This window comes from Kitasatospora sp. NPDC096128, assembly GCF_040303105.1.
Lineage (GTDB): Bacteria > Actinomycetota > Actinomycetes > Streptomycetales > Streptomycetaceae > Kitasatospora.
Genome location: NZ_JBEOSP010000003.1, coordinates 260,414 through 316,660 on the forward strand (window position 1 = coordinate 260,414; position 56,247 = coordinate 316,660).

Consider the following 56,247-nt stretch of genomic DNA (forward strand, 5'->3'; position numbering starts at 1 on the left):
CAACAGCGCCTGGCCGACGGCGCCCGGGCCGGTGCCGAGCACCCCGAGCGGCCGCCCCCGTCCCCGTACGCTGGTGGGCGCGCCCCACCCTTCAGGCCGTCGAGGCCTCGGCCGGGACGGGCTGCCCGTCCTCGGGCGCCGCGGCCTGCGCGGGCGCCGGGGCCTCCTCGATCGCCGGGGCCTGCTCAGCCGCGGCCGGGCCGACCAGCGGCGACTCGGCCGCCTTCGCCCGGCGCGGCAGCAGCAGCGCGCAGGCCCCGGCCGCCAGCACCACCCCGGCGCCCACGTACAGCGCGGGCCCCATCGCGTCGACGAAAGTCCCCGCCGAGCCGTCGCCGCCCTGCTCCGAGAACACCGCCGCCAGCACGGCCACCCCGAGCGCACCGCCGACCTCGCGCAGCGCGTTGTTGGCACCGGAGGCGATGCCCTGCTCCTCCGGCCGGACGCTGTCCATCACCAGGGCGGCGGTCGGCGCGAAGTACATCGACATGCCGATCCCGCACAGCACCACGGCCGGCACCACCGGGCCGTACGCATAGTGCCCGAGCCCGGCGTTGATCGCCGCGTACAACGCCAGGCCGACGCCCTGCAGCACCAGCCCGACCACCACGATCAGGCGCCCGCCGAAGCGGTCGGCCAGGATCCCGGCGACCGGCGCGACGATCAGCCCCACTCCGGTCCACGGGAGCATCCGGATGCCGGCCTCCTCCGGGGTGTAACCGCCCACTGTCTGCAGGTGCTGGCTGATCAGGAAGATCGAGCCGAACATCCCCAGCGACATCAGCAGGCCGGAGGCGTTGACGGCGGTGAAGGTCCGGTTGCGGAACAGCCGCATCGGGAGCATCGGGTGCGCGGCGCCGCGCTGCTCGTACCGGACGAAGGCGACCAGCAGCACCAGGCCGCCGGCCAGCGAGCCCAGCACCAGCGGGCTGGTCCAGCCGTCCGGGTTGCCGCGGATCAGGCCGAGCACGACGCCGAACAGGCCGAGGCTGACCAGCACCGTGCCGACCACGTCCAGGGCCGGGCCGGCACCCCGGCTCTCGCGCAGCTTCCACGCGGCCAGCGGCACCAGGACGACGCCGACCGGGACGTTCACCCAGAAGATCCACTGCCAGGAGAAGTTCTCCGTCAGGGTGCCGCCGACCAGCGGCCCGGTGGCGATGGCGAGGCCGTTGACACCGGCCCAGATGCCGAAGGCCATCCCGCGCCTGACCGCCGGGATGGCGGCGGTCAGCAGGGTGAGGGTGAGCGGCATCGACACCGCGGCTCCGACGCCCTGGACGGCGCGGGCGGCGATCAGCTCGCCGATGCCGGGCGAGAGCGCGGCCGCGGCCGAGCCGACGGTGAAGAGCGTGAGCCCGATCACGAACAGCCGGCGGCGGCCGAAGCGGTCGCCGAGCGCCGCTCCGAACATCAGCAGCACGGCGAAGGAGAGGGTGTAGGCGCTGACCGTCCACTCCAGGTCGGACAGCCCGCCGCCGAGCTCCTCGCGGATGGAGGGCAGCGCGGTGGTGACGACCAGGTTGTCCAGGGCGGCCATGAAGCCCGCGAGGCTGGTGATCACCAGCGTCCAGACGCCGGTGCGACCGAGGCCAGGCCGCTCCGTCGCGACCTCGGCCCCGGCCGCCGTCGCGACCGCTCCCCCCGTCGCGCTCCCCGCTGTGTTCTCCGTCATGTCTTCCCCCCAGGGTTTTCCGGATAGTTATTGATCACTAACTTTCGAGGCCCGGAAAAAGGGCCGCACGGACCGCGCCGCGCGACCCGCTACCCGGCTTCCTCCCGCTCGCCGAAGCCGTCCCAGATCCGGTGGTCCCGGGGGAAGCCCAGCGCCACCAGGGTGTTGATCAGCATCCCGTACGCGAAGAACTCGGTGGTCCCCTGCACGTCGCCGCCGACCCGCTCCCGCACCCGCTCGAACAGCTCCCCCCACAGCCGCCGGGCGGTCTCGCCGATCTCGTCCTCGCCGGCCATCCGGGAGGCGAACACCGAGACGTAGAGCTGCATCTGCATCATCAGCTGCTCACCGTCCTCGACCAGGCCCATGTAGGCCTCGGACATCTTGGCAGCGGCCTCCTCGCCAGTCAGTCCGGCCGACGCCTCGTCGAAGACCTTCCAGGTCTCCTCGATGCAGCGCTCGGCGGCGGCCGTGAAGATCGCCTGCTTGCCCGGGAACAGCCGGAACAGGTACGGCTGGGAGACGCCCACCCGACGGGCGATCGTCTCGGTGGACGTGCCCCGGTAGCCGTTCCTGGCGAACTCGATCATCGCGGCCCGGATGACGCTCTCGCGCCGCTCCTCCGCACTCATCCGCATGCTCGCCTTCGCCACGAGCCTAAGTTAGTGACCAATCACTATCTCCGCAAGGGGGCCTCCCCCGGAGAACGGGCCGGAGACCCGGCCGCCCCGGAGCCCGTCGAACGGGCTCCGGGGCGGCCGGGAGTGACGAACGCCTCAGGCGAGCCGGACGACCGCCCGGGACATCCCCAGGACCTTCTGGCCGCCGAAGGTGGCCAGCAGGTCGATCTGCACCTTGCGGTCGTCCAGCTTCTTGGCGACCTTGGCGGAGACCTCGATCACCGAGCCCACCCCGTCGTTCGGCACCGTCACCGGCCGGGTGAAGCGGACGCCGTACTCGACCACCGCGGCCGGGTCGCCGACCCAGTCGGTGACCACCCGGATCGCCGCGGCCATGGTGAACATGCCGTGCGCGATGACGTCCGGCAGGCCGACCTCCAGCGCGAACTTCTCGTTCCAGTGGATCGGGTTGAAGTCGCCGGAGGCGCCCGCGTACTGCACCAGTGTGGCGCGGGTCACCGGGAAGGACTGCGCCGGCAGCTGGGTGCCGACCTCGACCTCGTCGTAGTTGATCGCCATCGCGCTCACTCCCCCGCCTCGTCGGCGGCCCGGGCCACCAGCGTCATGATCGCCGTCACCACGTGCTCGCCGGTCTCGTCCGCCACCTCGCCGCGCACGGTGAGCACGTCGTTGCCCGCCAGCGACTTGATGTTGTCGATGGTCACCGCGACCGTCAGCCGGTCGCCGGCCTGCACCGGGCGGCTGTACAGGAATTTCTGGTCGCCGTGCACCACCCGGCTGTAGTCCAGGCCCAGCTCCGGGTCCTCGACGACCTGGCCCGCGGCCTGGAAGGCGATCGCGAACGGGAAGGTCGGCGGGGCGATCACGTCCCGGTGGCCCAGCGCCTTGGCGGCCTCCTCGTCGGTGTACGCCGGGTTGGCGTCCCCGATCGCGACCGCGAACTCGCGGATCTTCTCCCGGCCGACCTCGTACGGCGCGGTGGGCGGGTAACTACGCCCGATGAAAGAGGGGTCGAGTGCCACGGCAGCTCCTCGGAACGCGGGTGGAAACGCGGACGGGTACGCGGGTGGGTACGCGGACGGGTACGCGGGTGGGTACGAAAAAGACTCCGGGCCGCATCCCCTGTTGAGGGATACAGCCCGGAGTCGAAGACCTGATTCACACAGGCCCGGTGCCCTGCAACAGGGTCAGCGGGTCTCGCGGTGCGCGGTGTGCGAGTTGCAGCGGGGGCAGTGCTTCTTCATCTCAAGACGGTCCGGGTCGTTACGCCGGTTCTTCTTGGTGATGTAGTTCCGCTCCTTGCACTCCACGCAGGCCAGCGTGATCTTCGGGCGGACATCGGTGGCAGCCACGGGAGTGCCTTCCTTGGACAACGAATAAGAACACGACAAGAGTAGCCGACCGGGAGTGCGATCTCCCGACCGACTACGCGGGGTAGCGGTGACCGGACTTGAACCGGTGACACAGCGATTATGAGCCGCTTGCTCTACCAACTGAGCTACACCGCCACAGTGATCAGCAGCACAGCCGAAGCCGAACCGCCTTTCACCAGAGCCCCCATGCGGAATCGAACCGCAGACCTTCTCCTTACCATGGAGACGCTCTACCGACTGAGCTATAGGGGCGAACGAGGAAGAGATTACACGTTCCGCGCCCAGAGGTGAAATCCGTATCCCGGGCCGAAGACCGCAGGTCGGCGAGGTGCACGGACGGACGATCCAAGGCCGGGCGTTCGATCGGCCCGCGTGCCGTGCGCCCCGAGCCGATACGACTATTGCCCGCCTCCCCGCGCCCCGCCCCCGTGCGCCATAGGCTCGACGCTCATTGGCCGGGGCACCGGCCGATCCCCCCACGGGCCCACTGGCCAGCGCGAGAAGGAGCCGGCGATGGACAGCGCAGCCGCCGACGGGTCGCACTCAGGGCCCGGCCCGGCGGCCAACCCGCTCGGGCACGGTCCGGTCCTCCTGCTCACCGGGGCCCGGCTGGCCGACGGGCGCGTGGTGGACGTGCGGGTCAGCGGCGACCGGATCCAGGCGGTCGGCACCGTCGGCAGCCTCGGGCCACTGCCCGCCCTGCCCGGCGCCCCCACCGTCACCACCGGCGCCCGGATCGACCTCAAGGGCTACCTGCTGCTCCCGGCCCCCGCCGAGGCGCACGCCCACTACGACTGCGCCTTCTCCGCCGCCCTGCCCGCCCCGCCGCCGGACACCCCCGCCGACCTCACCCGCCGGGTCACCGAGGCCGCGCTCACCTCGCTCGGCTACGGCGCCACCGCCCAGCGCACCCACGTCCGGATCGGCGACGTGCACGGGCTGCGCCAGCTGGAGGCGGTGCTCACCGCCCGCCAGGCGCTGCGGGGCCTGGCCGAGCTCCAGGCGGTGGCGATGCCCCGGCTGCTCACCGGCCGGGCCGGCGCGGACGGGCGCGCCCAGCTGCGCGAAGCCCTCAAGCTGGGTGCCACGGCGGCCGGCGGCTGCCCGGAGCTGGACCCGGACCCGGCCGGGTACGTGCAGCTGCTGCTGGAGGCCGCCCGGGAGGCGGACTGCCCGGTGGACCTGCACACCACCGCCGCCGACGCGCCCCAACTCGCCCGGCTGGTCGGCGCCCTGGCGCCACTGCGGCCGCGGGTGACGCTCGGGCCGTGCGGGGCGCTGGCCCGCGGCGGGGCCACCGTACTGGCGACCGGCGGGGTGCGGGTGGTCTGGCTGCCGCAGAACGGCGGCTGCACCGGCCTGGAGGGCCGCCCGTCCGGCCTCCGCCCGGGCCTGGTGCGGGAGTTGGCCGCGGCCCGGGTGCCGCTGGCGGCGGGCAGCGGCGCCCTGCGGGACCCGTCCAACCCGGTCGGCCGGGCCGATCCGCTGGAGGCGGCCTACCTGCTCGCGGCGAGCGGGGAGCTGGGCCCGGACGCGGCGTACGACGCGGTGGCGAACCAGGCCCGGGCGGCGCTCGGGCTGCCACCGGTGCGGGTGGACGCCGGGTTCCCGGCGGAGCTGCTGGCGGTGCGCGGGGACTCCCTGGCCGGGGCGCTCGCGGGCGGGCACAGCCGGCTGGTGGTGCACAGCGGCCGGGTGGTCAGCCGGACCAGCGCGGTCCGGGAGTTCGCGGACACCGTGGCGCTGGCGCTGCCCCGGCAGTCCGGCGGCACGGACTGCTGAGCGCGCGGGGAGCCGGGAAAACCAAGGGGCGCGCGACCTGAGTCGCGCGCCCCTCCCCCACTACTGGCCGCCCTTGGCCGGCGGCTGGAGCGGTCCCAGGCTTCCCCCACATGGAGCAGGAACCGCTCGTTCCGGCACTGACACTACGGCCACGGAACACCGCCCCGGACCCGCCTTGACGCTCCCCTGTCGCCCACCGAGCTGCTCTTGACGGCCCGTTGACGCCGCCCCGGCCGGGACCCGCCCTACGGCACGTACCGGCACGTACCGGCGCCTACGGCACGTACCGGTAGCCGATCCCCGGCTCGGTGATCAGGTGCCGCGGCCGGGCCGGGTCGCGCTCCAACTTGCGCCGCAGCCCGGCGAGGTAGACCCGCAGGTAGTTGCCGCGCGCCTCCTGGGCAGGCCCCCACACCTCGCGCAGGATCTGCCGCCCGGGCACCAGCCGGCCGGGGTTGGCGAGCAGCAGGCTGAGGATCCGCCACTCGGTCGGGGTGAGCCGCACCGGGCCGCCCGGCCCGACCACCGTGGTGGCCGCGAGGTCGACGGTGTGGTCGCCGATCACCGGACGGCCCGGCGGCACCGCGCCCAGCGGCCGGCGCAGCACCGCCCTTAACCGGGCGAGCAGTTCGTCCATCAGGAACGGCTTGGTGAGGTAGTCGTCGGCACCCGCGTCCAGGGCGCCGATCTTGTCGGCGGCGTCGGAGCGGCCGGAGAGCACGATGATCGGCGCCGCGCTGTGGGTGCGCAGTCCGCGCAGCACGTCCATGCCGTCGAGGTCGGGCAGGCCGAGGTCGAGCAGGACGGCGTCCGGGGCGGAGTGCGCGGCCCGGTCGAGCGCCTCGCTGCCGCTGGCGGCGGTGCGGACGGCGTACTGCCGGGCGCTGAGGTTGATCCGCAGGGTGCGCAGCAGGGCCGGCTCGTCGTCGACGACGAGGATCTCGCAGTTCTCGATGGTGTGCTCACTCATGGTGCGGTGGCTCCTCCCCGGGGGCGCGGTGCTCGGTGGCGGCGGGCTCGTGGACGGCGGGCGCGGGCGCGGGCTCGGACACGGGCGCGGGCTCGGGCTCCGGCGCGGGCGCGGGCTCGGGCGCGGGCTCGGGCTCGGGCTCGGACACGGCGGCCGGCAGGGTCAGCAGCATCGTGGTGCCGCCCCCAGGGGTGTCCTCCACCTCCAGGCTGCCGCCCATGGCCTCGGCGAGGCCGCGGGAGAGGGCCAGGCCCAGGCCGACCCCGGTGGTGTTGTCGGTGTCGCCGAGGCGCTGGAAGGGCAGGAAGACCCGGTCGCGCTCCTCGGGGGCGATGCCGGGGCCGCGGTCGATCACCCGGATCTCGACCTGGTCGGCGTGGTGGCTGGCGGTGACCAGGACGGGCGCGCCGGGGGCGTTGTAGCGCAGCGCGTTGGTGATCACGTTGGCGAGCACCCGCTCCAGCAGCGGCGGGTCGGCGAGCACCGGCGGGGCGGTGTCCAGGTCGAGCGGCTGGACCGGCGCGTACGGGTCCGGGAGGCTGTCGAGCGCCCGGGGCAGGATCTCGTCCAGGTGGGTCTCGGTGAGGTGCAGGGTGAGCGCGCCGGCCTGGAGGCGGCTCATGTCGAGCAGGTTGTCCACCAGCCGGGTGAGCTTGACCAGCGATTCGTCGGCGGTTTCGAGGAGTTCGGTCTGGTCCTCGGGCGAGAACTCGACGTCGGGGCTGAGCAACGAGCCGACCGAGGCGCGGGCGGCGGCCAGCGGGGTGCGCAGGTCGTGGCTGACGGCGGCGAGCAGCGCGGTGCGCATCCGGTCGGCGGCCTTGATCGGTTCGACCTCGGCGGCGACCACGGCCAGCCGGTCGCGCTCCAGCGCGGCGCCGACGTGGGCGGCGAAGGCGGTGAGCACCCGCTGGTCGGCGGCGGGCAGCCGACGGCCGGTGAGGACCAGGACGGCGTCGACGCCGACCGGGACCTCGGTGGTCTCGTGCTGCACCCCCTCGTCGTCCGGATGCTCGGCCTCGCTGTGGGCGAGCACCTCGCGGTCGGAGCGGGAGAGCAGCGTGACGGTCTGCATGCCGAAGGCCGTCCGGGACTTCTCCAGCAGGGCGGGCAGCGCGTCGGCGCCGCGCAGCACGCTGCCGGCCAGGGTGGAGAGGGTCTCGGCCTCGGCGGTGGCCCGGGCGGCCCGGGTGGTGAGCCGGCCGGCGTGGTCGACCACGGTGGAGACGGCGAGCGCGATGGCGGCGAACACCACCAGGGCGACGATGTTGTTGGTCTCGCCGATGGTCAGGCTGTGGACCGGCGGGATGAAGTAGTAGTTCAGCAGCACCGAGGCGATGAACGCGGCCAGCAGGGCGGACATCGCGCCGCCGAGCAGGGCGACGATCACGACGCCGAGCTGGAAGATCAGCGCGTCGGTGGTGAGGTTGATGGTGGCGTGCGCCTGGGAGAGCACCGCGGTGAGCAGCCAGGGGATGACGAGGCCGGCCAGGTAGCCGGCGATGGTGCGGCGCCGGGAGTGGCGCCGGCCCAGCGAGGGCAGCCGGCCGCGACCGGTGAACTCGTGGGTGACCATGTGGACGTCGATGTCCTCGGAGGCGTCCACGGTGGTCTCGCCGATGCCGGGGCCGGTGAGGAAGCGGTTGATCCGGCCGCGGCGGCTGGTGCCGAGTACGAGCTGGGTGGCGTCGTGGGCGCGGGCGAAGGCCAGCAGCGCGGTGGGGATGTCGTCGCCGACCACCACGTGGTAGCTGCCGCCGAGGGTCTCGACCAGCTGCCGCTGCTGGGCGAGCGCACCGGAGGAGGCGCCGGCCAGGCCGTCGCTGCGGGTGACGTGCACGGCCAGCAGGTCGCCGCCGGCGGTGCGGTCGGCGATCCGGGCGGCCCTTCTGATCAGGGTCTCGCCCTCCGGGCCGCCGGTGAGGGCGACCACCACCCGCTCGCGGGTCTCCCAGACCCGGTCGATGTTGTGGCTGGCCCGGTAGTCGCGCAGCCCCTCGTCCACCCGCCCGGCCACCCAGAGCAGGGCGAGCTCGCGCAGGGCGGTGAGGTTGCCGACCCGGAAGTAGTTGGAGAGCGCGGCGTCCACCTTCTCCGCCTTGTAGACGTTGCCATGGGCCATGCGCCGGCGCAGCGCCTGCGGCGCCATGTCGACGAGTTCGAGCTGGTCGGCCCGGCGGACCACCTCGTCCGGGACGGTCTCGCGCTGCGGGATGCCGGTGATCTTCTGGACGACGTCGTTCAGCGATTCCAGGTGCTGGATGTTGACGGTGGTGATGACGTCGATCCCGGCGGCGAGCAGGTCCTCGACGTCCTGCCAGCGCTTGGCGTGGCGGCCACCGGGGATGTTGGTGTGCGCCAGCTCGTCGACCAGGACGACGGACGGACGGCGGGCGAGCACCCCTTCGAGGTCCATCTCCTCGAACTCGGCGTCGCGGTACGAGCGGTGGACCCGCGGCAGGACCTCCAGGCCGTCGATCATGGCCTCGGTGTGGCGGCGGCCGTGGCACTCGATGTACCCGACCACGACATCGGCCCCGCGCTCCTGTCTGCGCCGGGCCTCGTCCAGCATCCGGTACGTCTTGCCGACCCCCGGGGCGGAGCCGAGGTACACCCTCAGCCGACCGGTGCGGATGCCGGAGCCGGGGGTGAGGTCGCGGGCCATGGGCACTGCTTCTTTCCATCAGGAGGTGGCGGCTGGGCGGTACGCGTCTGCGGATACGGGGCGGCCGACCCGGGCGCGGGGAGCATCCTCCCGCGCCCGGGTCGGCCGGGTCATCCTGCTATGTCGTGCGGTGTCACTGTCCGATCACTTCTGCTCGGTCACTTCGCTTCGCTGACAGCCTTGTTGAGCAGGACGACGTTGACGCCCTCCTGGCCGAGGAAGCCGAGCGAACGGCCCTCGGTGTACGTGTCGACCAGCTTGGCGACCGTCTCCACCGGGAGGTTGCGCGCCTTGGCGACCCGGTTGACCTGCTCCTTGGCGTAGGCCGCCGAGATGTGCGGGTCGAGGCCGGAGCCGGAGGCCTCCAGCGCGTCGGCCGGGACGCTCGCCGGGTCGACGCCGTCGAACTCGGCAGTGGCCTTGCGGCGGTCGTTGACGGCCTTGAGCAGGTCGTCGCTGTTCGGGCCGAGGTTGCTGGCACCGGAGTTGTCACCGGCGTAGTTGTTGGCGGAGGGCCGGGGCTGGAACCACTTCGGGTCCGGCACCGGGTCCTCCTTCGGGTCGTCCGGGTTCTTCTTGGGCAGGTTGTAGTTCTGGCCGAGGAGGCTGGAACCGACCTGCTTGCCGTCGGACTTCACGATCGAGCCGTTGGCCTTGTCGCTGAACGCGACCTGGCTGATCCCGGTGACCAGCAGCGGGTAGGCGACTCCCAGGATCACCGTGAGCACGAGCAGCGCGCGCAGCGCGGTCCAGTGCGTACGGATGGTCGTCGGCAGGGGCTTGGACATGGTGTTTTCTCCTTCCCTGCGTCAGCTGAGGCCGGGGATGAACTGGACGATCAGGTCGATCAGCTTGATGCCGACGAACGGCACCACCAGACCGCCGAACCCGTAGATCCCGATGTTGCGACGCAGCAACGAACTGGCGTCGGACGGGCGGTACTTCACACCCCGCAGGGCGAGCGGGATCAGGCCGATGATGACCAGGGCGTTGAAGATGATCGCCGAGGTGATCGCGGACTGGGGGCTGTGCAGGCCCATGATGTTGAGGTGCTTGAGGCCCGGGTAGACCCCGGCGAACATCGCGGGGATGATCGCGAAGTACTTGGCCACGTCGTTGGCGATCGAGAAGGTGGTCAGCGCACCTCGGGTGATCAGCAGCTGCTTGCCGATCTCCACGATCTCGATCAGCTTGGTCGGGTTGGAGTCGAGGTCGACCATGTTGCCGGCCTCCTTGGCCGCCATGGTCCCGGTGTTCATCGCGACGCCGACGTCGGCCTGGGCGAGCGCGGGGGCGTCGTTGGTGCCGTCGCCGGTCATCGCGACCAGCTTGCCGCCCTCCTGCTCCTTCTTGATCAGGGCCATCTTGTCCTCGGGCGTGGCCTCGGCGAGGAAGTCGTCCACGCCGGCCTCCTCCGCGATCGCCTTGGCGGTCAGCGGGTTGTCGCCCGTGATCATGATGGTCTTGATGCCCATCCGGCGGAGCTCGTCGAAGCGCTCCCGCATGCCCTCCTTGACCACGTCCTTGAGGTGGATGACACCCAGGACACGGGCGGGCTTGCTGCCGATCTTGGTGGCCACCACCAGCGGGGTGCCACCGGCCGCGGAGATGCCGTCGACCAGGGTCGCGACCTCGCCGCCGACCGAACCGCCGTTCTCGGTCACCCAGTTGGAGACCGAGCCGGCCGCGCCCTTGCGGACCTGGTGGATGCCGTCGGCCTCGTCCAGGTCCACGCCCGACATGCGGGTCTGGGCGGTGAACGGGACCCAGGTGGCGTGCGTCAGCTCGCCCTGGGCGCGGGCCCGCAGGCCGTACTCGGTCTTGGCCAGGACCACGATCGAGCGGCCCTCGGGGGTCTCGTCCGCGAGGGAGGAGAGCTGGGCGGCGCTGGCCAGTTCGTCGGTGCCCACGCCCGGGGCGGGCAGGAACTCGGCGGCCTGGCGGTTGCCCAGGGTGATGGTGCCGGTCTTGTCGAGCAGCAGGGTGTTGACGTCGCCGGCGGCCTCGACGGCCCGGCCGGACATCGCCAGCACATTCCGCTGGACCAGACGGTCCATGCCCGCGATGCCGATCGCGGAGAGCAGCGCGCCGATGGTGGTCGGGATGAGCGCCACGATCAGGGCGACCAGGACGATCATCGACTGCGGGGCGCCCGCGAAGGTGGCCATCGGCTGGAGGGTGACGACCGCGACCAGGAAGACGATGGTCAGCGAGGCCAGCAGGATGTTGAGCGCGATCTCGTTCGGCGTCTTCTGCCGGGCGGCGCCCTCGACCAGGGCGATCATCCGGTCGATGAAGGACTTGCCGGGCTCCGAGGCGATCTTCACCACGATCCGGTCGGACAGCACCTTGGTGCCGCCGGTCACCGCGGAGCGGTCGCCGCCGGACTCGCGGATGACCGGCGCGGACTCACCGGTGATCGCCGACTCGTCGACGGACGCGACGCCCTCGACGACGTCGCCGTCGCCGGGGATGACCTGCCCGGCCTCGATCACCACGTGGTCACCGAGCTGGAGCGCGGTGCCGGGCACCTCCTCCTCGTCCTGAGTGGCGGGCCAGTTGGTGAGCCGGCGGGCGACGCTCTCGGTCTTGGTCTTGCGCAGGGTGTCGGCCTGGGCCTTGCCGCGGCCCTCGGCGACGGCCTCCGCCAGGTTGGCGAAGATCGTGGTCAGCCAGAGCCAGACGGTGATGGCCCAGGCGAACACGGACGGGCTGGCGATCGCGGAGACGGTGGTGACCACCGATCCCACCTCGACGACGAACATCACCGGGTTCTTGACCATCACCCGGGGGTCGAGCTTCTTCACCGCGTCCGGCAGGGACGCGACGATCAGCTTCGGGTCGAGGAGGCCGCTCTGCACTCTGTGCGGTGCGGCGGACTCGGCCTTGTCGGCCGGTGCGGGGTTGAGCGTAGGGGTGGACATCAGGAGAGACCTTCCGCGAGCGGCCCGAGGGCCAGGGCCGGGAAGTAGGTGAGGCCGACGACGATCAGGATCACGCCCGACAGGAGGCCCACGAACAGCGGCTTGTGGGTGGGCAGGGTGCCCGGAGTGGCCGGAACCGGCTGCTGCTGGGCGAGCGAGCCCGCCAGCGCCAGGACGAAGACGATCGGCAGGAAGCGGCCGAAGACCATCGCCAGGCCGAGCGCGGTGTCGTACCAGTCGGTGTTGACGGTGATGCCGCCGAAGGCCGATCCGTTGTTGTTGGCGGCCGAGGTGAAGGCGTACAGCACCTCGGAGAAGCCGTGGGCGCCCGAGTTGAGCATCCCGGCCCGCTCTCCCGGCAGGGCCATCGCCACACCGGTGCCGACCAGCACGAGGGTCGGGGTGGTGAGGATGTACAGCGAGGCGAACTTCATCTCGCGGCCGCCGAGCTTCTTGCCCAGGTACTCGGGGGTGCGGCCGACCATCAGGCCGGCGACGAACACCGCCACGATCGCCAGCACGAGCATGCCGTAGAGGCCGGAACCGGTACCACCGGGCGCGATCTCACCGAGCATCATGTTGAAGATCGTCAGACCGCCGCCGAACGGCGTGAACGAGTCGTGGAAGGAGTTCACCGCGCCGGTCGAGGTCAGCGTGGTCGAGGCGGCGAACAGGGTGGACCCGGCGATGCCGAACCGCTGCTCCTTGCCCTCCATCGCGGCACCCGCGGCCTGCAGAGCCGTGCCGTGGTGCGAGGCCTCGGCCCAGGTGAGCAGGACGGCCGAGGCGACCCAGAAGATGCCCATCACGGCGACGATCGCGTAGCCCTGGCGGTTGTCGCCGACCATCCGGCCGAAGGTCCGGGGCAGCGCGAAGGCGATCACCAGCAGCAGGAAGATCTCGACCAGGTTGGAGAAGCCGGTCGGGTTCTCGAAGGGGTGCGCCGAGTTGGCGTTGAAGAAGCCGCCGCCGTTGGTGCCGAGCAGCTTGATGACCTCCTGGGAGGCCACCGGGCCGCCGGGGATCTTCTGCACCTCGCCGCTGAGGGTGGTGACGTCGGTGAAGCCGTGGAAGTTCTGGATCACACCGGAGGCGGCCAGGACCAGGGCGAAGACGATCGACAGCGGCAGCAGCAGGCGCAGGTTGATCCGGGTGAGGTCCACCCAGAAGTTGCCGACCCGGTCCGTCTTGTTCCGGGTGAAGCCCCGGATCAGCGCGGCGACGACGGCGATGCCGACGGCCGCGGAGACGAAGTTCTGCACCGCGAGGCCCGCCATCTGCACCAGGTGGCCCATCGCGGACTCGCCGCTGTAGGACTGCCAGTTGGTGTTGGTGACGAAGGAGATCGCGGTGTTCCAGGCCTGGTGGCCCTCCATCTGCGGAACGCCCAGGTTCAGCAGCAGGTAGCCCTGGAGCCGGATCAGGCCGTAGAGGAAGAGCACCGAGACAGCCGAGAAGGCCAGCACCGAGCGCAGGTACACCGACCAACGCTGATCGGCGTCACCGTCGACGCCGATCACCTTGTAGATGCCGCGCTCGACTCTGAGGTGCTTGGAGGTGGTGAGGAGCTTGGCGATGTAGTCGCCAAGGGGGCGGTAGCACAGGGCCAGCGCGCCGACGAGGGCGAGGGCCTGCAACCAGCCCGCGAGAGTGGATCCCATGTCAGAACTTCTCCGGGAAGATCAGCGCCACGACGAGGTAGCCGACGAGAGCGACGGCCACGACCAGACCTGCGATGTTCTCGGCACTCACAGCTTCTCCACCCCCCGCGCGATCAGGGCGATGACGGCGAACACGGCGACCGTGACACCGACGTAGATGAGATCGGACATGGGCTCCACCAGCGTGGTTCGGGAGATGCCGCAGGCGGGGCGGAAGGCCTCGCACGGCACCGGCGGACGACCGGCAGACGAAGCAAACCAGGCGTCTAAGGCGCGTTAGGGCGCCCTGACGCCCTCCATACGGGTGATAGCGGTCCGTTGACGCGACCTTGATGTCCGCTTCACCGGGCCGAGACCTGCGTGATCGGGCCGAGACCTGGGGCGCCTCGGGCGGGGGCGCGTCGGGCACCGGCTCCGGACGCACGTCGAGGACCGGTCCCGCCCGCGTGTCGAGGACCGGCTCCGGACACGCGTCGGGCCCCGGTGCGACACGGCGTCGCGCCGGGGCCCGTCCGTCACCCCTACCGGGGCCCGTCCGTCACCCTCTACCTCTATCTCTACCGGCTCTACCGGCTCTACCGGCTCTACCGGCTCTACCGGGGCAGCCGGGTCACATCCGCATCCGCAGCCGGCAGACCACCGCGTCGGTGTGCCGGCGCAGGGCGCGGTCGATCACCGCGCCGCGCCGGTTCTGCAGCGCGCGCTGCCACCAGTGGGCGGGCTCGACCTCGGGGATCAGCACGGTGAGCCGGTCGTAGGCGTGCTCCTCGCCCAGCCGGTTGACGAAGTCGGCGATCGGCTGGCCGAGCCGCCGGTGGTCCTCCGGGATCTCCAGCAGCGGCACCCCGGGCTGCCACAGCTCCCAGTCCCGGCGCAGTGCCTCGGCATCGGCCGGGTCGTGCACCACGGTGACCGCGTACACCTCGTCGCCCAGCGAGAGCGCCGCCGACAGGCCGTCCCGGGTGAGCCGGGTGATCGCCGTGACCGGGACCACCACCAGGCTGCGCTGGCGGGTCACCGCGCCCGGCACCCGGCCGAGCTCCAGCCGCTCGCCGATCCGCTCGTAGCTGCGGTGGATCGCCTCGAACAGCACCACCAGCAGCGGCAGGGCCACCACGATGCCCCAGGCGCCCTCGGTGAACTTGGTGCCGGTCACCACGACGGTCGCGACACCGGTCAGCACCGCGCCGAAGCCGTTCAGCGCGGCCTTCCGGCGCCAGCCGGCCGGGCGGTTCCGGTGCCAGTGCCGGACCATGCCGACCTGGCAGATGGTGAAGCCGACGAACACGCCGATCGAGAACAGCGGCACCAGGTCGTTGACGTCGCCGCCGGAGCCGACCAGCAGCGCGGCCGACACCACGGCCAGGAACAGCACGCCGTACCGGTACACCTGGCGGTCGGCGCGCAGCGCGAAAACGTGCGGGAGGTGGTTGTCCCGGGCGAGCAGGTCCATCAGCACCGGCAGTCCGCCGAAGGAGGTGTTGGCGGCGAGGCCGAGCAGGACGACGGTGGCGAACTGGACGACGAAGAAGCCGACGCCGTGGCCGAGCGAGGCGTCGGCGAGCTGGGCGAGCACGGTGACGCCGTCGACCGGCTGGAGGTGGAAGCGGCCGATCAGCACGGCCAGGCCGATCAGCATCACACCGAGCAGGGCGCCCAGCGCGACCTCGGTGTGCTGGGCCCGCTTCACCCGCGGGGTCCGGAAGGAGGGGACGGCGTTGGCCACCGCCTCGACGCCGGTCAGCGCCGAGCAGCCGGCCGCGAAGGCCTTGAGCAGCAGCAGCGCGCCGACCGCGGTGGCGTTCTCGGCGAGCACCGAGGCGTGGCCGGCGGCGGCCGCAGTGCTGGCGGGGGCGTCCCGGAACAGGCCGACCACGATGATCGCCAGGATGGAGAGGACGAAGACGGCCGTCGGCACCATGAACCAGCGCGCCGACTCGGCGATGCCGCGCAGGTTGACGGCGGTCACCAGGGCGAGCACGCCAAGGCAGAGCCAGACCCGGTCGTCGTACAGGCTCGGTACGGCGGAGGTCAGCGCGGCCACTCCGGCGGTCACCGAGACCGCGACGTTCAGGATGTAGTCGATCACCAGCGAGGCCGCGGCGGTCAGCGCCGTCCGTCGGCCCAGGTGGGCCTTGGCGACCGCGTAGGAGCCGCCGCCGTCCGGGAAGGCCGCGATCACCTGCCGGTAGGAGGCGACCAGCACCGCGAGCAGGACGGCGATCGCCACCGTGACCGGCACCGTGAAGCCCAGCCCGTACGCGCCGGCCGCGGCCAGTACCAGCACGATCGACTCCGGGCCGTAGGCGACCGAGGCCATCGCGTCCAGCGACAGCGCGGCCAGTCCGCCGAGCGCGCTGAGCCGGTGCCGTTCGTGGCCCGCCCCGGTGTCCGGCGGTTCGTCGGCCGTGACGGCCGGGGTGGAGATGGCGCTGGACATCGGACGGACCTCCGCAGTCGGTAGTTGCTCCGAATCCTGCGGTTGGCGCGCCCGGGAGGCGCCCGTCCCCTACGCGTTCCTGACGCCGCCACCAGTGCCCTTGACGCGGTCTTGACGCCGCCGCCGTACGGCACGAAGGGGGCTTGGCGGGGGTGGGGTGAGCCGTTGTCCCGGCGGGCGCCGGTTGGGAAGACGATCAGCTCGGTCGAAGGACTCCCACCCCCGACGCCCCACTCTGCTGCCTGAAGAACGTAATTGCAAGCAATACGCAACAAGCCCCGCCCCCGACCCCGGGCAAACGAAACAGCCCCCGATCCGCGTTTCCGCAGATCGGGGGCTGTTCTCTATCCGGTGGCTGGTGCAGGGTTCGAACCTGCGTAGCTTGCGCGACAGATCCACAGACCTCCGACCAGGGACGCTCTGACCAGGCAACTCTTGCCGACGGACCGGATCTGGTCCACAGCTGGTCCGGATCACCGGCGGGCCGCCCGCCCTTAGAACCTGACCAGAACCCCCTCTCCTGCTGAATCAGCGCGACCAGTACGGGTCCTCGGTCAGCGTCACCGCTTCGGCGGTCGATCCGTCAGGGGCTCCACTTGGGCGGCTGAACGGGGAGAGATGCACATACGGGCCAAGGCTGACGCGCAGGGTTGCGCGCCCGTCCGACGAGATGTCCAGCTGGATCTCGCTGCCGTCCCCAGTCGTGGCCTTGACGGCGGACGCTGCACCGGTGGAACGAGTTGTCCGGTAGCCGAGGTGCTTCCATCGGGCCTCGACCTTGTCCGACAACTCGACGGCCTTGGAGGGGGAGATCCGGGTCACGATCTGGCCGGTCTCGTTGATGTGGTGCTTGTCGACTTCGTCGTTGAGCCCGGTGTCGTACTGTTTGCCCTCGATCAAGCCATAGGCCATCCGGACAGGCGGTTCGACGCCGGCAGTGGTCGCTTCCAGCATTTGGTCGAGCTTCGTCACCCCCTCGCGCATCGGCATGTCCGCGGGTTGACGTACGTCCCACCAGCCGTAGGCGATCCAGCAGGCGAACCCTGCCAACAGCAGCACGGTGACACCCAGCACTCGCAAGCAACCGCGGCGAACACCGCCTTCCCCGCTCATCGGGGCGGTACCGTCACGACACGGTCGCCGTGACCGCTCACGACCTGGGCGATGGCCTGCAGGGACTCGTTCGGTTCGATCGTCCCGTCGGGGTGGCGGACGATCTCCGAGGTTTTAGTACCGTCCGGGTTGTACGCCTCCGCCTCGCGGGCGTCGAAGTAGACGGAGTGCGCCGGGATGTCACCCTGCACGGCTCCCCACCACCCCTTGTCCGGCCCGTCCGGAGCGCCGAACCGCTTCGCCCCGAATTCGGCACTGGCCGGATCCGTGCCGAACCACACCGTGTTGGGGTCGGGGGTCCCGTCCGGGAGCTGCGCCACCTTGTCGTTCTTGGCTGCGGCCGCGAAGACGTGTCCGTCCTGGACGCCAAGGTCGGAGGCCTTGTGGAGGTCCATCCCCGGGCTGCCGATGATCACCACGTCGTCGGAGTACAGGCCGCCCGGCTGCTTGGACGCCTCGCCTGCAGTCAGGGACCCGTAGCTGTGCGCCACCGTCGTGACATGGGCGGGTATCGCGCCTTCGTGCGTGGCACGCAGGCTCTGCATGAACGCGCTGTACGCCCTGCCGCCCTCCTTCGCGTTGCCGGTGCCCGTGACCTTGAGGTCGTTGGTGGGGTCGTTGCCGTTGATCTGGGGCGCGTCGTAACCGAGCCAGACGATGGACGCGTTCTTCTTCGTGGGGTCGTTCTGGGTGGCCGCGTCGTAGATGTTGCGCGCACGCTGGACGTCGTTGTTGACGAAGTGCCCGTCGAGCATGGTGTTCAGACCCGGCACGTACGCCGACACGTTGTCCGCGGTGTCCGGATTGCCATAGGAGACGATCGCCCGACCGTGGGACTCCATACCGACCCCGAGAAGGAACATCGGAGGTTGCTTGGTCTTGGGGTCGGCGTCGTTGAGATGGGCGCCGTTGGCGGCGAGCTTGTCCCGAAGCGCCTTCAGGCCCTCCAGCTTGCCGTCGTCGTAACCCGACCGGTGCGGCTTCTCCTCCAGATACTTGATCATCCCGTCCAACTGCGCCCGATTGGCCTTGTCCCGCACCTCCGAGGGGATGCCGTTGCGACCGCCGAGGAGGTCGGGATGCAGGGTCAGCATCTTCTGCTGCTCGTCCGGGGCCAGCCCCTTCCACCAGGCGTTGACCTCGGCGGCGGTGGCATCCTTGCCCGGCCATCCAAGGCTCCTCAGTCCCTCGTCAAGGGAGTTGACGGCGTCGAGCTGGAGCTGCGCCGCCTCGGGATTGAGCCCGTCGAAGGTCGCCAACTGGGCGATCGCGTTGAGGCGTAGCGCGACCTTCTGATCGACCGCGTCCGCTTCGGCTATCGCCTTGCTGATCCGCTCGGCCAAGGCACTGGCCCGCTTCGGGGCGTCGTAATCGGTATCGTGCTGCTCCGCCGTGCTGGGCTTGGGATACGTGACCGACCCGTCGGCGCCGACCGTGAACGCCGCCTTCCGGGCTTCTTCCAACGCCTCGACCAGCTTGGACTGTGCGAGCTCGAACGCCTCGGCGGCATGGCGCAGCAGCGCGCTCGTCGCCTGCATCGCCACGTACGAGCCGTCCAGCGAATTGTTCGTCTGCTTCAGCTTGGTGCTCGCGGCCTTCCCAGCAGTCCCCGACCAGTTGGTCCCGACCCAGCGGGAGGTCTCCTTCACCGCCTCGAAGTGGGCGTGATTGGCCTTCCCGAGGGAGTCGTAGGCGTTGGCGAGAGCGGCCAGACGCGAGGGCTGCGCGTTCTCCAGCTGGTACAGGTCCATCTACTTGCCCCCGTAGACCAGGCTCTTGCGCACGGCCTCGTCCACGCCGTCATAGCCGTCCGCCGCGGTGACCATGTTCTTCCCGTTGTCCCCGATGTCCTTGGCGAGTTGGCGCTGCCCCTTCTCCCACGCCTCCGTGCACGCCGTGATCGCAGCGCCGGAGAGCCAGCCGCTCAGACCGGCCGCTGCCTCGTCCGAGGGCTTGTGCACCCGGGCCAACTCGGCTGGCATCTGCTCCGCGATGTCGTGGCACTGCTTTCCGACCTTCTTCAGGCCGTTGGTGTCCACCTTCAGCGCGTCGTCGCTCTTACCGCTCACTCGTCACATCCGGTACGTGTGGGATCGACTGCTCCGTTCGGAGTCGATCGAACCAGGAGTCGAGCGATCGCACCTGAGTACGACTACTCAACTGTTGCGAGATACGACGGGTGACGCGGACGCCGGGCGACCGTGCGGCCTCTGTCATTCGATGTCTGGACCGGCCGAAACGCTGAGAAGGCCCTCGGCGACCATCTCCATTGAGTCCACGATCGCCACGGCCCCGGCGGCGGTCGGCTTGGCGTCCTTCCCCGGCCTGTCGGCATAGCCGATCGTGGGAACGCCAGCGCTTTCCCGGCCTCGACGTCGCAGGCTGCGTCGCCGATGAAGATGCAGTGCTCCGGCCCAGCACCCGCGCCTTCCATTGCTTCGAGCAGGAGATGCGGGTTCGGCTTCATGGACGAGGGGTCGCCCGGGATCCGCCCGAAGACGCCGGCCACGTAGCCGCCGAGACCGTGCTCGGCGAGGTAGGCCTCGATGGCCGCGCCCGCGTTGTTACTGACGACCGAGACCAACCGGCCGGCGACGCCGCCGGCACCGGATCCTGGTCCGCAGCTGGTCCGTACGCGCTGGTCAGGGCCCGGATCCAGGCGAACCGAGATGAGACAAACCACGCAAAACGGCCATCCGGCGTGACCGGTGTTCGAGCACAACGAAACAGCCCCTGATCTGCGTTTCCGCAGATCAGGGGCTGTTCTCTATCCTGTGGCTGGTGCAGGGTTCGAACCTGCGTAGCTTGCGCGACAGATTTACAGTCTGCTCCCTTTGGCCGCTCGGGCAACCAGCCAGGATGGTGTCTCGCGGGGCTTCTCGGCCCCGTTCGACGTGGTAAACCATACCTGATCCCCGGGGGTGCTCCGCCACTCGATAGATCACGCGATGATCAGGAAGTGGCGCGCGGCGGTCACGGGCGGGGCCGGGGTGACGCTGGATAGGCTTGGGCGGCGGACGCCCGGTGGGGCGGGCCGTGTCAGTGAAGCCAGAGCATCAAGGAGACCAACACCCATGGCCGACTCCAGTTTCGACATCGTCTCGAAGGTCGAGTGGCAGGAGGTCGACAACGCGATCAACCAGACCTCCCGCGAGATCGCCACCCGTTTCGACTTCAAGGGTGTGGGCGGCGAGATCAGCCGCTCCGGCGAGAAGATCGAGATGAAGGCCAACGGCGAGGAGCGCGTGCTCGCCATCCTGGACGTGCTGCAGACGAAGTTCATCAAGCGCGGCCTGTCGCTGAAGGCTCTGGACGCCGGTGAGCCGCAGCTGTCCGGCAAGGAGTACAAGATCTTCGCGGACATCAAGGAGGGCATCACCACGGAGGATGCCAAGAAGGTCGCGAAGATCATCCGGGACGAGGGCCCGAAGGGCGTCAAGGCCCAGGTCCAGGGCGACGAGCTGCGCGTCAGCTCCAAGAGCCGCGACGACCTCCAGGCCGTCCAGGCGCTGCTCAAGGGCAAGGACCTCGACTTCGCGATCCAGTACGTGAACTACCGCTAGTCAGCCGCGCTGACCTGCGGAAACGCTAGCTTTTCAGCCCGGGAGGGCACATCGAGGGCACAAGCTGGATCAGCTTCGATCGGTGCGCCTTGTTGTGCCCTCCCTGCCGTGGGGAGGTCTTGGTCCACCTGCAGGACGGCCCACCGCCTATGCGCCGCCCGACGAGTCGCATGTTGGGGCGTACGCAGGGCCGCCGGCCCAGAGAGTTCACCCCCGAAGCCATCAATAATTCAGGCTCGCCCTGCAGGCCGCCGCGAGGCCGGTCAGCCTGTAGAGCGGCAAGCTCGCTGACCAGGTCGCGAAGGGGCTCACGGCCACGAGTTCAGTCCTTCATCGCTGTGCGGCAGTCCGCACCCGAGCACTAGGATGAGCGCCGTGCAGCAGTTGCGACCGAGTGCCACGCAGCAGGGCGAAGCTTGGCTGTCAAACTTCCGCCCATCGGATACTGCGCATGCGCAACTCCTCATCGACAGTCTTCACTTCGTGTCGTCGACATCCTTTCGTCAGCGACTCTCGCAGCACCTGCACTCCTTGCTTGCGGACCCCTCGCGCGTGCCCGGCCCTGCTGCCTTGTATAGCGTCCGTTCCTGCGAGCTGAACGAAACGATGTTCATCGATGAGAAGGTGCCCCTGGTGCCGGCCACCGGCGGCAGCGAGCTCATCGTCCAGAACATCCTCCGCTCGACGGAGCAGGCGTTCGACACGAAGGTGGTGTCACGCCAGAGTTGGAAACTGGAGCACCTCCGGGATAGGCGCGTGCGCAGTCTGGTGTTCGTGTCCGACTATGCCGGCTCGGGCGACGAAGCCATCAACTACGCGAAGGCATGGCTTCGGAACCCCACCATCCGCAGCTGGCGCTCGCTCAAACTCATCAGGCTCCACCTGGTGCTTTTCGCTGCATCGACTACCGCGCTCAGGCGGCTCAAGTCGAGCGCGGTGTACGACTCTGTGCATACCCTCCACGCCGGCATGGACTTCGAGTCCGCCCCATGGGAACCAGCACAACGCAAGGCGATCAGACTCATCTGCGAACGGTATGCGGCCGCCAACACGGGCGGGCGGGGATGGGGCGGCAGCGAGGGCCTGCTCGTGTTCGAACATACCGTTCCCAACAACCTCCCGAACATCGTGCGGCAGACGAAGGGCCGTGCGCAGTCAGGGAAATGGGTCCCCTTCTTCAAACACCGCACGGCACCGCTCGACCTGATGAATGCCCTGACTGACTACCGACCGCTCCCCAACCGGCAGCAACAGCTCCAGGCCGTCCGACAGCACCGGCTAGCGGCAGCGACGAACCTGCACAGCATGAGCCGGCCCGAACTCGAGCTACTCATCGACCTGCTCGCGCACGCCGCCGGAAGACGACGGCACCCTGAACAGTTGGCACCTGCGCTACGCGTCCCCATCCCAACCGCTGTGACGCTCACCGAACTGGCACAGCGGCTGGGCCTCCTAGACGAGGAACGGCGGCTCACCGACTCGGGCTGGCAGGAGCTGCGCAAGGCGAAGGCAAAGCCGCGGCACATTGCTGGCGGTTTGCAGGGCAACAGCGACCCCTACTATCCTCAAGCGCTTAAGGGGAGTCGGTGACGCCTAGAGCATCGGCGAGTTCATCGCCGAGTCAGCAGTCCACTCATGTGTGGACCAGGCTGCGGCCCTGGCTGCAGCTGTGATCAAGCTGTCGATCGCCTGGATCCTGGAAGCCGGCGTGCCCTACGTGGGACTGGCGCCGGGTTCCAAGAGCCCTCGCGGGATACACCGAAGGTAGGCCGTCATCGACTCCCCCGCCACCTATCGACGGCACGGTTTGGCCGCTGGTGTCGATCCGGCAGTGCTGGACGAGGCCCTGCGCCAGATCAAGCGGTCCGAAAGCTACTCAGTCACAGCCGTCCTGACGCTGCGCCACCTTTCGCACCTGACGGGCGCGGAGTACCCGTACCTGCGTGGGATCGTCCAGCGACAGCTCGACCCGTATACCGAGTTCTCGCGGCCCAAGCGGGAGCCAGGCAAGGCCCGGCTCATCTCCTCGCCGAATCCTGTTCTGATGGACATTCAGAGATGGCTCCTCGCAAACATCTTTGAGCGCATCAGCCCCCATCAGGCCAGCTTCGCCTATCAGCACGGCCGCTCCGCAGTGCAGTGCGCTGAGCGACACCTGGGTGCTACCTGGCTACTGAAGTTCGACCTGCACGACTTCTTTCACTCCATCAGCGAGCGAGAGGTCTACAGAATCCTGCAGGCAGTCGGCTACAACAGGCTCGTCGCCTTCGAAATCTCGCGTGTCTGCACCCGACTCCCCCAGCAGCTGGCCCGCGCCACCTGGGGACGCTATGCGGCTATCCGTTCCTACAACGGGAACCGTCCCGGCTTCCTTCCACAGGGCTCACCAACCAGCGGAGCCATCGCAAACCTCGCGGCCCGCACCCTCGACGACCGGTTGTGGGAGATCGCCGAGAACCACGGCCTGACCTACACGCGGTACGCAGACGACTTGGCCTTCTCGGCGCTTCACAGGCTCGACCGCGCCGCGGTAAGCCGCTGCGTATCGGACATCACCCAAGCGATCTATCAGTCCCACTTCCAGGTGCACCACAAGAAGACCCGCATCCTGCCGCCCGGCCAGCGGAAGCTTGTTCTTGGTCTACTCGTGGACGGCGACCGGCTGCGGGTCCCCATTCCAACCCGGAAGCGGATCGAGAACCACATCCGCGGCGTCGCCACCTTCGGCCTCGCCGCTCACGTCGAACATGCAGCCTTCAGCTCACTCGGGGGTTTCGTCCGACACGTCGATGGCCTGCTCCGCTATGCGCGGGGCGTCGACAGGGATTGGTCAGCACCACTGGCCGAGCGTTGGGAAGAGATCTTGTCGGCGGAGGGCATCACCGCTCTCGACCGACAGCAGTGGTAGCCATACGCCACGCCCATCCGGCTACACCCCCGTCCCGAGCGAACGCAACGAAGGTGCGACGCCGAAAACCGCCTCGATCGCCGCCCTCGTTGTGTCCTCCTCGTCCGGCCACAGGTGTGTGTAGGTGTTGAGCGTGATCGACGGCTTGGCGTGGCCGAGCCGCTTCTGCACCGTCTTGACGCTCTCCCGGTGCTTGATCAGCACCGAGGCGTAGAAGTGCCGGAGGTCGTGCATCGTCGCGTCGTCCGGCACCTGGCGGAGCGTCGGCTCCGCGTCGTCCGGCTGGCCACGGCGCTCCCAGCTCTTGAGCGCGCCCTCGTGCTGCTTCCGGAGGGCCTTGTCCGCGACTCGCACGAGGTTCTCCCAGACCGCTGCCCAGGCCGCGCGGCGGATCGCCTCACCTCGCTCGTTGGTGAAGACGAGCAACGCCTTCCGGCGCTTCCACTTGCCGGGGCGCGGGTCGGTACGGTCCTCAATGTCGACCCGGCGGGCCGGGTACTTCTCCAGGTGCGCCGCCAGCGCGTCCATCGCCGGCTTGGCCACCGGGACCGTCCGGTAGCTCTCGTGGGTCTTGGGTGGCGCGAGGTAGGGCTCGCCGCGATCGGGGCCGACCACCTGTTGCTTCACCTGGACCGTGCCGCGCTTGAAGTCGATGTGCGCCAGCTCAAGCCCGAACAGCTCGCCCTGCCGCAGCCCCGAGGCCGCCGCCAGGAGCAGCAGCACCCGGTACCAGCCGGGGGCGGCGTCGACCAGGGCCGCCACGACCTCGACGGCGAGCGGGACGATCTCCTTGCGCGGCGGAGGCGGCAGCTTCACCCCCTTCGTCGGGTTGAACGGGATCTGACGGTCAAGCTCCGCGACGCGAAAGATCGCGGTCACGTAGCTGTAGTGCACCCGCAAGGTCGACGGCGCCAGCACCTTCGAGCGGTCCTTGACCCACGCCTGGATGTCCGAGGTCTTGACGCCCCCGATGGCCCCGTCGCCGAGGATCGGGTAGATGTGCAGGCGGAGAGCCCGGTCGACGCGCTCGACGGTGCTCGACCCGTGGACGGCGCTCGCGCGCCAGCGCTCGCCGACCTCGCGGAACGTCTCCTTGCCGAGGGCGGGGTCGATGTAGGCGCCGCGGTTGAGATCGTTGTCGAGGCGGGAAGCCTCCGCGTCGGCATCAGCCCGCCGAGCGAAGTTGAGCTTGCGCTGCTCGCCGCTGGGGTCGCGGTAGCGGACCTGCCAACGCTTGCCCTTGCCGTGGTCGGCGGTGGGGTACTTGCCCTTGTGCTCACCGCAGGGCTTGTCGGTGGGGCGGGGGTGGGTCTTGTGCCAGGTGTCGTAAACGGTCGCCATTCGGCTCCTCTGGTCGGGGACATGGGAAGGCGCGGCCTTTGGCCGGCGGTGGGGGGAAAGTCGCAGCAAGACGATCCGCTTGCCGGGTGATCCGCTGGAAAGAAACGGGCACGGAACCCGTTCTCGGGCGGGTTTTGGATATTGATCGCCCGGCGGCCTTTTGTCAAGCATGGAGTCCCAAAGGGATTCATCCGTATCCGATCGTCCCGATAGTGACGGATCGTCCCAGGTGGTCGACCTCACGTCGGCAGGCAGGCAGGCAGGCAGGCAGGCAGGCCGAGTCTGGTGCAACAACAAGGCGGCTTGCCTGCGACAGGGCCTCTCAGCGATCCCTCTGTGTGCCGCTTCGCCAGGCACAGCGCTTCCCTGCCCGGTAGCCAGAGAGCCAGTTCGGGACCGTTTTAGGTTGCGAGCCGGGGTACGTGGAGAATTCTCCGCACGCCGTTCCCCGGGCAAGGCTTATCCCTCGCCCGAGGTGTCTGGCAGGAAGGCCCGAGTCCTTTTTAGGTTTTCGGCCGTACCGCGTGCAGACTCCTTTCCGCGCAGAACCGCGCCGGGCCCATTACGGTCCTTGCCGATCTTCCGGAATTCCCCGCCCCCCTACCCTCCGGAGACCTCTTTGCCGAAGACTCCCCGTGCCGCCCTCGATCGTCGTCCGCTGGCCAGCGCAGAGGAGCTCGCCGCGTACCTCGGCGTCCCGCTGCAGACCGTGTACGCCTGGCGACACCGTCGTCAGGGCCCTGTGGCGATCAAGGTCGGCCGGCACCTGCGCTACCGCTGGACCGAGGTGGAGGCGTGGCTGGACGACCTGAGCTCAGGCCGCGCCGCTGCCTGAGCGCCGCCTGCACGGTCAGCTTCCGTCCCCGTCGCCCAGCGCGTCGGCGGGCTGTACGGCCCTTCCCCACATCACCGCTCGACTCGGCGGTCCCGGATTCCACGGTCCGGGAGCGCAGTTAGGAGACTCCTTGGAGAGCATGCCTTCCACACCTTCGACGGGACCGGTGTCGGTCCCGGACTCTGCGGACGGCCGTCGTCCGTCCGCTGCGGGCGGTCCGGACACGGGGACCGACCTCGGGGACGGTCCGCAGCCTGTGGCGGAACACGGGGGCCGGTCCCGGACCATTTTGACGGACGGTGGTCCGCAGGCGCGGACCGAGCGGACCGTTCCACCGGACGGGGACGGACCAGCGGACCGGCCTGCGGTTCCGTCCCGGACCGCCGGTCCGCAGACGGGGACCGTCCGGATCGACGGTCCGGTGACGGGGACCGGTGTTGCGGACAGTCCGGTCCCGTCCGGTCCGGATGACGGTCCGGTGGTCCGGTCCGGTCCGGAGGCGCTCCCGGTGGTCCGCGTGGACCCGGGCGTGGTGCTGCTGGACGAGCTGCGGTCCACGCTCTCCCGGTTCGTCGTGCTGCCGTCCCCGCACGCGCTGGACGCGGTGACGCTGTGGGTGGCCGCCACGCACGGGCAGCCGGCGTGGCAGCACGCGCCCCGGCTGGCGGTGGTCGGTCCGGCCAAGCGCTGCGGCAAGTCGCGGCTGCTGGACATCGTCACCGAGACGGTCCACGACCCGCTCATCACGGTGAACGCCAGCCTGCCCGCAGTCTTCCGCTCGATCACCGAGGACCCGCCGACCCTGCTTGTCGACGAGGCCGACACGCTGTTCGGCACGTCGAAGGCCGCCGAGCGGAACGAGGAACTGCGCGGTGTGCTGAACGCCGGTCACCAGCGCAACCGCCCGGCGGTCCGCATGGTCGGCAACGGACCGGACATGAGGCCGGGCAAGTTCCCGACCTTCGCGATGGCCGCCCTGGCGGGGATCGGCGATCTCCCGGACACGATCATGGACCGCTCGGTGGTCGTCCGGATGCGCCGCCGCGCACTGGGCGAGAGCGTGCAGCCGTTCCGCTCGGCCCTCGACACCAAACCGCTCCACGGCCTGCGCGACCGCGTCGCCGACTGGCTCCGCCCGCTGCTGCCGAAGGCGGTGGGGATGCTGCCCGCCATGCCGGTGACCGACCGCGCTGCCGACACCTGGGAGCCGCTGGTGATCGTCGCCGACTTGGCCGGCGGTCACTGGCCCGCCACCGCACGCGCCGCGTGCGCGGCGATGTGTGCTCACGAGGCCGGTCTGGACGACGACGGCGACGGTGCCAAGATCCGGATCCTGCAGGACATCCGGACCGTGTTCACCGCTCTCGGTGATCCGCCCGCCCTCGCCACCGCCACGCTCCTCGCCCAACTGCGGGCGTTGGAGGAGGCGCCGTGGGCTGAGTTCGGGGTCAGCGGTCTGACCGCGCGCGGACTTCAGCTCCTGCTCAAGGACTTCGGCGTCTCCTCGTCCAACATCCGCTTCCCCGACTCCCGGCAGGCCAAGGGCTTCGTCCGGAACGACTTCCTCGACCCGTGGCGGCGCTACTGCCCCGAGCCCGCGCCGCCGCAGGCCGAGGACGGCGGCCTGGCCTGACCTCGGCCCGCCGCAGCCCGTCCCACCTGTCCCACCCCCTGCGCTCGCGCGCCCGTCCGGCTTGCCCGGTACGAGTGCGACGAGTGCAACTCCCCTATCCCCAATCGAAGGATCTCTCGCTTGACCCCCACCACCTGTTGCACCCTGCGCCCCACGCTGAGCGGCAGCGCCGCCGATCGGCAGGCTGCCGCGACCGCCCTCGCCGAGAATCTCGTTGGCGACTTCACCGACCTGCTGGAGTGCGGTCGTCTCACTCGCCACCCTGACCTCGTGGCTCACGACCTCGACCGCCTCAAGCTGGTCACCGGGCGTGTCCGCAGCGCTGTCCGCGAGGACCGCACTATCGGCAACTGGATACCGCTGCCCGCCGGTACGGCCTGCACCGAGCACACCCGAGCACTCGCCGGACGAGCCGACACCTGCGGCTGCCGCACCGCCGCACCGGATGTCCTCATTCTCATGCCCGAGTGTGGCCTCGCCCACGGCCTGCCGACCACCTGAGCACAGCCCGCGCCCTGAACGTGCGCGCCCGCCGCCAGTACGGGTGGGACGAGTGCAACCAGTCCCCCGAAACCTGCCGACGTACCGCCGCCCCTGGCCCTGCGCGGGCCAGGGGCGGCACCCCGACCATCACCCGACTCACAAGGACCCATACGTGCACCCCTACGCCGAAATGACCACTGACGTCAACTCTCCATCGCAGCACGGATCCGGGGGCCGCGTGGCAGCAAGCTATCGCGTGGGACCGCCCCACGGGCAGTCCCACGCAACCCCCTCGCCCATCGGCGAGGGGGAGCCGGCGGCGAGTCGAGCGGGGGCGCTCGACTCGTCACCGGCCACCCGGTACCAGGGGGTGCCGGGTGAGGTTGAGGAGAACAGCGACAGCCCCAAGAACCTCGCTTCGAGCACTCCCGCGCGCCAGCCACGCCGCCGCCACCGCGACCCGCAGCAGCGCCCGCACCGTGTGACCGTCCGATACAACGCCGCCGAGTACGAAGAGATCCGCCGCTCCGCCGCCAACCGCACCCAGACCGTCTCGCGTTTCTGCGCGACCAGCAGTCTGAACGACGCCCGCGGTCTCAGCGCGGGCGATCCTCAAGACCGACTCGACCGCGCAGTCGACGAACTGGCCAACTCCCGCGCCCAACTGGCCCGGGTCGGCAACAACCTGAACCAGATCTCCTTCGCCCTCCACGCCAACGGCTTCCACCGCCCCGCCGAGCTCGACGAAACCCTGCGCCTCGTCCGGCTCGCGGTCTCCACGGTCGACACCACCGCAGCCAACCTCGTTGGCGGGTAGGGAAGTCAGGGCAGTTGATGTCGATTCGATGTAGTTCTGGCTGGTTGGGAACATTTCCGCACAGGGTCGTCTTGTGTCGGTTCCCCACCGCCAGAACCCTGGAGGCGCCCGTGCCCGATCCCACCGACACCGACTGGATCTCCCACCGTCCCGTGATCCGCGCCGTCCCTCACCCGGACACGCTCGACCCGCGTGGCTTCACCATCACCTGCCCGAAGTGCGACGCCACCCGCGACTGGCTCCTCCTGAACGTGCGTGCCCAGGTCTTCGTCCGCTGCCGCTGCACCTGCGAATGGCATGAGCCCGACCTCACCCGCGCCTACTTCGACGAGCACTTCACCGTCCCCGAGCACGAGTGGGTGAACTTCGACGCCGCCATGCGGGCCCTCGCGTTCGACGGCCTCCTTGCAGGCGCCATGTGGGATTGACGGCTCACGCTGCACGAATAGACGAAGCCCGGCTGACGCACAGGTCAGCCGGGCTTCGGGCTACCGGCTCTCACTCCACCTCGCGGCCGAGCACAGCGGAGATCGCGCGCTGGTGGACAAGGCCGGTGCGGACGAGACGGGTCGCCGGTGTCGAGCAGTCGACGATGGTGAGGTGGTTGGCGGCCGGCGAGACTCCTCCGTCGAGGATGACGGTCGCCTTGACGCCGGTGGAGTCCAGGAAGCGCTGGACCTCCCCGACCGTGATCGCAGGGCCGGGCGCGCCGACTCCCGCGTCGCCCGAGATGTTGACGGTCGTCGCGGCCACCGGCGTGCGGGCCTCCGCCGCGAGGGCGCCGAGTGGGCCCGACGAGTTGGTGGTGAGGGCCGGCGACCCGACTGCGGGATGTTGTGCTCCGACGTCCACGCTCTGCCAGGGAAGGAGCATGGCGAGGTCGCCGGGCCAGAAGGCGTCAGCCAGTTGCCTGGCCTCGGGGTGGATGACGAACTGCTTCTCGCACTCCTCCAGGGAGGGGGTGACGAGGACGAGGGACTTGGCGCGTGGCCGCTGCTTGCCGTTGAAGATGCTGTTGCAGGCGGCCAGGTTCGTGGCGTCGGCGCAGATCATGTACCAGCGCTCGGTGGGCACGATGACGAGTTCGCCAGCCTCCAGGGCACGGGCGGCGGCGATGAGTTGTTCTGCTGGGATCGGTCGCACAGGTATCCCTCCGTCTCGGAGTCAGTGGACAGGCCGGGCTCGCTCCCGGCCCTGGCTGGAGTTCACGCGGGCTGCGACAGCCCCGGGTAGTCGAGCCACGGGTCTTGCAGTGCCTGCAGCCGCCGTCGAGCGTGGTCGGGGTACTCCACGCGGAAGTACGCCATGATCCGTGGCTCCGGGCTGAGGTTGCGGCCAACGGCGTGGGGGACGAGGTGGTGCATCAGCAGCAGGTCGCCGGGCTGGCCGAGGAACGGAGTGCCGGCGCGGGCGTCGATGTTGGGCGGGACCTGCTCGGTGATGCCGAGCGACCACTGGGTGCGGAACCACTCGGCCATGGCCAGGTGCCCGCCCGGCTGGTAGCGCAGGGCCCCGCCGTGGGGGTCGGTGATGTCGGACAGCACGACGCCGACCAGCAGCGAGAAGGTCCGCAGCTCCTCGGGGTCGAGGTGCGGGCAGGCCACGCCGTCCACGTGCATCGCCTTCTCCGGTTGGGCCTGTTCGAGTTGGCCCTCGGGAATGCGGATCTGGAGCTGCACGGTGGAGACAGGTCGGACGGTGCCGAGCAGGCCTTGGGCGAGCTCGGCGGCCGGGGACGCCGAGAAGAGCGCGAGCAGGTCGGGGTGGCTTCCGAGCTCCGGTGCGAAGGTCCGCTGCGTGTAGGCGCTGATGAGCTCGGGGTTCATCGACTCGCGGTACCAGTCGGTGACCAGTTCACGGGCTCGGACGATCTGGTCGTCGGGGACGGCGCCGCGCCTGACGAGCAGGCCGTCGCGCATGAAGGCGTGCTTCTCTGCGGCGGTGAGGGCCACGGAATCTCCTGGTAGGCCGGGGGCGGTTACGGGCTGTGGTTGGTGAGGTGGGTGAGCACGTGGCCGGCCGCATCGAGGGCGCTGCCGAGAATGGCTCGGCCGGCGTCGACGGTTGCCCGGCGCGGGTCGCCTCCGATGACGCCGCAGGTGGCGATGGTGGTGTCTCCGGAGGTCCACGGCCAGGTCGTGCCGCGGTCCAGGACGAGCCGCTTCGCCTCGGCGCCGTTGACGGTGAAGTCCGTTGGGAGGCTGTCGAGATGGACGTCCTCGGGCGCGAGTTCGAGCATCATGGCCGTCTCGCGGATGCCGGCGTGGATCTCCGGGACGGTCTCGCCGCCGACCTGGACGGTGGACAGCGAGGCCGGGTGGATGACGCAGACGGAGAAGGTGTGCGCGCTCCTCAGCTCGTGGAGGGCAGGCTCCAGGATTCCTCGGTTGCCGCCGTGGCCGTTGATGATCAGGAGCCTTCGCGCAGGGGTCGCCCGCAGGTACTCCGTGACCACGACGTCGAGCAGGGAGATGAAGCTCGCGATCCGTAGCGACACGGTTCCCGGCGACCAGGCGTGTTCGAGCGAGAGCCCGTACGGGATGGCCGGCAGCGCCCACAGGTCGTGCTGTTCGCCGTACCGCTGGACCAGCCGGCCGGTAAACCGCTCCGCGATCACCGTGTCCGTGTTGAGCGGCAGGTGGGGACCGTGTTGTTCGTGGGAGCCGATGGGCAGGCAGAACACGGATTCCGTGGTGAGGTCGGTCAGGACCGCGGGTGCGGCCAGCCGCCCGTACTGGCGGGCGGCTGGGCCGTCTGCTCGTATCACTCGGTGCCCCGCCGACCGATGCGGATGAGGAACTCGTTGTCTTCCGGGAAGACGTCCTCGGTGCTGTGCTCGGCGAGGGCTGTCTCCACCGCAGCCTCGAACTCGTCGAGGCGGCCCCCGAAGAGGTGCGGTGCGGCGAAGCTCGTGGAGTAGAGGTAACCGAGGATGCTGTTGGTGCTCCACGTCCGGTGGACGGGCACCCGGATCTCCTCGACCCGGTTGAAGGGCGACTCTTCCATGATTTCGCTGTAGGGCCGGTTGTGGTGCTTGAAGGTGCTGTTGCCGGCCCGCCGTTCCTCGCCGAGGAAGCTCTGGACGACCGCGCGAACGGACTGCTTCCAGGGGCTGTCGGCGGCCCAGAAGCTGTTGTCGCCGAAGATCGCGACGGCACCGCCAGGGGCCACCTGGTCGTCGAGGAGTGCGAGCACGGTGGCCTGGTCGAGCCAGTGGAAGGCTCGGCAGATCGTGACGAGGTCGGCCTGCCAGCCGGTCGGGGGCTTGAAGTCCTCGGCCGTCGACTCGATGAGCGACAGGTCTGCCCCGTCCGGGAGTTGGGGTCGGAGTGCCTCCTCGGCGGCCTTGAGCATGTCGGCGTCGTTGTCGATGGCGATGATGTCGTCGAACCGGCCGAGGAGGGCTTCGGCGACCAGGCCGGTGCCGGTGCCGATGTCGAGGAGCCGGCGGGGCTTGCCGGGGGCGACGGCCTGGTCGAGGACGGTCGCGACCTCGTCCGGGATACCCGGGCGGTACTGGCGGTAGTAGCTGGCGGTGCCGGTGAACAGGCTCATGGATTCCTCAGATCGAGTAGCTGGCGAACGTGCTGGACTGCGTCGGCGAGATCGTGGGCGACGAGCACGTCGTGTTCAACGAGGACGTGTTCATCGGGGACCGTACGGCCGTGGGAGAGCCAGACGGCGGCGAATCCGGCGGCCGTGGCGCCGCTGATGTCGCATTCCCAGTCGTCGCCGACATGGACCATGGTCCTGGCTGATACCTGGTGGGCGTCGGCGACGGTCCAGAATGCGCGGCAGTCGGGCTTGGCGAACCCTGTGCGGCAGGACGGGAAGTGGGCGCTGACCCACGGGGAGAGGAGCGTGAGGAGCCGGTCTGGGTCGGCCTCGGTGCAGGTCACGTTCGAGAGGGTGACCACGGTGGCGCTGTCGCTGAGTTGCTGAAGTGCCTCGACGACTCCGGGGAAGAGGACGAGCGGGGAGACAGGCAGATCTGTTGGGAAGTTCGATTGCTTGATGTCCAGTTCCGCGCAGACCTGCTGGATCACGGCGTCGGTGATCTCCGGTGCGGTGTGCAGGACGTCCCGCATCACGCGCCTGGCCTGCTTCGGGCCGAGCGGTGAGACGGCGGCGAGCCTGGCCGCCAGGCCGGGGCCCTGCGCGTTTCCGAGGGTTCCCCCAATGTCTAGGCTGACCAGGCGACCGACTGACCTGCTCATGCAGCGTCACCCCCGGCCGGAGGCAGGGCGGAGACGATGGCGGCGATCCGTGCCATACGGATCTGGGCGGTGGTGGCCTCACCGAGGAAGGTCAGCGCGTACCGCAGCTCGGCCGCGTCGAGCGCGGCCAGGTCGCGGCTGCCGACCTGGGCGGCGTCCGCCAGGTCAGCGGGGACCACGCGCGGGCGAAGTCCGTGCGGGAGGTGGAGGATTCCGGCCCAGACCGGGCTGGGCGCCTTGATCGTTTCCAGCGGTCGAAGCACGGTGACGTCGTCGAGGGTGAAGATCCGTACGGCTGCGGCCCCTTGGCCGAGGTCAAGGATGCCGGAGAGGAAGGTGTCGTGTCCGTCGAGTCGTCGGTCCAGGACGAGGAGCAGGCCGTGTTCGTCGTGACGGGTTGTTCCTTGGACAGGGAAGGTGCCGATGGTTCGGGTCATCGCAGTCTCCGGGGTTGGGTTCCGAGTCCGGGGGCTTCGGGGGCGGGAAGCAGGCCGCTTTTGGGTATCCAGGGCTCGGCGTAGAGGAGTTGGCGGCGCGGTTCCCACTGGCGTCGGTACTCGACGGCCGGGACGTCGTCGGGGAAGGCGGCGGCGAGGTGGATGCCGGGCGCCATCGAGCGGCCGTGGGGGTAGACGGGGACACCGGCCTCGCGAACGCTCGTGGTGATCTCGACCGCATGGGTGAGGCCGCCGCAGCCGACGACGTCGATGGTCAGTGCGGTGGGCTGAGCGAAGTCCAGGAGGGTGTCCAGGTCTTCGTCGGGTCGCAGGCGCTCGCCCACCGCGACTGGTACGCCGGCAGCGGCCAGCTGGCTGTAGACGCGTAGGTAGTGCTCCGGCAGCGGGTCCTCTAGCCAGGCCAGCATTGGCTGGTCAACGCGGCCGGCGACAGCAGCAGCAAGTTGCGGACTCCACGTGCCCACCGCGTCGACGGCGAAGGGCTCGCTGATGACCGCCGCAGCATCGGCCAGTGCCGCGACCAGATTCGTGGCCTCGGCGGCGACGGTCGGGCCCGGGCGGCGGCGCAGTCCCCACTTGGTGAAGGCCCAGCCCTCTTCGAGAACCTGGGCCAGCGCACCGTGGCTGTTGGGGCCGCTGAGATCCAGGCGGAGCCAGGAGGCGTACGCCGGTACGGCCTGCGTCCTCCGTCCTGGCGCCAGCAGGTCGGCCACCGGTTTGCCGACCAGGCGGCCGTGGAGGTCCCACACCGCGCAGTCGATCGCTCCGACTGCCCAGTCCGAGACCTTCGGTGCGGCTGCCCGTATGCGCGGTCGGAGTCCGTCGTGATCGAGCAGCAAGGCGCCTACCACTACGGGGCCGATCGCCTCCACTGCTCGGCCGACCATCGTGCTCACGGGCCCGTACCAGCCAGTCTGCCCAGCGCCGTGGACCGCGACGAAGACGCTGTCGTCCCCGGCCTCCGTACCGCCGACCGGTACGGTCTCCACCTTGTCGATGACCGGCTCCGTCATTGCGCAGCCTCCAGCCTGGCTGTCAACCGACCAGCCGCCCGGAGCAGTCCGGCGGTGTCCAGGCCGAGCTCGCGCGCGAGGGCGTCCTGCGGCTTCGGTCCCGGTGGCTCGCGCCAGCCGATCACGTCAACCGGCCGCCGGAGGCGCCCCGCCAGTAACCCCCACACGGCTGCCGGGTGCCCGAGCGTGACGACGAGGACAGCGGAGCGCTCGCCCAAGTAGTGATCGATCTCGGCGTCGGTCAGGCCCTTGGGCCAACGCGTGGGATTGCCGAGAACGGTGAGGTCGAGAACGCCCACGACACGGATTCGGCAGCCCAGCCGGCCGCGGAGGACCGGCACTGCCGTCGTGACGGCTTCGGCCGGCAGGTCTCCCGCCACGACGATGGTGAGATCGGGATCCTCCTCGTCGCTCAGGTGCGGCCAGATGGCGAACCCGCGTGCCAGTTCCTCCTCGGCGGTCTCAAGCGGGAGCCGCAGTTCGGTGTGCTTGCCCGCGATCAGGACGTTGACGCGGCCCGTCGAGTTCAGCGCCGCGTCGAGCGCGGCGGCCGTCCGCTGCGTGTCGGCCGGAACCAGCACGGTCACCGCAGGGTCCTCCGTCGCGAGTAGGGCCGTGGTGAGCGACGGATCGCCGTGGGTGAAGACGTTGTGCCACCCGTACGAGGTCAGCAGCAGATTGAGGCTCGGGGACGCCTTCTCCTCGGCGAGGCGACGGTGCTTGAGGTGGCCGACAATCCCGGCGGTCAGGAGCGGGGCGAATGCCTCGTAGGACACCAGGACTCCGCGTCGACCGCTGCTGATCCAACCGGACAGCCAGCCGAGGAGCACCTCCTCGGCCAGCACCTCGGACACCCAGGGCTCGTCCCGCAGTGCGCCGAGGCGGTTCGAGGACATCTCGTCCGGGCTGAAGACCCGGAAGCCCCCGACCGTGGCATGCCTGCGGAGAACACTGCCTACTGCCTCACCGAAGCGGGCGGCCCTGCGGAGAACCACCGGCTTCGGCCCCTCACTGGTCGGGCGTCCAGGGCCGACCGCAGAGTGCCACGCGGCAGACCCCAGGGCCTCGGCCAGAGCGCCGATCGGCTGGCCGTCGTGGTCGAAGAGCTCTGCGGGCTGGTACGACGCCAGCCACCTTTCCAGCTGACTGCGCTGGGCTTCGCTCCGGCGGGCCCCGCCAAGTGGCGTCTTGTGGGCCGCAGCCGTTCCGAGCACCTGCCGCCCGTCGACCGTCTCCGGCCCGCTCCAGCCCTTCACGCAGCGGAGAAACACAGCGGTCCGTGAGCCCTCAGCGACCTCATGAGCGGATACGGCCAGGGCGCCCCGGAACGCCTGGTGCTCATCGACGGTGGCCGAGGTTACGTGCACCACCCGGCCTCGCCACCCGAGGCCGACCGCGTACGCAACGAGCTCGGCGTCGCTCATCGCCCCCAGCAGCGACCGGTCACCCATGCGGAACCCGTTGACGTGGACGATTGGCAGGACAGCACTCCCCTGCAGAGCCCGGGCCGCAAGCCACGACGCCGCCGTCGTGGGGGTCTCGCACTCCCCGTCGCCGACGATGGGCACCACGACCCGCCCGGGCACGTCGAGCGCCATGCCGTGACTGAACGCGAGAGCGCCGCCGAGGCACCCGCCGGGCGCCGCTCCCGCCGGCAGCAGCGGATGGGTCTCCGCACCGAGACCGTCGACGTCAGGGAAGTCCCGAGCCAACCGCCTGAGCCCGGCCGCATCGCGGGAGTACTGAGGGCGCACGGCTGCCAGCTCGCCGGTGAGCCAGGCGTAGGCAAGCTGGACCACCCCCGCGTGGCCGGCGCCGATCACCGGAACCAGCTCACGGCCGGGCCCCAGCTCGCCAGCAGCGAGAACCGTGTGGGCGAGGGCCCACGCCGTTCCATGGACGGTGCCCCAATGACCAGCGGGGCGAGGCTTGACGTGGCCGGTCTGGAGCGGCTCGGTCAGCAGCTGGTTGTCATCGAGGTGCAGAAGCGCCACCGCCACATACGTGGCTGCCCTCCACAGCGCGTCGGCCCGGTTCAGCATGGCGGCACCAACTGTTCCTCGCCGAACGTGAAGTACCACAGCGGCCGGTAGCACTCCCATGCCGCCGGGCGAAGGCCGGTCGGCCCGACGATGTCCTCGATCTCCTGGCGGGCCCGCAGGTAGTACTCCAGAGAATCGGAGCCTTCGGCCCGGAGGCCCGCCATGATGGCGTTGTGCGCCTGGTACACCTGGAAGTTGGGGAACTCGGTGACGAACGGCATCAGCTCGGCAACACCGGTCCGGAGGTCGGCGAGCCGGTCCAGGCCGACGATGTAGGTGAACGAGGTCGCGTGGCCAGCGCGCATCGCCCGCCGCAGGACCTTGGGCATCTCCTCGGCGGTGAGCGTCGCCTTGCTTGCCTTCAGAAGCAGGTCCCTCCGGCTGAAGCATTCCGCGGTGAGCTGCAGCACGAACGGGGCGACGCGCTCCGCCAGTTCCTCGAACGCCTCGCTCGTGCGGATGACCGAGGTGAGGAACCCGATCCGAGCGCCGATGCCGTGGGCGGCGAGCACGTCACGCAGGCCTATCAGGTGGTCGACGGCCGCCCGCTCCCGCTCGAAGCACCCGGTCGACACGGTGACCTCACGGAGTTCGGCCAGATTGCGGCGAGGGTGCTGCTCGACCATCGCGGCCAGGAGCTCGGCCAGCTCCCGCTCCTCGGAGAGGCGGGGATCGGCGGCGGCCTCCAGGGTGTTCGGGCAGAACGAGCACCCCACACAGCGGCTGCGGGCGTTGGGGTTGAGCGTCGCGGCCCGCCCGTCGTCCCTGAAGTACCCGCCGACCGCCTCGTCGGCGGCGACGCGGTCGATGGAGCCGACGATGGTGTCGCCCAGCGACAACTCGTCGCCGGCCAGGTGGAACGGCGAGGCCTCGGCGTTGAGCGGGACGATCACCATCCAGGCGACGTCCGGCCGGGTCGTGAGACGAACCGAGATCCGGGCGCGGTGACGGCCGTGGATGGAGGAGATCCCGAACAGGTTGATCGCGATGAGCAGGGCGTCCTCCACGGGCACGCCGTAGCTCTCCGCCATGCCCCTGATGGCCGGAAGCGTGAGGACCGCTGCCGGTTTGCTGCCGAGCGCTGTTTTCATGATCCACTCTCCGTCGCTGGCTCGACCGGGCTTCGATGCCCTGGCCGTCGTTCTCTGCTGGATCTGTTTCACTCCCCTCGGCGCGCCGGGGAAGACGGGCCCGTGTGGGCCTGCCGGTGTCCGTCCGGCAGGCCCACGCGGTTCCTTCGCTCAGCGACCGGGGTACGGCGGCTGCGGGGTCGGCGGTGCCGGCGGCGGCGGGGGCGGAGGCGGCGGAGGCTGGGGCGCCTGCAGGCGCACGGTGGACGACATGGCGGTGTTCCCTTCTCGCTCGGTGATGCGCGTGACGACGAGGCGTGACTCCGTTGTCATGCCTCGGGTTCGACCGCGGGGTGCTGCTCAAGGTCGCGGTCGGGCTCGTGGTCGGCCGCCAGGACGGGGCCGAAGCGATCGGAGCTGGGCAGGTGGTCGGCTGCCACTCCGAGCAGGGCGAGGACGATGAGGTGGCCGAGCACGCAGAGCCAGGTGAGTACGGCTTCGACGGGATCCCGGTAAGCGGCGCGGTAGATGTCGTCGTGCGGCTGGTAGTCGGTCATGCCGCATTGGTCCTGAGCTCGGCCCAGACCACGGTGCCGTCGCTCGTCGCGTCAACGCCCCAGCTCTCGCACATCCGGCTCACGAGGAGGAGCCCCCGGCCGTTCTCGGCCAGAGCGGACGGGACGGGCCGGTCTACGGGCCCAGGCCCCGCGTCCGCGACCTCGATGCGCAGACCGCGCGGCCGAGGTGCCAGACGGACGTCGAAGCAGCCAAGACACGACGCCGCCCCGTGAAGAACGGCATTGGTGCAGAGCTCGGACGCGACCAGCTCGATGTCCTGGACGAGTGGCCCGTCGAATTCCCATGCGCCGACGACCACCCTGATCAGCGCCCGGGCCAAGGGCACGGAGGCGTGAGCGCGCAGGAAGCTCATCTGCACCGACAGGCAGCCGGCCACCTCGATGGCTTCCTTTGCTCGAAGGTCCTGACGTGCCACCACGATCAACCCTCCTCGTTGCCCAATCACCCGTCAGGCAGAGTTGCTTGAGGGCGAGTCAGAACGCTAGGAGGATGGGTGGCGGGGAACCCGGAAAATCCTTCCGGGGTAGGCGGCGGGGACGCCCTCAGGCTGGGAGCATGCCTGGAATGAGTGAGACGCTGAGCATCGGCGAGCGCGTCGCCTGGTACCGCCGTCGACGGGGCATGCCCCAGGAGGTTCTGGCCGGCCTCGTCGGGCGGACGGCCGACTGGCTGAGCAAGGTCGAGAACGGCCGTATCGAGCTCGATCGGCTTTCGGTCATCAGGGCGCTGGCCGATGCCCTCGACATTCGGCTCGGCGACCTGCTGGCGGAGCCGTCACTCCTCGACTGGCCCGGCGATGCCCAGAGCGGAGCCGTCTCGAAGCTGCGCGAGGCGCTCATGGACTACAAGCAGCTGTCGCCGTTCCTGGCGGCCGACGATGCCGAACATCCGCCCGACCTCGACATCCTGCGCGCCGAGGTGGGCTCCGCCTGGTCCGCCTACCAGGACGCCAGATACTCCCGCGCGACCAGACTCATCCCGGACATCCTCTCCCAGGCCCAGCGCGCGGTCCGCATGTACGAGGGCGATCAACAGCAGCAGGCCAGGGCGTTGCTCGCGATGGCCTACCAAGGCGCCGCGATGGTCCTGACGAAGATAGGCGAAGCCGACCTCGCCTGGATGTCGGCCGACCGCGGCCTCGCGGCGGCCCAGGAGTCGGGCGACATCGTCGTCACCGGCTCGCTGTTCCGCTCGGTCTCCCACTGCCTGCTCAGCAACGGCCGCCTCACCGCCGCCAGGGATCTGGTCATGAACTCGGCCTCGTTTCTGGAAGCCGGCCTGGAGGACGGTTCCCCTACCTACCTGTCGATCTACGGCACCCTGTTCCTCGTCGGGTCGATGGCCGCAGCGAGGATCGAGGACCGGAGCACGGTGCGCGACTTCCTCGCCGAGGCGGACCGGGCCGCACAGCGCCTCGGCCACGACGCCAACCACATGTGGACGGCCTTCGGGCCCACCAACGTGGCCATCCACCGGATCTCGACCGCCATGGAGCTCGGCGATGTCCAGATCGCCCTCGACCAAGGTCCGCGCGTGGACTCCTCGACCCTGCCGCTCGAACGCCGAGTGCGGCACTCACTCGAAATCGCCCGCGCCTACAGCGCACAGAACCGCATGGATGAGGCCCTTGCCCTCGTACTGGACGCCGAAGAGATGGCCCCCGAGCAAGTCCGCTACCACTTCATCCCCCGACACCTGGTGACCAACTGGGTCCGCCAACAGCGCGGCAAACCCAGCTACTTGCTGGCAGGCGTCGCACAGCGGCTCCAGATCGTCGCGTGACGCGGCTGGGCGGCTACAGTCGTCGCCATGAGCGACTCCCAGTCCCACGAGGTCGTAGCCCAGCCCCGCACCGCCGCTGGCGTGCTCTTCTTCGACCAGGACGACCGCGTCCTCCTCGTGAAGCCGACCTACAAGCCCGGCTGGGAGATCCCCGGCGGCTACCTCCACGCCGGCGAGACCCCGAGCGAGGGCGCGGCCCGAGAGGTCAAGGAGGAACTCGGCATCACCCTGCCGATCGGCCGCCTGCTCGTCGCCGACTGGGCACCCCACCCCACCGAGGGCGACAAGCTCCTCTTCGTCTTCGACGGCGGCGTCCTCCCGGCCAACGAACTCGACAGCATCACCGTCGACCAGGTGGAGATCGGCGAGTACGCCTTCCACACCGTCGACCAGCTCGACGCCGTCCTCATCCCGCGTCTTGCCCGCCGCGTCCACGCCGCCTGCGTCGCCAGGACGCAGTCCGCGACCGCCTACCTGGAGCACGGAGCGACCCGCGCGTAGATCCACGGCCCCACTCCGGCTGCACGGAGCTTGATTCGGTGCAGCCAGTGAATGTGATCAAGGCCGCTCACGCCAACAAGGCTCATCTGCCTTGGCATTGTGGTACGTTCCGTGGTCCAACCGAAAATAGGCGACCCCGGCGATGCGCGAACATCCCGGGGTCTGGCACCAGGAGCGCGAACTCCCGATGCGAGTACATCGTACCGAACACGTACGTAACTTCACCGTCCTGCCCAACTGCATGCTGCAGTACCGGCGGCTGTCCTACACCGCCCGCGGTCTACTCGCGGACCTCCTCTCTCGCCCTGACGGCTGGCGCGAGGACGGCCGGCACATGGCCGACACCAGCCCCCAGGGACGCGGAGCTATCCGCAAGGCGTTGAAGGAGCTGACCGAGGCCGGCTTCTACCGGGTCGAGAAGATCCGCCTGCCGGACGGCACGATCATCACCGAGACCCACGTCTACGACACCCCGCAGCTCACGGTGCTGCCGAGTACCACCCGTCCGGTCTCCGGTGAAGCGACCACCGGCGGTGCTGACGTCCTTCCAAAGGACCGGTTCAAAGGAACCTCCCTCCCCGCCGAGCAGCCGGTCCTCGCCGATGAGCCGCCGGCGAACACGGGAGGGCGGGAGGAAGACCACGAGGACGAGGCTGACGAGCAGCCTGCGGCGGTGCCGGACGAGCAGGTCCGCGAGGCGGTCGCCACGCTGTTCCGGGTGATCCGCCCCGAGCCGCGCCTGCGGCTCGGCCAGGCTGAGGCCGAGGAACTCGCACCCCTCGTCGCGCAGTGGCTGGAGCGTGGCGCGACCCAGGCTGATCTCGCCCACGCCCTGCTGCCGGGCCTACCCGTGCCGGTGCACTCGGCGGTCGCGGTGCTCCGCTACCGCCTGGAGCGCAAGATGCCGCCCGTCCAGCCCGCTGTGCGGCCCGCAGCGGCCCGTTACGCCGAGTGCGCCAAGTGCCACGACCCGGTGCCCCAGCCGGGCATTTGCCGGGCCTGTGCAGGCTTTGGCCGGCGCCCAGCCGAACCCGCCAGCGGAGCGCATATCGCTGCCGAGGGAGCTGCCCGCGTCCGGGCGGCGATGAACGCCGCGCGGTACCCGTTCGGCAGCAGAGACCTCGCCCCCATCACCTGAAGGCCACCGAGATCCCGGTATACGGCTGCGATCACCTGGCCAAACGGGTTGTCCCCATTCCTCGGCACACGCGCTGGAGCCACGTCCTCAAGCTGAATCCTCGTCGTTCCGGCGCCATCGAAAGTGTTCTACGTTGTGGGCGAGCCCGCCCGAGCCCAGAAGGAAGTACCCATGACTGATGCGAGTGCCCACTCGAAGGCCGAAGTCCTGGAGGACCTGGTTTCCAAAGAGGGCGTGGGCTCCACGGTCCAGTTTCGCGCAGGCCAGACGATCATCCAGGAGGGCGATCTCTCGAACCAAGTGCTGATGCTGCGTGAGGGAACCGCCAAGGTGATGACCCGCAATGCAGATGGCACCGAGATCGTTCTCGGGCTGCGCGAGAAGCCAGAGATCATCGGGGAACAGGCCGCCCTCAACGGCACACCGCGGTCGGCCTCGGTGATCGCGTTGACCGACGTGACGGCCCTCGCCATCTCCGCCGAAGACTTCCGAGCCCTGGTGGGGAAGCAGCCCGAGGCCGCTGCCGCCGTACTAGGGATCGTGACCGCGCGACTGCGCGAGGCCGATCGTGGCCGAGTGGAGCTGGCTACCCACACCGTCGCCCAACGGGTCGCCGCGAGGCTGGTGGCTCTTGCGTCGCAGATCGGAGTAGTCGATGAAGCGGCTGGCGTTGTGCGACTTCCCCTGTCCCAGCAAGACCTGGCCGGGTGGGCAGGCGCGTCCCGCGAGGCGATCGTGAGGACTCTGCGGCTTCTGCGAGACGAGGGCGTCGTGACCACCGAGCGACGACAGATCATCATCCATGACCTGGAGGCGTTGCGCACCAAGGCCACTGACTGACAGTCAGAGTGGTATTCTGACCCAGTCGGAACGCTGAGGAATACCACTCTCGGGGGCATGACCGCTTGATCGAGCATGTACGCAAGATCTTCTTCGGCTTGGACATCGCCGGCTTCAATCAGACGGACCGGACGGACCTCGCCTGCCTCACGATGCGGCAGGGCCTGTACGAGGCGCTTGGTCACGCCCTGGCCGCCGGCGGCCAGGGCGCGGAGAGTTACGACCTGCTTGACCGCGGCGACGGCATCATGGCTGTGATCGACGACTCCGCGGGCATCCACACCCTGGCCCGAACAGTGGTCCCAGCACTGGCCGCCGCCATCCATGAGTACAACGGCGCCGCGGGTCCGGGCGCCCAGATTCGACTCCGCGCCGCATTGCATCATGGCGACGCCTTCCGAGACGACCACGGCTACGTCGGCCGACAGGTGAGCCATGCGTTCCGTTTGCTCGATGGCCCAGAACTCCGGGGGATACTCAGCGCCAGCGCCGCCGTCCTGGTACTGGCCGTGTCCGAGAGTGCATGGCACATTCTGGAACCCTCAGGCTCTGGCGAGTCCGATTACGCCGACATCCTGATCAGCACCAAAGAGCACACTGCCCGAGCTTGGGTCGCCGAGTTCAGGGCCGCCCCTGCTCTGGTCAGGTGAGCGAATGCCTGACACCTCGACATGCGCGCACGCCATGCCCCTGACTCTCCGGCCGACTCAAGCGCCCCGCACGGCGAAGAGCGAAGGGATTCAGAGCCGGCGCGCTGTTTGTCTGCGCGAGCACCCGACGAGCAAGTGCACAGTCCCGCTGATCGCCGAGGAGGTTGGCAGTTGAACGTCGCCGGATGGGTTGGCACAGTGATCGGCGTCATTGCCGGCGCAGCCATCATCGTAAACAAGCTCGGCGAACTGGCACACGCGGTACTTGACGTCCGAGACAGCCTTCGCGACAGGTTAAGCCGCCGGGAACGCGACCGGATTGGCCGACATGATCCCGGAGCACGGTCTCAGCCGGAGGTAGAACTCATCGACCATGCACCCGATATGGTCAAGGAGCAGTAGCCCATCGAGATTCAGCAGCAAGCAGGCTGGGTGGCCGACGCCATCTCGCGACGTCACCTGCACGCCGGGCCGTACGCGGCGTGCACCTTCTTCAGCGGCGCGGCCGGGGTGGCATCGGCGTCATATCCCGGGTTGTCGCTCGCCCAAGCCGCCTCTGTGCAGAAACCTCGCCCCTTCGGTGACATCGCCTCAAGACTCTCGAACGTCGTCTTGCAGGTCTGAAGATCGTAGTCCCCGAGAACCTGCGCGCTGGGTGGCAGATCGGGCGTGATGTACCGGACGATGACGTCATGCCCTGTCGGCCCACAGCTTGGGCCCGCCCCAGCGGGAGCAGGCGGGACCGCGGCAGAGGTCTGCGCTGGCGCCGGGTTCTCGGCGGCAGGTGCCGATGAAGAATCTGGCCGACCGGGCGGGACCACTGTCGGCTTCGCTACGGCGGTCGCCACAGACTTCGCGTCCGCAGCTTTGCCGTCCACGCCGACGGCGTTACACCCGGCGATGAGGAGCAGCCCGGCAATCACACCAAGGGTGACCTTTGCATTCGACAAGGGCCCCCTCCGAGTGGGGTCGGCTGGTGAATGGCTCCGATTGGGTGAAGGGTTGTACGTCTCGGACATGAGGACCCTCCGCTGATCCGACAGGCTGTCGCCGGCCAGCCTGCCAGGCTCGCATACCGAGACGTCAGGTTGTGATCGAGCCGTTACGCCCCTTGTGATCACCGGCATCGGATGCATGCTCCGCCACCGAGGCCGCCCATCCGCCGAGCCTCTACATGGAATCGACGCCAAGCGGACGGCCATCGCCACCGAGGGCCCGCCCGCCTGCAGGTCGACTCGAACACGGCCAGGGTCGCAACCGATCCCGGAGCCGATCCCCTTCCCCTTATCGTCACTCTGACATAAACTGCCGGAGTGGCCTCCCGGGCCTACCCCCGTACCGCGCATCTGGAGACGTGCCGTGGACCGCTCGCCGACTGAACACCACATCAACTTGGCCTTCGGGCTGAACAGCACCCCCGGCGCGTATGCGGTGTTGCTCGGCGCCGGCGCCTCAACCGCATCCGGCATGCTCTCCGCCTGGGGCATTCAGCGCGACCTCATACTCAAGATCGCCGCTGCGGAGAAGGCCGACCTGCCTGGAGGCGATCTCGCCCCCTTCGATTGGTACGAGCAGCGGTTCGGAAAGCCTGCAGCCTACGACGACCTCCTCGCCCAAATAGCACCGACCCAGAACGAGCGCCAGACGTTGCTGCGAGGCTACTTCGAGCCAGACGAGAGCGAGCGGGAACGGGGTCTCAAGCAGCCCACGGCCGCCCACCGCGCGATCGCTCGCATGGTCGCGTCTGGTCACATTCGCGTCATCATGACGCTGAACTTCGACCGCTTGATGGAAGCAGCCTTGCGCGACCTGCAGATTGAGCCGACTGTTGTCTCCAGCGCAGACGGTCTTTCAGGCATGCTGCCCCTCCATGCCCAGAACGCCCTCGTCGTCCATCTCCACGGGGACTATCTCGCCCCGTCAAGCATGCTCAACACCCCAGAGGAGCTGGCTGCTTACACGCCCGAAGCGAACCGCTTCCTTGACCAGGTTCTCGACGAGTACGGCCTGATCATCGCAGGCTGGTCAGCCAACTGGGACCCCGCCCTGCGAGCCGCTCTGGATCGTTGCGCCACCCGTCGCTTTCACACGTACTGGACTGACCTGTATCCCCTTTCCGAGCCTGCCACCGAGGTCCTCACCCAGCGCCGCGCGACCTACGTCCATGCATCTGCAGACGACTTCTTTGGTCAGACAGCAGATGCCCTCCATGCGATTGCCAGTACAAACCGCCACCACCCAGCCGCCATTGCCGTCGCTGTCAACACTGCCAAGCGCGAGCTTTCCGGCGAGCGCCCCGCTATCAGCCTCCATGACACCTTGCGCAGTGAGGCATCTGCCATTGCCGCCTCACCGGTCCGAACCGATGGCCCCTGGCACGTCGCAGACCCCCACCCAGAGCATGAGCGGCGCCTCGCCCTCCTGGAGACGGAGTGCGAGAAGCTGCTCGCCGTAGTCGCCACCGCCGCATACTGGGGCTCCCCTGCCGTCGACCGCTGGTGGCTGCCCGACATTGAACGGCTTGCTGAACCAACGGGTCGCGACGGCCTCCTCAGCCTCATCAACCTGACCCGCACACCTGGCCTCATGATGTTCTACTCCGCCGGTATCGCCGCGGTGGCAAACGAGCGTTGGGGCCTCGTCGGGCACCTTCTTGCTGAGACGCTGACCTGCACCAACAGTCAAGGCCACAGGACGCCTGTAGCAGCCGTCCTGAGCCCTGATTCCATTCTCGGCGCGCAGCAGTCGTCCGCCCGCCTCCAGCAGCTACTGCAGCCGATCTTCGTTGAACACCTCGCTCTGGGTCACGCTGCATTCACCGATGCTTGGGAGCGCTTCGAGTACCTGCGTCTCATCGCACAGACCGACCACCACCTCACGACGGAATCGGGGTGGACGGGATCAGACGTGCCGCACATCCGCGCCCTTGGATCTCTGGATTTCTACCAGCCGGCTCCGTCCGCTTGGCTGGAGCGCGCCCTGGAGCGCTTTGGACTGGGCAGCGATCTCGACCGAACGATCAAGTCCGGTCTGGTGGGCGGTGTACGGGAGCGTCTGGTCGAAGCGAAGAAGGTCTACGACGCCCGATTCAATGACTGGGCCAGAGGAACGCGAATGAGGTCGATGATCGGCAGAGGGGCAATAGCCCTTCCCACCTCGTGGTACCCCGACGCCATCCAGTAACCCTCCGCGATGTCGCGCCAGGCAAAGGCCAAGCGAAACCGCTCGCGCGGACGATCGTTGTCTGGTCGTGAGCATGAACATCATGAGCGAGAAGACCACCGAGCGACTGGCCGAAGATCTCATCAACGCTGCCGTTCTCGCGCATGAGGCGAACCTGAAGCTGGAAGCTGCCATCGCACGGTCAGGGGTGAGCGAGCAGGTGGTTGCAGATCTTCGCGCGAAAATCACCCGGATCTACGAGGAACACCCCGACGAGTAGCCGTACCCCACCGTTGGACCGGTGCAGACCGGGGCACATCCAGGGCACATGCAGGCGGAAAGCGGCGCTGACCAGTGAAAACTCCCGACAAGAGTTTTCCCAGGTCAGCGCCGTGATCGCCGCAAAATCGCAGGTCAGCGCGGCGCCCCTGCAGTACGTGAACTACCGCTAGTCGACCCCGCTCCTGGCCGCCCGCCCCCTGCGCGCGGGCGGCGGGACGGTACGGCCCCGCTCCCGGGTTCCGGGGGCGGGGCCGTTCGCGTCGGTGCGGCCGGTCAGCCGGCGGCGGGGTGGGAGTGGGCGGCGGAGGTCAGGGCCTGCGCCTGGGTGCGCAGGGCGTCGAGCTGCTCCTGGAGGCCCGCGGGCGCGGAACCGGGGAGCCTGGGCGGGGTCGGGGCGACGCCCGGGACGGTGGGCAGCGGCGGCACGGCCGGGAGTTGGCCGAGCAGGCCTTGCAGGAGGCTCTGCAGGGAGGCGACCAGTTGCTGGACGGCACCGAGGTCGGGGACGGCCGAGGTCACCGTCGAGAGCAGACCGGTGACCAGCTTGACGACGTCGCCGAGCGCCCCGAGGGCCGCGCCCGGGTCCGGCGTGGCCGGGAGGGCCGGGACGGCGGGGAGGGTCGGGACGGCGGGGGTGTCGGGCACGGTCGGGGTGTCGGGCACGGCAGGCGGCGCGGGGGCGGTGGGAGTGCCGGGGACCGTGGGCAGGTCGACGGCCGGGAGGGTGGTCGGCGGCGCCGGGATCGTCACCGGGATGACCGGGACGACGGGGGCCGGGACGGTGGTGCGGGGGGCCGCGGCTCCATGGCCTGCGGCGGTGGCGGACGCCGTGGCGACCATGGTCAGCGCGAGGGCTGCGGTCAGCGCCGCGGCCATCCGGGTGGCACGCATGGGTACTGCTTCCTCTCAGTGCGAGTCAGGCGAGATCGCCTGACTCACACCGTGCGGTCGCCGTCCCGGGGCAGCCACCGCAGGTACGCCGAACGGCGGCGCGTCGTACGACGACCCGCGGTCGACCGCCCGGCCGGGCCGCTCAACCGACCGCCCAGCCCGCGGTGCTGCGGTGCGCCCCCAGGCCGACCGAGTCGAACTCGTCCGCCCGGCCCGGCTCGACGTACCCGCCGAGCCTCCGCAGCGCGCGCGAGATCGGGGTGCCCTCGGCCGGCGCGGGTTCGAACTCACCGATGGCGAGCGGGCCCAGGACGACCCGGCCGTCCGACCAGACCGCGGCGCGCTGGGTGCCGCTGCCGCCGAAGTACTCGGCCTCTACGCAGGCGATCGGACCGGCCTTGGACCAGGCGGCGAGCCGGAGTTCGAACCCGGCGGAGTGCCAGCCGAATCCCGCCCCGCCCCCGGCCCTGGACACGGCGGCGTCGCCTTGGAGCGCGGACAGCACGGCGGGGGTGACCGGGATCAACGCCAGCCCCTGGGCCAGCGGAACCACCCGGGCCGTCGGCACTTCCGCCGCCGCCACCGTCAGCAGCTCCAACATGCCTATCAGCGCTTGGAGTTCATACGACATGCCGGACATGCTGTCCCACCGCACTGACAGTCGGCCCGGAATTTATCGTTCCGTGCCCGCGCGGAGACCGTAGAGCAGGGTGAAGAGGGTCACATCCACGGCGTCATCGGCCGTACTCTGACCTTCTTCGGACAGTCCGTCGAAGATCTCGGCCAGTTGGGCGCGGAGCCGGGTCAGCCGGTCCGGGTCGAGCCGGAGGGTGAAGTGCGCGAACAGGCCGGCCGACGGGCTCGAACCGTCCGGTGAGGGGCTGAAGTCCAGCCGACCGTCGGCCACATGGGCGCGGAACTCGCCGCGCACCCGGTCGATCGCGGCCAGCATGGCGTCGTACGCCCCCGAGCGGGCCGGGGAGTCGGCGATGAACATCTCCGGGGCGAGCCGGATCGAGTCCTGGGCGACCCGGTAGCGGCTCTCCACGATGCCGGAGACCAGCCGGGTGCCGGCCACCAGGACCAGCCCGGCCTTCTCCAGCTGCTTGATGTGCCGGTAGAGCTTGGTCTGCGGTTCGCCGAGCTCGGCGGCGAGCTCCTTGGCGGTCAGCGGGCGGTCCTCGGCGGCCTTCAGCGCGCCCAGGATGGCGAGGCGCAGCGGGTCGGCGAGTGCCTTGAGCACCGCGACGTCGCCCACCTGGCGCTCCTTGACCCAAGTGGTGGGCTGCTGCTCGTCCCCGTCGGCGGGTTCCCGTTCGTGCTCGGCCACGGGCCCACCCTCGCAGATCGGCCGCTCCGCACGCAATCACCTCCCGGTGAGCGCTCACCCTTGCGCAATCGCTCACACTCACGCCATCATTCACGAGAGCGTGAACGGTGTCGGAGAACGCGAACGATGGGGGTCGGGGCATGACGGAGCACACCACGACAACGGCCGAGCGGACGACGGAGCCGCTACGAGCAGACCCGGTACAAGCGGACCGGGTACAAGCCGCGCCCGCACCGGCGGACCCGCCGCCGCCCGTGCCGCTGCGGCGCAACCTGCGGTTCCAGGCCCTGTGGATCGGCCAGTCCTGCGCGACCCTCGGCATGCGGATCGGCGACACCGCCTTCCCCCTGCTGGTCCTCGCGCTCACCGGCTCCTCCACCGCCGCCGGCGCCTTCGCCGCAGTGGAGATGGCCACCGCCCTGCTGCTCGGCGTCCACGGCGGCGTGGTCGCCGACCGGCGGGACCGCCGCCGGGTGCTGCTCGTCGCCGACACCGCCCGGCTGCTGGCCCTCGCCAGCATCCCCGCCGCGCTGGCCTTCGGCCGGCCGTCCCTGGTGCACCTGCTGGTGGTCGCCGCCGTGATCGGCGCGACCGTCGCCTACACCGGCCCGATCCGGCTGCTGGCGCTGCGCTCGGTGGTCTCGCCGGAGCAGCTGCCGCAGGCGCTCGCCCAGGACGAGGCCCGGATGAGCGGCGCCGCGCTGGCCGGGCCGCCACTGGCCGGGTTCCTGTTCGGGCTCGGCCGCTCGGTGCCCTTCCTCGGCGCCGCGTTCGCCTCGCTGGTCTCGCTGGTGTCCGCCCTGGTGGTGCGCTTCCCCAGCCCGGCCGTGCCGCAGCAGCGTGAGAAGGGCGGCGCGCTGGCCGGCTTCCGGGTCCTCGCCGGCTCCCCGCTGCTGCGCCCCGCGCTGGCCGTACTGCTGGTGATCAACCTGACCGGGGCGGCGCTGCTGCTGCCCGTCATGGTGCTGCTGCGGGAGCACGGCACCAGCAGCGGCGGGATCGGCCTGGCCCTGGCCGGCGAGGCGGTGGGGGCACTGGCCGGGGCGGCCCTGGTGTCCCGGCTGCACCGGCTGGCCGGGCCCGGCGTGCTGCTGCTGGTCGTGGCCTGGACCGCCGTGCCGGTGCCGCTGGCACCGCTGCTGCCCGGCGGGGCGGTCACCGTCTTCGTCGCCCTGTTCGTGGTCGGTGCGGGCGTCCCTTCCCTGCGGGTGATGCTCGACCTGCTGGTCTTCCGCCAGGTGCCGGACGAGCTGCGCGGCCGGGTGATCGCCGCGACCGTGACGCTGCTGACCGCCGGGATGCCCGCCGGGGCCTTCGCCGCCGGCCTGCTGCTGGACCACCTCTCCCCCACCGCCGCACTCGCCTCGATCGCCGGGGTGCTCGCCCTCGCCCTGGTGCCCGCCACCGCGAGCCTCACCCTGCGCCGCGCCGTCTGGCCCGCCGCCGCGGCGGCTTCCGCGTAGGGCAAGCCCTCGAACTCCCGTCCCCGAACCCCCGTCGTCCGCCCGGCGCCGCCGCGCCGGCTTCCCCCCAGGGCTGAACACCGGTCACCCGCACGGCCGCACGCCGCATGCGGCGGCCTCGGCAACCGGGTGAACTGGCCGGGTACGGCCCGCCTCCAGGGCCCTTCCCGGCACCCCGGCTCCCCGCTCAGCCGACCCTCAGCCGATCCGGAGCCGATCCGCAGCCGACCCGCAGCCGACCTGGAGGCGCCCCGGAGCCGTACCGGAGGAGGACCGATGAGTGCCACGGACGCGCCCCCACCCGGCCCCGGGGGCGACGCCGGCCCCGCCACCCGGGAGCGCGGCGGCTCGGTGGCCGGCCGGCTGGCCGGCGCCCCGCGGATGTCCTGGGTCACCCTCGCCCTGATGACCACCAGCTCGGTCGCCAGCCTGCGCTCCGCCCCGACCATGGCGGTGTACGGGCTGGCCTGCGTCTTCCTCTACCTCGTCCCGGCGGTGGTGTTCCTGTTGCCGACCGCGCTGGTCTCCGCCGAGCTGGCCTCGGGCTGGGAGGGCGGCGTCTACCGCTGGGTCTCGGAGGGCCTGTCGAAGCCGCTCGGCTTCCTCGCCGTCTGGTGCCAGTTCGCGATGACGATCTTCTACTACCCGTCACTGCTGGCCTACGTGGCCTCGACCATCGCCTACGTGGTGAACCCCCGGCTGGCCGGCAACGGCCCGTACACCGCGGTCGTGATCATGGTGCTGTACTGGACCGGCGTCTGGGTCTCCGCCCGCGGGACGAAGGCGGTCGCCGGGCTGTCCTCGATGGGCCTGGTGATCGGCACCCTGGTCCCCGGCACCCTGCTGGTCGTCCTCGGCTTCGTCTTCCTCGGCGAGGGCAACGCCTCCGCCGCCCCGATGGACGCCTCGCACCTGTTCCCGCAGTGGACCGGCCTGGCCAGCCTGGTGCTGATCGTCAACAACTTCCTCAGCTACTCCGGCATGGAGATGAACGCGGTCCACGTCTCCTCGCTGCGCGACCCGGCCCGGGAGTTCCCGCGGTCGATGTTCACCGCCTCGGCGATGGTGCTGGCGATCTTCATCCTGCCGGCGCTGGCGATCAGCTGGGTGGTGCCGTCCAGCGAACTGAGCCTCACCGCCGGGGTGATGCAGGCCTTCGACGCCTTCTTCCAGTACTTCGACATCGGCTGGCTCACCCCGGTCATCGCGGTGGCGCTGATCGCCGCCTCGCTCGGCGGCATGCTGACCTGGCTGGCCGGCCCCTCCAAGGGCCTGCTGATGATCTCCCGTCAGGAGGGGTACCTGCCGCCGTTCCTGCAGCGGCTCAACCGGGAGGGCGTCCAGCAGAACCTGCTGGTCACCCAGGGCGTGGTCACCACCGCCATCGCCCTCCTCTACGCCCTGATCCCGAACGTCTCCAGCGCGTACTGGATCTTCTCGGTGATCACCACCCAGGTGTACCTGATCGTCTACCTGCTGATGTTCACCGCCGCGATCCGGCTGCGCCGCACCCAGCCGGACCACCCGCGCGGCTACCGGGCCCCGGCCCTGGTGCCGATCTGCGTGATCGGCCTGCTCGCCTCGGCCGCCGCGATGGGGATCGGCTTCGTGCCGTCCTCGCAGTTCGGCAGCGGCAGCGTCTGGTCGTACATCGGGATCGTCGGCGGCGGCCTGCTGCTGCTCGGGCTGGTCATCCCCTACCTCTTCCTGCGGCTGCGCAAGCCGGGCTGGCGCTCACCCGAGGCCGCCGCCGAGCCGGCCGCCCAGGAGGCGGACGAACTGCGCCGGACGGAAGGGGGAGCGGCGGCGTGACCACGAGCATGATGGCCTCCCGGCACCGCTGGATCTACCTCGGATCGATCGTCCTGCTGGTCGCGATGCTGGTCACCGGCCTGCTGTCGTTCTCCCGGCTGCACGCCACCGACCTGGCCGATCGGAAGGCGAACCAGCTCTCCACCGCGCTGAGTTCGGCCGGCTACCCGGTGCCCGCCCAGGACCAGATCACCCACACCCTGGGCGAGGACGGCGGCGCGGTCTGCGCCGACCCGGCGAACGCGCTCAACCAGGCGCAGTGGACGTACGGGATGTCCAACGGCGCGAACGGGCCCGGCCAGCGCCCGGTGCTCTCCGACCGCGAGGTCGTCAGGGCCGAGGCGATCGTGCTCTCGGTGTACTGCCCGGACCGGCTCGCCGCCGTCCAGGACCGGATCGACGACCTCGACCTGCGCGACACCGTGCGCAAGTAGGAGCTCCAGATGACCGACGAACTCGCCAGCCGCATCGATGAGTTGATGCCGCGAGCCCGGGCCGACCTGGCCGAGCTGGTGGCCATCCCGTCCGTCGCCGACCCCCGGCAGTACCCGCCGAAGAAGTGCCGGGAGGCCGCCGAGTGGGTCGCCGCCGCCTTCGCCGAGGCCGGTCTGCGCGACGTCCACCTGGAGGAGACCCCGGACGGCAGCCACGCCGTGGTCGGCCACCGCCCGCCCCCGCCCGGCGCCCCGACCGTGCTGCTCTACAGCCACTACGACGTCCAGCCCCCGCTCGACGAGGCCGCCTGGACCTCCCCGCCGTTCCGGCTCACCGAGCGCGACGGCCGCTGGTACGGGCGCGGCGCCGCCGACTGCAAGGGCAACATCGTCATGCACCTCACCGCGCTGCGGGCACTCGGCGAGGACGTCCCGGTCGGCCTCAAGCTGGTGGTCGAGGGCTCCGAGGAGCAGGGCACCGGCGGCCTGGAGCAGTACGTGCCCCCGCACGCCGGGGAGTTGCACGCGGACGCCCTGCTGATCTGCGACACCGGCAACGCCGCCGTGGGCGTGCCCACCGCCACCACCTCGCTGCGAGGGGTGGTCACCGTGGTGGTCGGCGTCGAGGCGCTCAAGGGCGACATGCACTCCGGCATGTTCGGCGGCCCCGCCCCGGACGCCCTCGCCGCGCTGATCCGGATGCTGGACTCGCTGCGCGACGCCGACGGCGGCACCCGGATCGACGGCCTGGACGGCGACGGCAGCTGGAGCGGGGTCGGCTACGACGAGGGCGCGTTCCGGGTCGACGCCGGGGTGCTGGACGGCGTCCGGCTGACCGGCTCCGGCACCGTCGCCGACCGGCTCTGGGCCCGCCCCGCCGTCACCGTCCTCGGCATCGACTGCCCGCCCGTGGTCGGCTCGGCCGCCGCCGTCCCGGCCACCGCCCGGGCCCGGGTGAGCCTGCGGGTCCCGCCCGGCACCGACGCCCGCGCCGCCCAGGACGCCCTGGTCGCGCACCTGGAGGCGGCCGCGCCCTGGGGCGTACGGGTCGCGGTGGAGCGGGAGAGCGCCGGCGCGCCGTTCCGGGCCGGCACCGGCGGGCCCGCGTACGCCGCGCTCGACCGGGCCATGCGGGAGGTCTACGGCAAGCCGATGTCCTTCCTCGGCCAGGGCGGCTCGATCCCGCTGTGCAACGTCCTCGCCACCACCTTCCCCGAGGCGGAGCTCGTGCTGATGGGCGTCGAGGAGCCGCGCTGCCTGATCCACGCGCCGAACGAGAGCGTGGACCCGGAGGAGATCCGGCGGATGGCCCACGTCGAGGCGCTGTTCCTCCGGCACTTCGCCGACAGCCGCTGAAGGCCGTGGCGCCGTCGCAGGACGTCGGTACCGTCGAGGAAGAGCAGTCCGTCCGGCCCCGAGGAGGAGGAACCGTGCCCCGTCCGTTCACCACCGAGGACCACGCCGCCCGGATGGCCAGGGCCACCGCGGAGGCGACCGCCGCCGGCCTGGCCGGTCTGGTGGTCGCCCCCGGCCCCGACCTGGCCTACCTGTGCGGCTACCGGCCCACCGCGGTCACCGAGCGGCTCACCGCCCTCGTCCTCACCCCCGGGCGCCGCCCCGCGCTGATCGTCCCCAGGCTGGAGCGCCCGGACGCCGAGGAGGCGGTCGGCGCCCCGGCCGTCGAGCTGCTCGACTGGTCCGACGGCGAGGACCCGTACGCCACCGCCCGCCCGCTGTTCGACCCGGCCGGGCGGTACGGCATCTCCGACAACGCCTGGGCGATGCACCTGCTGGGCCTCCAGTCCGCGCTGCCCGGTGCCGCCTTCACCTCGCTCACCGAGACCCTGCCGATGCTGCGCGCGGTCAAGGACGCCGAGGAGCTGGAGCGCCTGGCCGCGGCCGGCGGCGCCGCGGACGCCGCCTACCGGGGCATTCTGGAGGTCGCCTTCGCCGGCCGCCGGGAGACCGACGTGGCCGCCGACCTCGGCGCGCTGCTGATCCAGTACGGGCACAGCCAGGTCGACTTCACGGTCGTCGGCTCCGGCCCCAACGGTGCCAACCCGCACCACGAGGCCGGGGACCGGATCATCCGCACCGGGGACACCGTGGTGCTGGACTTCGGCGGCCTCAAGGACGGCTACGGCTCCGACACCACCCGCACCGTGCACGTCGGCCCGGACGCCCCGGCCGAGGTGCGGCAGGTGCACGACCTGGTCCGGCTCGCCCAGCAGACCGCCTTCGAGGCGGTCCGGCCCGGGGTGAGCTGCCAGGAGATCGACCGGATCGCCCGCCGGGTGATCACCGAGGGCGGCTACGGCGAGCACTTCATCCACCGCACCGGCCACGGCATCGGCATCACCACCCACGAACCGCCGTACCTGGTCGAGGGCGAGGAGCGGCCGCTGGTGCCCGGCATGTGCTTCTCGATCGAGCCCGGGGTGTACCTGCCCGGCCGGTTCGGGGTGCGGATCGAGGACATCGTCACGGTCACGGCGACCGGCGGGCGGCGCTTCAACAACACGCCGCACGAACTCGGCGTGGTGGCATGACCCGGCCCGCCTCGGCCCGGCCCGGCCCGCCCCGCCTCGGCCGGGCCCACCCCGGCCGACTGCCCTTTCACGAGGGCTCTTCGGTCCCCTTTCAGGGGGTTTCCGGGGTTTCCGGGACCTTGGTCCGGCGAGATTTGACCCAACCGTGTGATTTTCTTACGGGCTCGTCATACTTCACCCAGAGTCCTCCAAGCTTGCGTTGCTAGTTTCAATGAGCATGACGAAGCTGCTCAGTCCGGCCCCACCCACCCCGGTGCGGGCCGGACGACTGCGCCCCGTGACCGCCCGCACCCGCCGAACCGGCCTGTCGAGACTGCGGTTGCTGGCCTGGCCGGCCTACCTGACCGCCTTCGTCTGGTTCCTGGCCACCCAGGGCATGGCCTTCGCCAACGACGTGGTGTTCCTCTGGCTGATCGGCGCCCTGCTCACGGCCGCCGTCCACAGCGGGCACGGCACCCGCGGCTTCCTGCTGGTGCTGCGCGACTGGATCCCGGTGATGGCCGTGGTCTGGGCCTACTCGCTGCTGCGCGGCTACGGCGCCCACACCCCCTGGGCTCCGCACTGGCTGCCCCAGCTGCGCGCCGACGAGGTGCTCGGCTTCGGCGAGACCTGGACCGTACGGATCCAGCACGCCCTCTACACCCCCGGCTCACCGCACTGGTACGACTACGCGGCGACGGCCGTCTACCTCTCCCACTTCCTCGTGGTCTTCGTGCTGCTCGCCGTCCTCTGGCGGCGCTCCCACCAGCGCTTCCGGCAACTGCTCGCCTGCTACTTCACCCTGACCTTCGCCGGCTTCGCGACCTACCTGCTCTACCCGGCCGACCCGCCGTGGCTGGTCGGCCAGCAGGGCAACATGCCCGAACTGCACCGGGTGGTCTGGGAGACCATCTCCAACACGGGGCTGCCGCAGGCCGACTCCCTGCTGGAGAACGGCAGCCAGTTCGCCAACGACGTCGCCGCGATGCCCTCGCTGCACTCCGCCTACCCGGCGATGCTGCTGTTCCTCTTCTGGCCCACCGCCCGGCCCTGGCTGCGCACCCTGCTGGTCGCCTATCCGCTCGCCATGGCGTTCACCCTGGTCTACGGCGCCGAGCACTTCATCGTGGACATCCTGATCGGCTGGACGTACGCCGCCGTGGTGGTCCTCGGCCTGCGGTGGCTGCACAACCGCCGTACGGCGCGGGCGGCGGCCGGGGCAGAATCGGCC

Annotated in this window: 56 protein-coding genes and 3 tRNA genes (1 of these 59 running past the window's edge); 24 read left to right on the forward strand and 35 right to left on the reverse strand. The window is 70.2% G+C overall.

What is annotated here, in order from left to right; translation table 11 throughout:
* Positions 1-91 precede the first annotated feature (91 nt).
* The 7 genes from ABTY61_RS05625 to ABTY61_RS05655 form a co-directional block, all read right to left on the reverse strand.
* Positions 92-1,675, reverse strand: coding sequence for an MFS transporter (locus tag ABTY61_RS05625; RefSeq protein WP_350503617.1), 1,584 nt, complete (start codon positions 1,673-1,675; stop codon positions 92-94).
* An 89-nt stretch (positions 1,676-1,764) separates the two neighbouring features.
* The gene (locus ABTY61_RS05630) at positions 1,765-2,307 is read right to left on the reverse strand and encodes a TetR/AcrR family transcriptional regulator (RefSeq protein ID WP_350503716.1); all 543 of its coding nucleotides are present in this window, start codon (positions 2,305-2,307) and stop codon (positions 1,765-1,767) included.
* Between the two features lie 144 nt (positions 2,308-2,451).
* Positions 2,452-2,874 carry a MaoC family dehydratase gene (locus ABTY61_RS05635; RefSeq protein WP_350503618.1) on the reverse strand — a complete coding sequence of 141 codons (423 nt, stop codon included), beginning with the start codon at positions 2,872-2,874 and terminating at the stop codon, positions 2,452-2,454.
* A 5-nt stretch (positions 2,875-2,879) separates the two neighbouring features.
* Positions 2,880-3,338 carry an FAS1-like dehydratase domain-containing protein gene (locus tag ABTY61_RS05640; RefSeq protein ID WP_350503619.1) on the reverse strand — a complete coding sequence of 153 codons (459 nt, stop codon included), beginning with the start codon at positions 3,336-3,338 and terminating at the stop codon, positions 2,880-2,882.
* A gap of 165 nt (positions 3,339-3,503) precedes the next feature.
* Positions 3,504-3,668, reverse strand: coding sequence for a 50S ribosomal protein L33 (gene rpmG / locus ABTY61_RS05645; RefSeq protein WP_006604855.1), 165 nt, complete (start codon positions 3,666-3,668; stop codon positions 3,504-3,506).
* Positions 3,669-3,751: 83 nt separating this feature from the next.
* Positions 3,752-3,824 (reverse strand) — tRNA-Met (locus tag ABTY61_RS05650).
* Positions 3,825-3,868: 44 nt separating this feature from the next.
* Positions 3,869-3,941: transfer RNA gene (locus ABTY61_RS05655), tRNA-Thr, on the reverse strand.
* A gap of 261 nt (positions 3,942-4,202) precedes the next feature.
* Between ABTY61_RS05655 and ABTY61_RS05660 the strand changes: the two genes are divergently transcribed.
* Positions 4,203-5,471 (forward strand): amidohydrolase family protein, encoded by a 1,269-nt coding sequence (locus ABTY61_RS05660; protein WP_350503620.1) that lies wholly within the window; start codon positions 4,203-4,205, stop codon positions 5,469-5,471.
* A gap of 274 nt (positions 5,472-5,745) precedes the next feature.
* Here ABTY61_RS05660 and ABTY61_RS05665 read toward each other — a convergent pair whose 3' ends face one another.
* The 13 genes from ABTY61_RS05665 to ABTY61_RS05725 form a co-directional block, all read right to left on the reverse strand.
* Entirely contained in the window at positions 5,746-6,441 is a 696-nt protein-coding gene (locus ABTY61_RS05665) for a response regulator (protein WP_350503621.1), read from the reverse strand.
* Positions 6,434-9,106, reverse strand: coding sequence for an ATP-binding protein (locus ABTY61_RS05670; protein WP_350503622.1), 2,673 nt, complete (start codon positions 9,104-9,106; stop codon positions 6,434-6,436). Before ABTY61_RS05670 ends, ABTY61_RS05665 begins: the two co-directional genes overlap by 8 nt.
* Before the next feature lie 158 nt (positions 9,107-9,264).
* A complete protein-coding gene (kdpC, locus tag ABTY61_RS05675; RefSeq protein WP_350503623.1) occupies positions 9,265-9,894 on the reverse strand; it encodes a K(+)-transporting ATPase subunit C in 630 nt (209 codons plus the stop codon).
* A gap of 21 nt (positions 9,895-9,915) precedes the next feature.
* The gene (gene kdpB / locus ABTY61_RS05680) at positions 9,916-12,030 is read right to left on the reverse strand and encodes a potassium-transporting ATPase subunit KdpB (RefSeq protein ID WP_350503624.1); all 2,115 of its coding nucleotides are present in this window, start codon (positions 12,028-12,030) and stop codon (positions 9,916-9,918) included.
* Complete coding sequence (gene kdpA / locus ABTY61_RS05685; protein ID WP_350503625.1) at positions 12,030-13,691, reverse strand: potassium-transporting ATPase subunit KdpA; 1,662 nt, start codon at positions 13,689-13,691, stop codon at positions 12,030-12,032. The genes kdpB and kdpA overlap by 1 nt, the downstream gene beginning before the upstream one ends.
* Position 13,692: 1 nt before the next feature.
* Positions 13,693-13,782 (reverse strand): K(+)-transporting ATPase subunit F, encoded by a 90-nt coding sequence (gene kdpF / locus ABTY61_RS05690; protein ID WP_045693083.1) that lies wholly within the window; start codon positions 13,780-13,782, stop codon positions 13,693-13,695.
* The gene (locus ABTY61_RS05695; RefSeq protein WP_350503626.1) at positions 13,779-13,922 is read right to left on the reverse strand and encodes a hypothetical protein; all 144 of its coding nucleotides are present in this window, start codon (positions 13,920-13,922) and stop codon (positions 13,779-13,781) included. The genes kdpF and ABTY61_RS05695 overlap by 4 nt, the downstream gene beginning before the upstream one ends.
* Before the next feature lie 379 nt (positions 13,923-14,301).
* The gene (locus ABTY61_RS05700) at positions 14,302-16,131 is read right to left on the reverse strand and encodes an APC family permease (RefSeq protein ID WP_350503627.1); all 1,830 of its coding nucleotides are present in this window, start codon (positions 16,129-16,131) and stop codon (positions 14,302-14,304) included.
* 528 nt (positions 16,132-16,659) lie between these two features.
* Positions 16,660-17,205: a hypothetical protein gene (locus ABTY61_RS05705; protein WP_350503628.1), complete on the reverse strand. Its 546-nt coding sequence runs from the start codon at positions 17,203-17,205 to the stop codon at positions 16,660-16,662.
* A gap of 35 nt (positions 17,206-17,240) precedes the next feature.
* Positions 17,241-18,995, reverse strand: coding sequence for an alpha/beta hydrolase (locus tag ABTY61_RS05710; protein WP_350503629.1), 1,755 nt, complete (start codon positions 18,993-18,995; stop codon positions 17,241-17,243).
* Positions 18,996-19,313: a type VII secretion target gene (locus ABTY61_RS05715; protein ID WP_350503630.1), complete on the reverse strand. Its 318-nt coding sequence runs from the start codon at positions 19,311-19,313 to the stop codon at positions 18,996-18,998.
* Between the two features lie 83 nt (positions 19,314-19,396).
* Positions 19,397-19,927: an HAD family hydrolase gene (locus tag ABTY61_RS05720; protein WP_350503717.1), complete on the reverse strand. Its 531-nt coding sequence runs from the start codon at positions 19,925-19,927 to the stop codon at positions 19,397-19,399.
* 92 nt (positions 19,928-20,019) lie between these two features.
* A tRNA-Tyr gene (locus tag ABTY61_RS05725) sits at positions 20,020-20,100 on the reverse strand.
* A gap of 218 nt (positions 20,101-20,318) precedes the next feature.
* Between ABTY61_RS05725 and ABTY61_RS05730 the strand changes: the two genes are divergently transcribed.
* From ABTY61_RS05730 to ABTY61_RS05740, 3 genes are all read left to right on the forward strand, one after another.
* Entirely contained in the window at positions 20,319-20,807 is a 489-nt protein-coding gene (locus ABTY61_RS05730) for a YajQ family cyclic di-GMP-binding protein (RefSeq protein WP_350503631.1), read from the forward strand.
* Positions 20,808-21,182: 375 nt separating this feature from the next.
* Positions 21,183-22,397, forward strand: coding sequence for a phosphoribosyltransferase-like protein (locus ABTY61_RS05735; protein WP_350503632.1), 1,215 nt, complete (start codon positions 21,183-21,185; stop codon positions 22,395-22,397).
* A gap of 241 nt (positions 22,398-22,638) precedes the next feature.
* Complete coding sequence (locus tag ABTY61_RS05740; RefSeq protein ID WP_350503633.1) at positions 22,639-23,715, forward strand: reverse transcriptase family protein; 1,077 nt, start codon at positions 22,639-22,641, stop codon at positions 23,713-23,715.
* 21 nt (positions 23,716-23,736) lie between these two features.
* Here ABTY61_RS05740 and ABTY61_RS05745 read toward each other — a convergent pair whose 3' ends face one another.
* Positions 23,737-25,056, reverse strand: a complete 1,320-nt coding sequence (locus ABTY61_RS05745; protein WP_350503634.1) for a tyrosine-type recombinase/integrase — start codon at positions 25,054-25,056, stop codon at positions 23,737-23,739.
* A 619-nt stretch (positions 25,057-25,675) separates the two neighbouring features.
* Between ABTY61_RS05745 and ABTY61_RS05750 the strand changes: the two genes are divergently transcribed.
* From ABTY61_RS05750 to ABTY61_RS05770, 5 genes are all read left to right on the forward strand, one after another.
* Positions 25,676-25,891 (forward strand): helix-turn-helix transcriptional regulator, encoded by a 216-nt coding sequence (locus tag ABTY61_RS05750; protein ID WP_350503635.1) that lies wholly within the window; start codon positions 25,676-25,678, stop codon positions 25,889-25,891.
* Between the two features lie 409 nt (positions 25,892-26,300).
* Positions 26,301-27,524, forward strand: coding sequence for a DUF3631 domain-containing protein (locus ABTY61_RS05755; protein WP_502895229.1), 1,224 nt, complete (start codon positions 26,301-26,303; stop codon positions 27,522-27,524).
* Positions 27,525-27,644: 120 nt separating this feature from the next.
* Positions 27,645-28,025 carry a hypothetical protein gene (locus tag ABTY61_RS05760; protein WP_350503637.1) on the forward strand — a complete coding sequence of 127 codons (381 nt, stop codon included), beginning with the start codon at positions 27,645-27,647 and terminating at the stop codon, positions 28,023-28,025.
* Positions 28,026-28,197: 172 nt separating this feature from the next.
* On the forward strand, positions 28,198-28,824 hold the full coding sequence (locus ABTY61_RS41950) for a plasmid mobilization protein (RefSeq protein ID WP_502895230.1): 627 nt from the start codon (positions 28,198-28,200) through the stop codon (positions 28,822-28,824).
* A 110-nt stretch (positions 28,825-28,934) separates the two neighbouring features.
* Complete coding sequence (locus tag ABTY61_RS05770) at positions 28,935-29,252, forward strand: hypothetical protein (RefSeq protein ID WP_350503639.1); 318 nt, start codon at positions 28,935-28,937, stop codon at positions 29,250-29,252.
* Positions 29,253-29,322: 70 nt separating this feature from the next.
* Here the strand turns inward: ABTY61_RS05770 and ABTY61_RS05775 are convergent, their stop codons facing one another.
* From ABTY61_RS05775 to ABTY61_RS05825, 11 genes are all read right to left on the reverse strand, one after another.
* Positions 29,323-29,967, reverse strand: a complete 645-nt coding sequence (locus ABTY61_RS05775; RefSeq protein WP_350503640.1) for an L-threonylcarbamoyladenylate synthase — start codon at positions 29,965-29,967, stop codon at positions 29,323-29,325.
* A gap of 62 nt (positions 29,968-30,029) precedes the next feature.
* Complete coding sequence (locus ABTY61_RS05780) at positions 30,030-30,776, reverse strand: phytanoyl-CoA dioxygenase family protein (protein WP_350503641.1); 747 nt, start codon at positions 30,774-30,776, stop codon at positions 30,030-30,032.
* A 26-nt stretch (positions 30,777-30,802) separates the two neighbouring features.
* Positions 30,803-31,591, reverse strand: coding sequence for a creatininase family protein (locus ABTY61_RS05785; RefSeq protein ID WP_350503642.1), 789 nt, complete (start codon positions 31,589-31,591; stop codon positions 30,803-30,805).
* The gene (locus ABTY61_RS05790; protein WP_350503643.1) at positions 31,588-32,379 is read right to left on the reverse strand and encodes a class I SAM-dependent methyltransferase; all 792 of its coding nucleotides are present in this window, start codon (positions 32,377-32,379) and stop codon (positions 31,588-31,590) included. Before ABTY61_RS05790 ends, ABTY61_RS05785 begins: the two co-directional genes overlap by 4 nt.
* Positions 32,376-33,041 carry an HAD family hydrolase gene (locus tag ABTY61_RS05795; RefSeq protein ID WP_350503644.1) on the reverse strand — a complete coding sequence of 222 codons (666 nt, stop codon included), beginning with the start codon at positions 33,039-33,041 and terminating at the stop codon, positions 32,376-32,378. The genes ABTY61_RS05790 and ABTY61_RS05795 overlap by 4 nt, the downstream gene beginning before the upstream one ends.
* Positions 33,038-33,478, reverse strand: coding sequence for a hypothetical protein (locus ABTY61_RS05800; protein WP_350503645.1), 441 nt, complete (start codon positions 33,476-33,478; stop codon positions 33,038-33,040). The genes ABTY61_RS05795 and ABTY61_RS05800 overlap by 4 nt, the downstream gene beginning before the upstream one ends.
* Entirely contained in the window at positions 33,475-34,512 is a 1,038-nt protein-coding gene (locus tag ABTY61_RS05805; protein WP_350503646.1) for an enolase C-terminal domain-like protein, read from the reverse strand. The genes ABTY61_RS05800 and ABTY61_RS05805 overlap by 4 nt, the downstream gene beginning before the upstream one ends.
* Entirely contained in the window at positions 34,509-36,554 is a 2,046-nt protein-coding gene (locus tag ABTY61_RS05810) for a phosphoketolase family protein (protein ID WP_350503647.1), read from the reverse strand. Before ABTY61_RS05810 ends, ABTY61_RS05805 begins: the two co-directional genes overlap by 4 nt.
* Positions 36,548-37,585 (reverse strand): hypothetical protein, encoded by a 1,038-nt coding sequence (locus ABTY61_RS05815; RefSeq protein ID WP_350503648.1) that lies wholly within the window; start codon positions 37,583-37,585, stop codon positions 36,548-36,550. Before ABTY61_RS05815 ends, ABTY61_RS05810 begins: the two co-directional genes overlap by 7 nt.
* A gap of 368 nt (positions 37,586-37,953) precedes the next feature.
* On the reverse strand, positions 37,954-38,181 hold the full coding sequence (locus tag ABTY61_RS05820; RefSeq protein ID WP_350503649.1) for a hypothetical protein: 228 nt from the start codon (positions 38,179-38,181) through the stop codon (positions 37,954-37,956).
* Positions 38,178-38,621 (reverse strand): ATP-binding protein, encoded by a 444-nt coding sequence (locus ABTY61_RS05825; protein ID WP_350503650.1) that lies wholly within the window; start codon positions 38,619-38,621, stop codon positions 38,178-38,180. Before ABTY61_RS05825 ends, ABTY61_RS05820 begins: the two co-directional genes overlap by 4 nt.
* A gap of 146 nt (positions 38,622-38,767) precedes the next feature.
* Between ABTY61_RS05825 and ABTY61_RS05830 the strand changes: the two genes are divergently transcribed.
* The 9 genes from ABTY61_RS05830 (at position 38,768) to ABTY61_RS05870 (ending at position 46,556) form a co-directional block, all read left to right on the forward strand.
* Positions 38,768-39,985 (forward strand): helix-turn-helix domain-containing protein, encoded by a 1,218-nt coding sequence (locus ABTY61_RS05830; protein ID WP_350503651.1) that lies wholly within the window; start codon positions 38,768-38,770, stop codon positions 39,983-39,985.
* 27 nt (positions 39,986-40,012) lie between these two features.
* Complete coding sequence (locus tag ABTY61_RS05835; RefSeq protein ID WP_350503652.1) at positions 40,013-40,486, forward strand: NUDIX domain-containing protein; 474 nt, start codon at positions 40,013-40,015, stop codon at positions 40,484-40,486.
* A 142-nt stretch (positions 40,487-40,628) separates the two neighbouring features.
* Complete coding sequence (locus tag ABTY61_RS05840; protein ID WP_350503653.1) at positions 40,629-41,624, forward strand: hypothetical protein; 996 nt, start codon at positions 40,629-40,631, stop codon at positions 41,622-41,624.
* Positions 41,625-41,795: 171 nt separating this feature from the next.
* Positions 41,796-42,464: a Crp/Fnr family transcriptional regulator gene (locus ABTY61_RS05845; RefSeq protein WP_350503654.1), complete on the forward strand. Its 669-nt coding sequence runs from the start codon at positions 41,796-41,798 to the stop codon at positions 42,462-42,464.
* 65 nt (positions 42,465-42,529) lie between these two features.
* Positions 42,530-43,114, forward strand: a complete 585-nt coding sequence (locus tag ABTY61_RS05850; protein ID WP_350503655.1) for a hypothetical protein — start codon at positions 42,530-42,532, stop codon at positions 43,112-43,114.
* Between the two features lie 171 nt (positions 43,115-43,285).
* Entirely contained in the window at positions 43,286-43,516 is a 231-nt protein-coding gene (locus ABTY61_RS05855) for a hypothetical protein (protein ID WP_350503656.1), read from the forward strand.
* Positions 43,517-43,546: 30 nt separating this feature from the next.
* On the forward strand, positions 43,547-43,738 hold the full coding sequence (locus tag ABTY61_RS05860) for a hypothetical protein (RefSeq protein WP_350503657.1): 192 nt from the start codon (positions 43,547-43,549) through the stop codon (positions 43,736-43,738).
* A gap of 735 nt (positions 43,739-44,473) precedes the next feature.
* Positions 44,474-46,297, forward strand: a complete 1,824-nt coding sequence (locus tag ABTY61_RS05865) for an SIR2 family protein (RefSeq protein ID WP_350503658.1) — start codon at positions 44,474-44,476, stop codon at positions 46,295-46,297.
* A gap of 82 nt (positions 46,298-46,379) precedes the next feature.
* Entirely contained in the window at positions 46,380-46,556 is a 177-nt protein-coding gene (locus ABTY61_RS05870) for a hypothetical protein (protein ID WP_350503659.1), read from the forward strand.
* Between the two features lie 275 nt (positions 46,557-46,831).
* On the opposite strand, the gene ABTY61_RS05875 is transcribed toward ABTY61_RS05870, so the two are convergent.
* The 3 genes from ABTY61_RS05875 to ABTY61_RS05885 all read right to left on the reverse strand — a co-directional run bounded on the left by ABTY61_RS05875 (position 46,832) and on the right by ABTY61_RS05885 (position 48,779).
* A complete protein-coding gene (locus tag ABTY61_RS05875; RefSeq protein ID WP_350503660.1) occupies positions 46,832-47,449 on the reverse strand; it encodes a hypothetical protein in 618 nt (205 codons plus the stop codon).
* A 142-nt stretch (positions 47,450-47,591) separates the two neighbouring features.
* Positions 47,592-48,080: a hypothetical protein gene (locus ABTY61_RS05880; RefSeq protein WP_350503661.1), complete on the reverse strand. Its 489-nt coding sequence runs from the start codon at positions 48,078-48,080 to the stop codon at positions 47,592-47,594.
* A gap of 42 nt (positions 48,081-48,122) precedes the next feature.
* The gene (locus tag ABTY61_RS05885) at positions 48,123-48,779 is read right to left on the reverse strand and encodes an ArsR/SmtB family transcription factor (protein ID WP_350503662.1); all 657 of its coding nucleotides are present in this window, start codon (positions 48,777-48,779) and stop codon (positions 48,123-48,125) included.
* 140 nt (positions 48,780-48,919) lie between these two features.
* Here ABTY61_RS05885 and ABTY61_RS05890 point away from each other — a divergent pair, with 140 nt between their 5' ends.
* The 6 genes from ABTY61_RS05890 to ABTY61_RS05915 form a co-directional block, all read left to right on the forward strand.
* Positions 48,920-50,242: an MFS transporter gene (locus ABTY61_RS05890; RefSeq protein WP_350503663.1), complete on the forward strand. Its 1,323-nt coding sequence runs from the start codon at positions 48,920-48,922 to the stop codon at positions 50,240-50,242.
* 276 nt (positions 50,243-50,518) lie between these two features.
* Positions 50,519-52,054: a glutamate/gamma-aminobutyrate antiporter GadC gene (gene gadC, locus ABTY61_RS05895; RefSeq protein ID WP_502895221.1), complete on the forward strand. Its 1,536-nt coding sequence runs from the start codon at positions 50,519-50,521 to the stop codon at positions 52,052-52,054.
* A complete protein-coding gene (locus tag ABTY61_RS05900; RefSeq protein WP_350503664.1) occupies positions 52,051-52,488 on the forward strand; it encodes a hypothetical protein in 438 nt (145 codons plus the stop codon). Before gadC ends, ABTY61_RS05900 begins: the two co-directional genes overlap by 4 nt.
* 9 nt (positions 52,489-52,497) lie before the next feature.
* Positions 52,498-53,844: a dipeptidase gene (locus ABTY61_RS05905; protein WP_350503665.1), complete on the forward strand. Its 1,347-nt coding sequence runs from the start codon at positions 52,498-52,500 to the stop codon at positions 53,842-53,844.
* Positions 53,845-53,957: 113 nt separating this feature from the next.
* The gene (locus ABTY61_RS05910) at positions 53,958-55,037 is read left to right on the forward strand and encodes an aminopeptidase P family protein (RefSeq protein WP_350503719.1); all 1,080 of its coding nucleotides are present in this window, start codon (positions 53,958-53,960) and stop codon (positions 55,035-55,037) included.
* Positions 55,038-55,254: 217 nt separating this feature from the next.
* Positions 55,255-56,247: the 5' portion of a phosphatase PAP2 family protein gene (locus ABTY61_RS05915; RefSeq protein WP_350503666.1), read on the forward strand. The gene runs 21 nt beyond the window's last position; 993 of the gene's 1,014 nt are visible here — the first part of the coding sequence; it begins with the start codon at positions 55,255-55,257; its stop codon lies beyond the right edge, outside the window.

What these genes read in the sequence shown, in the direction of transcription:
- ABTY61_RS05845 (WP_350503654.1), top strand. Translation starts at nt 41,796, where the DNA reads ATGACTGATGCGAGTGCCCACTCGAAGGCCGAAGTCCTGGAGGACCTG.
- ABTY61_RS05730 (WP_350503631.1), top strand. Translation starts at nt 20,319, where the DNA reads ATGGCCGACTCCAGTTTCGACATCGTCTCGAAGGTCGAGTGGCAGGAG.
- kdpA (WP_350503625.1), bottom strand. Translation starts at nt 13,691, where the DNA reads ATGGGATCCACTCTCGCGGGCTGGTTGCAGGCCCTCGCCCTCGTCGGC.
- ABTY61_RS05830 (WP_350503651.1), top strand. Translation starts at nt 38,768, where the DNA reads ATGAGTGAGACGCTGAGCATCGGCGAGCGCGTCGCCTGGTACCGCCGT.
- ABTY61_RS05635 (WP_350503618.1), bottom strand. Translation starts at nt 2,874, where the DNA reads ATGGCGATCAACTACGACGAGGTCGAGGTCGGCACCCAGCTGCCGGCG.
- ABTY61_RS05795 (WP_350503644.1), bottom strand. Translation starts at nt 33,041, where the DNA reads ATGAGCAGGTCAGTCGGTCGCCTGGTCAGCCTAGACATTGGGGGAACC.
- ABTY61_RS05905 (WP_350503665.1), top strand. Translation starts at nt 52,498, where the DNA reads ATGACCGACGAACTCGCCAGCCGCATCGATGAGTTGATGCCGCGAGCC.
- gadC (WP_502895221.1), top strand. Translation starts at nt 50,519, where the DNA reads ATGAGTGCCACGGACGCGCCCCCACCCGGCCCCGGGGGCGACGCCGGC.
- ABTY61_RS05910 (WP_350503719.1), top strand. Translation starts at nt 53,958, where the DNA reads ATGGCCAGGGCCACCGCGGAGGCGACCGCCGCCGGCCTGGCCGGTCTG.
- kdpC (WP_350503623.1), bottom strand. Translation starts at nt 9,894, where the DNA reads ATGTCCAAGCCCCTGCCGACGACCATCCGTACGCACTGGACCGCGCTG.
- ABTY61_RS05880 (WP_350503661.1), bottom strand. Translation starts at nt 48,080, where the DNA reads ATGTCGTATGAACTCCAAGCGCTGATAGGCATGTTGGAGCTGCTGACG.
- ABTY61_RS05800 (WP_350503645.1), bottom strand. Translation starts at nt 33,478, where the DNA reads ATGACCCGAACCATCGGCACCTTCCCTGTCCAAGGAACAACCCGTCAC.
- ABTY61_RS05835 (WP_350503652.1), top strand. Translation starts at nt 40,013, where the DNA reads ATGAGCGACTCCCAGTCCCACGAGGTCGTAGCCCAGCCCCGCACCGCC.
- ABTY61_RS05625 (WP_350503617.1), bottom strand. Translation starts at nt 1,675, where the DNA reads ATGACGGAGAACACAGCGGGGAGCGCGACGGGGGGAGCGGTCGCGACG.
- ABTY61_RS05790 (WP_350503643.1), bottom strand. Translation starts at nt 32,379, where the DNA reads ATGAGCCTGTTCACCGGCACCGCCAGCTACTACCGCCAGTACCGCCCG.
- ABTY61_RS05700 (WP_350503627.1), bottom strand. Translation starts at nt 16,131, where the DNA reads ATGTCCAGCGCCATCTCCACCCCGGCCGTCACGGCCGACGAACCGCCG.
- ABTY61_RS05890 (WP_350503663.1), top strand. Translation starts at nt 48,920, where the DNA reads ATGACGGAGCACACCACGACAACGGCCGAGCGGACGACGGAGCCGCTA.
- ABTY61_RS05805 (WP_350503646.1), bottom strand. Translation starts at nt 34,512, where the DNA reads ATGACGGAGCCGGTCATCGACAAGGTGGAGACCGTACCGGTCGGCGGT.
- ABTY61_RS05840 (WP_350503653.1), top strand. Translation starts at nt 40,629, where the DNA reads ATGCGCGAACATCCCGGGGTCTGGCACCAGGAGCGCGAACTCCCGATG.
- kdpB (WP_350503624.1), bottom strand. Translation starts at nt 12,030, where the DNA reads ATGTCCACCCCTACGCTCAACCCCGCACCGGCCGACAAGGCCGAGTCC.
- ABTY61_RS05710 (WP_350503629.1), bottom strand. Translation starts at nt 18,995, where the DNA reads ATGGACCTGTACCAGCTGGAGAACGCGCAGCCCTCGCGTCTGGCCGCT.
- ABTY61_RS05810 (WP_350503647.1), bottom strand. Translation starts at nt 36,554, where the DNA reads ATGCTGAACCGGGCCGACGCGCTGTGGAGGGCAGCCACGTATGTGGCG.
- ABTY61_RS05660 (WP_350503620.1), top strand. Translation starts at nt 4,203, where the DNA reads ATGGACAGCGCAGCCGCCGACGGGTCGCACTCAGGGCCCGGCCCGGCG.
- ABTY61_RS05820 (WP_350503649.1), bottom strand. Translation starts at nt 38,181, where the DNA reads ATGACCGACTACCAGCCGCACGACGACATCTACCGCGCCGCTTACCGG.
- ABTY61_RS05670 (WP_350503622.1), bottom strand. Translation starts at nt 9,106, where the DNA reads ATGGCCCGCGACCTCACCCCCGGCTCCGGCATCCGCACCGGTCGGCTG.
- ABTY61_RS05665 (WP_350503621.1), bottom strand. Translation starts at nt 6,441, where the DNA reads ATGAGTGAGCACACCATCGAGAACTGCGAGATCCTCGTCGTCGACGAC.
- ABTY61_RS05745 (WP_350503634.1), bottom strand. Translation starts at nt 25,056, where the DNA reads ATGGCGACCGTTTACGACACCTGGCACAAGACCCACCCCCGCCCCACC.
- ABTY61_RS05815 (WP_350503648.1), bottom strand. Translation starts at nt 37,585, where the DNA reads ATGGCGGAGAGCTACGGCGTGCCCGTGGAGGACGCCCTGCTCATCGCG.
- ABTY61_RS05875 (WP_350503660.1), bottom strand. Translation starts at nt 47,449, where the DNA reads ATGCGTGCCACCCGGATGGCCGCGGCGCTGACCGCAGCCCTCGCGCTG.
- ABTY61_RS41950 (WP_502895230.1), top strand. Translation starts at nt 28,198, where the DNA reads ATGACCACTGACGTCAACTCTCCATCGCAGCACGGATCCGGGGGCCGC.
- ABTY61_RS05870 (WP_350503659.1), top strand. Translation starts at nt 46,380, where the DNA reads ATGAGCGAGAAGACCACCGAGCGACTGGCCGAAGATCTCATCAACGCT.
- ABTY61_RS05630 (WP_350503716.1), bottom strand. Translation starts at nt 2,307, where the DNA reads ATGAGTGCGGAGGAGCGGCGCGAGAGCGTCATCCGGGCCGCGATGATC.